Annotated in this window: 39 protein-coding genes and 1 pseudogene; 26 read left to right on the top strand and 14 right to left on the bottom strand. The window is 70.3% G+C overall.

The window, feature by feature from the left end:
* Nucleotides 1-22 precede the first annotated feature (22 nt).
* Genes E8A74_RS20975 through E8A74_RS20960 form a run of 4 tightly spaced genes read left to right on the top strand, consistent with a single transcriptional unit; the run spans nt 23 to nt 5,463 of the window.
* Complete coding sequence (locus E8A74_RS20975; protein ID WP_170229255.1) at nt 23-1,282, top strand: hypothetical protein; 1,260 nt, start codon at nt 23-25, stop codon at nt 1,280-1,282.
* Nucleotides 1,283-1,298: 16 nt separating this feature from the next.
* Nucleotides 1,299-2,495, top strand: coding sequence for a kynureninase/PvdN C-terminal domain-containing protein (locus tag E8A74_RS20970; protein ID WP_136930819.1), 1,197 nt, complete (start codon nt 1,299-1,301; stop codon nt 2,493-2,495).
* Nucleotides 2,492-3,442 (top strand): GNAT family N-acetyltransferase, encoded by a 951-nt coding sequence (locus tag E8A74_RS20965; protein WP_136930818.1) that lies wholly within the window; start codon nt 2,492-2,494, stop codon nt 3,440-3,442. The genes E8A74_RS20970 and E8A74_RS20965 overlap by 4 nt, the downstream gene beginning before the upstream one ends.
* 44 nt (nt 3,443-3,486) lie before the next feature.
* Nucleotides 3,487-5,463 carry an FTR1 family protein gene (locus tag E8A74_RS20960; RefSeq protein ID WP_136930817.1) on the top strand — a complete coding sequence of 659 codons (1,977 nt, stop codon included), beginning with the start codon at nt 3,487-3,489 and terminating at the stop codon, nt 5,461-5,463.
* On the opposite strand, the gene E8A74_RS20955 is transcribed toward E8A74_RS20960, so the two are convergent.
* Entirely contained in the window at nt 5,460-6,320 is an 861-nt protein-coding gene (locus E8A74_RS20955; RefSeq protein WP_136930816.1) for a metallophosphoesterase, read from the bottom strand. The genes E8A74_RS20960 and E8A74_RS20955 overlap by 4 nt on opposite strands.
* Nucleotides 6,321-6,460: 140 nt before the next feature.
* Here E8A74_RS20955 and E8A74_RS20950 point away from each other — a divergent pair, with 140 nt between their 5' ends.
* The 11 genes from E8A74_RS20950 (at nt 6,461) to E8A74_RS20900 (ending at nt 19,854) form a co-directional block, all read left to right on the top strand.
* Nucleotides 6,461-8,209, top strand: coding sequence for a phosphoenolpyruvate carboxykinase (GTP) (locus E8A74_RS20950; RefSeq protein WP_136930815.1), 1,749 nt, complete (start codon nt 6,461-6,463; stop codon nt 8,207-8,209).
* Between the two features lie 225 nt (nt 8,210-8,434).
* On the top strand, nt 8,435-9,004 hold the full coding sequence (locus tag E8A74_RS20945; protein ID WP_136930814.1) for a GbsR/MarR family transcriptional regulator: 570 nt from the start codon (nt 8,435-8,437) through the stop codon (nt 9,002-9,004).
* A gap of 62 nt (nt 9,005-9,066) precedes the next feature.
* Nucleotides 9,067-10,272 carry a polyprenyl synthetase family protein gene (locus E8A74_RS20940; protein WP_136930813.1) on the top strand — a complete coding sequence of 402 codons (1,206 nt, stop codon included), beginning with the start codon at nt 9,067-9,069 and terminating at the stop codon, nt 10,270-10,272.
* A 5-nt stretch (nt 10,273-10,277) separates the two neighbouring features.
* Entirely contained in the window at nt 10,278-11,267 is a 990-nt protein-coding gene (aroF, locus tag E8A74_RS20935) for a 3-deoxy-7-phosphoheptulonate synthase (protein WP_136930812.1), read from the top strand.
* Entirely contained in the window at nt 11,264-12,472 is a 1,209-nt protein-coding gene (locus tag E8A74_RS20930; RefSeq protein ID WP_136930811.1) for a hydroxymethylglutaryl-CoA reductase, degradative, read from the top strand. The genes aroF and E8A74_RS20930 overlap by 4 nt, the downstream gene beginning before the upstream one ends.
* Nucleotides 12,469-13,212: a bifunctional demethylmenaquinone methyltransferase/2-methoxy-6-polyprenyl-1,4-benzoquinol methylase UbiE gene (gene ubiE, locus E8A74_RS20925; protein WP_211365412.1), complete on the top strand. Its 744-nt coding sequence runs from the start codon at nt 12,469-12,471 to the stop codon at nt 13,210-13,212. The genes E8A74_RS20930 and ubiE overlap by 4 nt, the downstream gene beginning before the upstream one ends.
* Nucleotides 13,213-14,622: an isochorismate synthase gene (locus E8A74_RS20920; RefSeq protein WP_136930810.1), complete on the top strand. Its 1,410-nt coding sequence runs from the start codon at nt 13,213-13,215 to the stop codon at nt 14,620-14,622.
* Complete coding sequence (menD, locus tag E8A74_RS20915) at nt 14,619-16,400, top strand: 2-succinyl-5-enolpyruvyl-6-hydroxy-3-cyclohexene-1-carboxylic-acid synthase (protein WP_136930809.1); 1,782 nt, start codon at nt 14,619-14,621, stop codon at nt 16,398-16,400. Before E8A74_RS20920 ends, menD begins: the two co-directional genes overlap by 4 nt.
* Nucleotides 16,397-17,347 carry a 1,4-dihydroxy-2-naphthoate polyprenyltransferase gene (locus E8A74_RS20910; protein ID WP_136930808.1) on the top strand — a complete coding sequence of 317 codons (951 nt, stop codon included), beginning with the start codon at nt 16,397-16,399 and terminating at the stop codon, nt 17,345-17,347. The genes menD and E8A74_RS20910 overlap by 4 nt, the downstream gene beginning before the upstream one ends.
* Entirely contained in the window at nt 17,348-18,421 is a 1,074-nt protein-coding gene (locus E8A74_RS20905; protein ID WP_136930807.1) for a mandelate racemase/muconate lactonizing enzyme family protein, read from the top strand.
* Complete coding sequence (locus tag E8A74_RS20900; protein WP_136930806.1) at nt 18,403-19,854, top strand: class I adenylate-forming enzyme family protein; 1,452 nt, start codon at nt 18,403-18,405, stop codon at nt 19,852-19,854. The genes E8A74_RS20905 and E8A74_RS20900 overlap by 19 nt, the downstream gene beginning before the upstream one ends.
* Here the strand turns inward: E8A74_RS20900 and E8A74_RS20895 are convergent.
* Nucleotides 19,817-20,293, bottom strand: a complete 477-nt coding sequence (locus E8A74_RS20895) for an acyl-CoA thioesterase (RefSeq protein ID WP_136930805.1) — start codon at nt 20,291-20,293, stop codon at nt 19,817-19,819. The genes E8A74_RS20900 and E8A74_RS20895 overlap by 38 nt on opposite strands.
* 98 nt (nt 20,294-20,391) lie before the next feature.
* On the opposite strand from E8A74_RS20895, the gene E8A74_RS20890 reads away from it, so the two are divergent.
* Nucleotides 20,392-21,423 carry a DUF933 domain-containing protein gene (locus tag E8A74_RS20890; RefSeq protein ID WP_136930804.1) on the top strand — a complete coding sequence of 344 codons (1,032 nt, stop codon included), beginning with the start codon at nt 20,392-20,394 and terminating at the stop codon, nt 21,421-21,423.
* Between the two features lie 42 nt (nt 21,424-21,465).
* On the opposite strand, the gene smc is transcribed toward E8A74_RS20890, so the two are convergent.
* Nucleotides 21,466-25,068, bottom strand: a complete 3,603-nt coding sequence (smc, locus tag E8A74_RS20885; protein ID WP_136930803.1) for a chromosome segregation protein SMC — start codon at nt 25,066-25,068, stop codon at nt 21,466-21,468.
* Between the two features lie 108 nt (nt 25,069-25,176).
* Here smc and E8A74_RS56035 point away from each other — a divergent pair.
* Nucleotides 25,177-25,473 (top strand): annotated as a pseudogene (locus E8A74_RS56035) (FmdB family zinc ribbon protein); the annotation flags it as partial.
* 26 nt (nt 25,474-25,499) lie between these two features.
* Here E8A74_RS56035 and E8A74_RS55545 read toward each other — a convergent pair.
* Entirely contained in the window at nt 25,500-25,634 is a 135-nt protein-coding gene (locus E8A74_RS55545; protein ID WP_269749883.1) for a hypothetical protein, read from the bottom strand.
* Nucleotides 25,635-25,784: 150 nt separating this feature from the next.
* Between E8A74_RS55545 and E8A74_RS20875 the strand changes: the two genes are divergently transcribed.
* Nucleotides 25,785-26,903 carry a bifunctional chorismate mutase/prephenate dehydratase gene (locus E8A74_RS20875; RefSeq protein ID WP_136930801.1) on the top strand — a complete coding sequence of 373 codons (1,119 nt, stop codon included), beginning with the start codon at nt 25,785-25,787 and terminating at the stop codon, nt 26,901-26,903.
* Nucleotides 26,900-27,949 (top strand): hypothetical protein, encoded by a 1,050-nt coding sequence (locus E8A74_RS20870; RefSeq protein WP_136930800.1) that lies wholly within the window; start codon nt 26,900-26,902, stop codon nt 27,947-27,949. Before E8A74_RS20875 ends, E8A74_RS20870 begins: the two co-directional genes overlap by 4 nt.
* 405 nt (nt 27,950-28,354) lie before the next feature.
* Here the strand turns inward: E8A74_RS20870 and E8A74_RS20865 are convergent, their stop codons facing one another.
* Together E8A74_RS20865 and E8A74_RS20860 are read right to left on the bottom strand one after the other, a co-directional pair.
* Nucleotides 28,355-29,593, bottom strand: coding sequence for a hypothetical protein (locus E8A74_RS20865; RefSeq protein WP_136930799.1), 1,239 nt, complete (start codon nt 29,591-29,593; stop codon nt 28,355-28,357).
* Nucleotides 29,594-29,633: 40 nt separating this feature from the next.
* Nucleotides 29,634-30,554 carry an N-formylglutamate amidohydrolase gene (locus E8A74_RS20860; RefSeq protein ID WP_232379684.1) on the bottom strand — a complete coding sequence of 307 codons (921 nt, stop codon included), beginning with the start codon at nt 30,552-30,554 and terminating at the stop codon, nt 29,634-29,636.
* Between the two features lie 177 nt (nt 30,555-30,731).
* Between E8A74_RS20860 and xerD the strand changes: the two genes are divergently transcribed.
* Nucleotides 30,732-31,622, top strand: a complete 891-nt coding sequence (xerD, locus tag E8A74_RS20855) for a site-specific tyrosine recombinase XerD (protein ID WP_136930798.1) — start codon at nt 30,732-30,734, stop codon at nt 31,620-31,622.
* 995 nt (nt 31,623-32,617) lie between these two features.
* Here the strand turns inward: xerD and E8A74_RS20850 are convergent.
* Genes E8A74_RS20850 through E8A74_RS20835 form a run of 4 tightly spaced genes read right to left on the bottom strand, consistent with a single transcriptional unit; the run spans nt 32,618 to nt 37,387 of the window.
* Nucleotides 32,618-33,628: a DUF4340 domain-containing protein gene (locus E8A74_RS20850; protein WP_136930797.1), complete on the bottom strand. Its 1,011-nt coding sequence runs from the start codon at nt 33,626-33,628 to the stop codon at nt 32,618-32,620.
* Entirely contained in the window at nt 33,625-35,583 is a 1,959-nt protein-coding gene (locus E8A74_RS20845) for a Gldg family protein (protein WP_136930796.1), read from the bottom strand. Before E8A74_RS20845 ends, E8A74_RS20850 begins: the two co-directional genes overlap by 4 nt.
* On the bottom strand, nt 35,574-36,296 hold the full coding sequence (locus E8A74_RS20840) for an ABC transporter permease (protein ID WP_136930795.1): 723 nt from the start codon (nt 36,294-36,296) through the stop codon (nt 35,574-35,576). Before E8A74_RS20840 ends, E8A74_RS20845 begins: the two co-directional genes overlap by 10 nt.
* Complete coding sequence (locus E8A74_RS20835) at nt 36,293-37,387, bottom strand: ABC transporter ATP-binding protein (RefSeq protein WP_276567957.1); 1,095 nt, start codon at nt 37,385-37,387, stop codon at nt 36,293-36,295. The genes E8A74_RS20840 and E8A74_RS20835 overlap by 4 nt, the downstream gene beginning before the upstream one ends.
* Before the next feature lie 237 nt (nt 37,388-37,624).
* Here E8A74_RS20835 and E8A74_RS20830 point away from each other — a divergent pair, with 237 nt between their 5' ends.
* Nucleotides 37,625-43,360 (top strand): alpha-2-macroglobulin family protein, encoded by a 5,736-nt coding sequence (locus tag E8A74_RS20830; protein ID WP_136930794.1) that lies wholly within the window; start codon nt 37,625-37,627, stop codon nt 43,358-43,360.
* Nucleotides 43,361-43,398: 38 nt separating this feature from the next.
* The gene (gene pbpC, locus E8A74_RS20825; protein WP_232379683.1) at nt 43,399-45,795 is read left to right on the top strand and encodes a penicillin-binding protein 1C; all 2,397 of its coding nucleotides are present in this window, start codon (nt 43,399-43,401) and stop codon (nt 45,793-45,795) included.
* Here the strand turns inward: pbpC and E8A74_RS20820 are convergent.
* From E8A74_RS20820 to E8A74_RS20805, 4 genes are all read right to left on the bottom strand, one after another.
* On the bottom strand, nt 45,776-46,960 hold the full coding sequence (locus E8A74_RS20820) for a mechanosensitive ion channel family protein (protein WP_136930792.1): 1,185 nt from the start codon (nt 46,958-46,960) through the stop codon (nt 45,776-45,778). The genes pbpC and E8A74_RS20820 overlap by 20 nt on opposite strands.
* A 70-nt stretch (nt 46,961-47,030) precedes the next feature.
* Complete coding sequence (locus tag E8A74_RS20815; RefSeq protein WP_136930893.1) at nt 47,031-49,058, bottom strand: OPT family oligopeptide transporter; 2,028 nt, start codon at nt 49,056-49,058, stop codon at nt 47,031-47,033.
* A 53-nt stretch (nt 49,059-49,111) separates the two neighbouring features.
* On the bottom strand, nt 49,112-50,245 hold the full coding sequence (locus E8A74_RS20810; protein ID WP_136930791.1) for a GNAT family N-acetyltransferase: 1,134 nt from the start codon (nt 50,243-50,245) through the stop codon (nt 49,112-49,114).
* A 299-nt stretch (nt 50,246-50,544) separates the two neighbouring features.
* A complete protein-coding gene (locus tag E8A74_RS20805) occupies nt 50,545-51,066 on the bottom strand; it encodes a serine hydrolase (protein WP_211365411.1) in 522 nt (173 codons plus the stop codon).
* Between the two features lie 560 nt (nt 51,067-51,626).
* Between E8A74_RS20805 and E8A74_RS20800 the strand changes: the two genes are divergently transcribed.
* From E8A74_RS20800 to E8A74_RS20785, 4 genes are all read left to right on the top strand, one after another.
* Nucleotides 51,627-52,538: a hypothetical protein gene (locus E8A74_RS20800; protein ID WP_136930790.1), complete on the top strand. Its 912-nt coding sequence runs from the start codon at nt 51,627-51,629 to the stop codon at nt 52,536-52,538.
* A 488-nt stretch (nt 52,539-53,026) separates the two neighbouring features.
* Complete coding sequence (locus tag E8A74_RS20795) at nt 53,027-54,508, top strand: eCIS core domain-containing protein (protein ID WP_170229254.1); 1,482 nt, start codon at nt 53,027-53,029, stop codon at nt 54,506-54,508.
* A gap of 4 nt (nt 54,509-54,512) precedes the next feature.
* Complete coding sequence (locus E8A74_RS20790) at nt 54,513-56,024, top strand: hypothetical protein (RefSeq protein ID WP_136930788.1); 1,512 nt, start codon at nt 54,513-54,515, stop codon at nt 56,022-56,024.
* A 161-nt stretch (nt 56,025-56,185) separates the two neighbouring features.
* Nucleotides 56,186-57,514, top strand: coding sequence for a M18 family aminopeptidase (locus E8A74_RS20785; protein ID WP_136930892.1), 1,329 nt, complete (start codon nt 56,186-56,188; stop codon nt 57,512-57,514).
* Nucleotides 57,515-57,671 lie beyond the last annotated feature (157 nt).

The following is a 57,671-nucleotide window of genomic DNA, read 5'->3' as shown; positions in this document are numbered from 1 at the left end:
GGCCGGCTGTGGAGGGTGTTTCGTGATGTCGAGGTCACTCCTGGGGTTGCCGCTCGCCGGCCTGCTCGCTTTTTCGCTTCTAGCGTGTGAGTCCAAGGACACCGCGCCGGTGCCCGCGCCGGAGAAGGTCGACGAGGCAAAGGCGAAGGCGGATGCGCCGAAGCCCGAGGCGAAAGCGGAGCCGAAGGCCGAGGCCGAAGCGAAGCCCGAGGAGGCGCCGAAGCCCGAGGCGGAGGCGAAAGCGGAGGCCCCGAAGGACGAGCCCAAGGCCGACGAGAAGGCGAAGTCGGAGCCGAAGGAAGAAGCGAAGGCGGCGGCGCCGAAGGGCGACACGAAGCCCGCGGCCGACGTGGCCGCGAAGACCTCGGTGCCCGACGCGCCGAACGGGATTTTGCCCAAGGGCGTCGCGGACAAACTCGTCCCGACAGGTGGGCGGCCGGTCGTGCGGCTGCTCGTGGCGGGCGGCGAGCCGCGAACGGCTGCGTCCTACGCGCTCGTGAAGGGCACGTCGAAGCCGCTGCGCATGGGCATGGCGCTCGAGATGGCGATGAGCGCGGCGGGCATGAACCTGCCGCCCACGAAGATGCCGCGCATGGTCATGACGTTCGACTTCTCGACCGGCGACAAGAAGGGGAACGACTGGCCGATCGAGGGCACGTTGAAGGACGTCGCGGTCGAGTCGCAGGGGGCGGGGCAGGACAAGATCGCCGAGGCGCTGCGCCCGCAGCTCGAGCCGATCAAGGGGCTCGGGATGCGGTACTTCGTCGACGAGAAGGGCCGCGTGCACGACGTGACCATGAGCATGCCGAAGGCCGTGCCGCAGGCGGCGCAGCAGATGATGACGGGCATGACGCAGTCGATCGAGTCGATGATGGCGCCGCTGCCGGACGAGCCCGTGGGCGCCGGCGCGAAGTGGGAGGTGCTCGGCCGGCTCACGGCGAACGGCGCGGATCTCCTGCAGGTCTCGACGTTCACGTTGAAGGAGCGCAAGGGCGACGTGCTCACGCTGGACGTCGCGGTGAAGCAGCTCGCGGCGAAGGATACGGTGACGCCGCCGGGCATGCCCCCGGGCGCGTCGGCGCGGCTCGTCGCGTTCAAGTCGCAGGGCAGCGGCACGAGCGTGCTCGACACGACGGACGTCGCGCCGACGGGCGGCTCGATGACCGTGAAGAGCGCGATGACGCTCGAGGTGCAGATCAGCGCAGGCGGCAAGACCGAGAAACAAAACACCTCGGTCGACACGAGCGTGACCGTGTCGTATTCGCGGCCCGGCGCGAAGTGATCGGGGAGGTAGGCGCATGAGCGACGAGGCGGGGCGCGCGCTGGATCTCGGCGCGTTTCGGGCCGCGTACGGCCGGTTCTTGACGGACGAGCGCGTGCTGCTCACGGGCCACTCGCACCAGGCGTGGCCCGACGTGGCGCGCGCCGCGATGATCGAGGCGTTCGACGACGCCGCGCGGCTCGTGGACGACAAGTGGTACCGCGCGGTCTTCCCGAAGATGGAGTCCGTCGGGCGCCGCATCCTCGGGCGCCTCGGCTTCGACGAGGGGGACGCGATTTCCTTCGGCAAGAGCACGCACGAGCTCGTCACGCGGCTGCTCTCGTGTTTCCCGCTCGCCTCAGCGCCGTGCGTGGTCACGACGCGGTCGGAGTTTCATTCGTTGCACCGCCAACTATCCAGGCTCGCGGAGGACGGCCTGCGGGTCACGTGGGTCGACACGGCGGATCGCGAGAGCCTCGTGGATCGTTTCCTCGAAGCGATCGTGCCCGGCACGAGCCTCGTCGCGCTCTCGGCCGTGCTCTTCGAGGACGCGTTCGTCGTGCCGCGGATCGGCGAGATCGTGGCGCGCGCGGTGGAGGTCGGCGCCGTCCCGCTCGTCGATGCGTACCACGGGTTCAACGTGGTCCCGATCGCGTGGGGACCCGCGAAGGACGCGCTCTTCGTGACGGCCGGCGGCTACAAGTACGCGCAACTAGGGGAGGGGATCTGCTTCTTGCGGTTCCCCGCCACCACGAAACTTCGGCCGGCGGACACCGGCTGGTTCGCGGATTTTTCGGCGCTCGAGGGGGATCGCACGGAGACCGTGGGGTACGGGCCGGGCGGCGCGCGGTTCTCGGGCGCGACGTTTGATGCCACGCCGGTCTACCGCGCCGATGCCGTGCTCCAGCACTGGGACAGGTTCGGGCTCGACGTCCCGTCGCTCCGCGCGATCTCCCTGCGGCAAACGCGCCGTATCCTCGCGAAGCTCGACGAGGCGGGGATCACGGAGCACGTGGCCTCGTCCCGCGTGGACGAGCGGCGCGGCGCTTTCGTGGCCGTACGATCGCCGGGCGCCGGGCGTGTCGTCGATCGGCTCCGCGCGCGCGGGATCTTCGTCGATTCACGCGGCGACCTCGTGCGCATCGGCCCCGCGCCTTACCTCACGGACGACGAGATCGATCACGGCACGCTCGCCGTCGCCGAGGAGATTCGCCGGGAGGTCGCGTCGTCGTGAGCCGCATCTACGTTCCTCAGCTCGATGATGCGCTCGTCGCCGAGGCGGCGCGGCAGACGCACGTGATCTGGTCGGGCGGCCGCTCGGTCGACGCGCACATCGAGGCCCAGCGCGCGCAGCTTCGCCGCGCCGGACCAGCGATCCTGCGGTACACGGGCCTGCTTGACGACACGGGGCGGCTCGTCGCGGGCATCAAGCGGTACGGCCTGTCCGTGAGCGTTCCTGGCGGCGGCAAGGCCCCGGGCGTGGGCATCGGCGCGGTCTTTACGCGGCCCGACGCGCGCGGGACCGGCGCCGCGAGCGAGCTGCTTCGCGCCGTGCTCGACGAAGCGCGCGCGGACGGCGTCGCGCTCGCGTTGCTCTTTTCGGACATCGATCCCGGCTTCTACGAGCGGCTCGGCTTCGTCGCATTGCCCGCGCTCGAGCACACGACGATCACTTCTGCGCTCCCCGCCGCGACCTCGCTCGACGTGCGCCCTTCCACGCCCGAGGACGAGCCCTGGATGCTCGACACGTACGACGCGTCCTGGGATCCGTCGTTCGTGCGGCCCGCGCGCACGCTCGAGATCCTGCGCTACTTCCGCTTCCGCAACCACGGCGATCTCGGCTGGATCCTGCGCCGCGACGGGCGCGATGTCGGGTACGTGCTCGCCGCGCTCCACGGCGGCAACCGTGACGACGGCGCCGAACCGCCGCCCCGCACGTTGTGGGTCGACGAGTGGGCCGCGCCCGGGATCCCGCGGGAGGACGTCCTCGGCGCCCTCCGGCGGATCGCGCTCACCGAGGGCGCGGCGCACGTCGCGAGCTGGCTGCCCCCGCCCCTCGAAGGCGAACCGTTCGTCGCAAGAAACCGCCCCACGGCCATCGCGATGGTGCTTGCACTCGGCGAGGGTTTTCCCATGATCGATCCCGGAAAAACGTTCTTCGGGTCCTTGGATCACTTCTGATCCAGCCCTTGCAACGGGTCGTGGTTTCGGTACAGTTGTTGAACATGATTTTCATCTTCGCCCGTCTCCGGTCGCTCGTGGCGCTGCTCGCGGCGGCGCTGGTGGTCGTGGCAGCGCCCCTCGCGAGGGCGGACTACGGCGATCCGCCCGAGGTCGAAGCGCAGCGCCTCGTGCACGTGCTCGGCTACGTGGGCGCGGACTACGGCGGCGCCGTGGACCACGGCGCGATCACGAACCAGGGCGAGTACGACGAGCAGCTCTCGCTGCTCGACGACGGCGCGAAGATCGCCGGGAGGATCCAGCCCGCGCTGCCTGCCGATGCGCCGCGCGTGGATCTGCCTTCGCTCGTCGGCAAGGTGCGCACGCTCGTCGACAAGAAGGCGCCCGCGAGCGAGGTGACGGCGGCGACGCTCGACGCGCGCACGGCGATCCTCGGCGCGTTCCGCCTCGCGGAGGCGCCCGCGGCGGCCCCGAACGCGGAGCGAGGCCGGGCCATCTTCCAGAAGCACTGCACCGAGTGCCACGGCGAGCAAGGTCGCGGCGACACGCCGAAGGCCGCGACGCTGAACCCGCGGCCCGCGAATTTCTGGGATCCGGACGTGGCGGACGGCATGACGCCTTTCCGCGTCGCGAGCACCGTGCGCTTCGGCGTGCAGGGCACCGCGATGGTGCCGTTCTCGCAGCTCAGCGAGGCTGAGCGGTGGGACGTCGCGTTCTACGTCGTCTCGTTGCGCCACACGGAGGCGCCCGCAGACGGCTCGCCGACGTACGCGCTCGGGGAGCTCGCGACCCGCTCGGATGGATCGCTGCGGGAGGAGCTGCTCTCCGCGGGCATCGCGCAGGATCGTGTGTCTGCGACGCTCGCGGACCTTCGCAAGCGCGCGCCGTACGAGGATCGCGCGGCCCGCTCGCCGCTCGCGCTCGCGCGGGCGAAGCTCGATCGGGCGCGCGTCGCGCTCCAGCGCGGCGATCGTGAGGGCGCGAAGGGGCAGATCATCGACAGCTACCTTGAAGGCGTCGAGCCAGTCGAGGCGCAGCTCAAGTCGATGGACGCCGGCGTCGTGGCGCGGATCGAGGATCACTACATGGGCCTGCGAGCCGCGCTCGATCGCGGCGAGACGCCGGCCGAGCTCAACGCTTCGATCAGCCGCACGCTCGCGGAGCTCACGGCGGCCGAGTCGCGGCTCAAGGAAGGCGCGAAGCGGACGAGCTTCGTGTCCACGGCGATCTCGAGCGGCGGCATCGTCGTGCGCGAGGGCGTCGAGGCGGCGCTGCTCGTCGCGGCGCTGCTCGGCCTCGCGGCGCAAGCGGGCCACGGGGACAAGAAGCGGTATGTCCACGCGGGGTGGGCCGTGGCGATCGTCCTCGGCATGCTCACGTTCCTCCTCTCGCTCCGGCTCGTCACGATCTCGGGCGCGAAGCGCGAGCTCATCGAGGGCGTCACGGCCCTGCTCGCGACGGCCGTGCTCTTCTACGTGAGCTACTCGCTGCTCGCGAAGCGCGAGGTCCAGCGCTGGATGCGCTTCCTCAAGGAGCACATCTCGCCCCGCAAGGCGGCGCTCTCGCTCTTCGGCGTCTCGTTCCTCGCCGCCTACCGCGAGGCGTTCGAGACCGTCCTCTTCTACCAGGCCCTGCTCGCGTCCGACGCGTCATCGCTCGCGGCCGTCGTGGGCGCAGCCGTCGGCGCGGTCGTGCTCGTGATCATCGTGTCCGCGTACACCCGGGCCGGACGTTTCGCGCCGCCGCAGGTCTTCTTCCGCATCTCGAGCTACTTGCTCTACGGCCTTGCGGTCGTGTTCATCGGTCAGGGCCTCTCGGCGTTGCAGATGGCGGGCGTCGTGCCGGCGCACCGCGTCGGCCTGCCGAGCGTGCCCGTCGTCGGCTTCTACCCGACGCTGGAGACGATCACCGCGCAGCTCATTCTCCTCGCGCTCGCGGTGGGCGCGTACGTCTGGAACAAGCGTTCGCCCGCAGCCGGCCCCCCGCCGCGCGGCGCCACGCCCGCGCCGGCGAAGGGCTAGAACGCGACCCGGTGAACCGCCGGGGCCCCCGGGTGCAAGAGCCGGAGGCCTCGGCGGGCCACGTCCTCGGCGTTCGCGGCGGCCTCCGAGAGATCCCACTCCAGATACATCTTGTCCCCGTCGAAGCAGCCGAAGCTCGTCGACACGCAGAGCATCGGCTCGCGATCGATCGCGTAGCCCGTCCGCGCGACGTCGTGGCCGTACACGGCGACACGCGCGTTCGGGTGTATGGCGCGCAGGAAGGCCCAGGCGCGCTCGGACGAGGTCGTCCGAGCCCAAAGCAATGCCCCGAGCGTCCCGCGCGCGGCCATCTCTTCGAGCGTCAGGCCTGTACAGCCGTCGAGCGACAGGTTCTCGAGATCGTCGCGGCTCTGGATGCGCGCGTGCGGCGCAGCGTGCAGCATGACGAGCTGAGCCTTCGGGGCCACCGCGACGAACGGCCACGTACGGAACCAGGCGCGCATCGCCAGCGTGCCCTCGTCGCCGAGCAGCTCCTCGAGCCGCATCGCTTCGTCCGGGAAGAACTTCGCGACGATCGGGCCGCCCACGTGCGCGTGCTCGTGGTTGCCGAGCAGATAGTGAACACGCCCCGGGTACCTGTTTTGCAGGTCCCGCGCTCGTTCGAGCACCTCCGGCGAGTCGCCCTCGTAGTAGCTGCCGAGGTAGTCAGGCCAATCCATCTCGGCGAGCTCGGGCCCGTGTACCAGGTCGCCTGTGACGACCAGGACGGCCCCGTCGGGCTCGCGGGCGGCGCGTTCGAAAATGGCAGCAATACGCTCGAAGTCGTCCACGTGACCCTGCAGGTCCGTGGCGACGATGAGCTTGCCGCGTTCTGGAAGCACGACGACGCGTCGCACAGCGGGCGAGAGTACCGCACTTCGGCCATCTTGCCCGGGAAAGCGCGCACGCCCTCGTCACATCGGGCGGTGTGACCGCGATTCCCCGCGGATTCTCACCCGGTAGCGTCTCGCTTTCGTGGGGGCTACTCTACCGCGCCATGAACAATCAGAGCCTTTCCGCGTGGGTCGACGAGGTGGCCCGCCAGACGGAGCCCGACCGCGTGGTGTGGTGTGATGGCTCCGAGGAAGAGTATCGCGGCCTCGTGCAGGCCATGCTTCGGGACGGCACGCTGCACGAGCTCGATCAGGCCGCGTACCCCGGGTGTTACCTGCACCGGAGCCATCCGTCCGATGTGGCGCGCACCGAGCATCTGACCTTCATCTGCTCGGATCGGGCCGAGGATGCTGGGCCGACGAACAACTGGATGTCGCCCGCGGACGCGCGCGAGAAGGTCGGCCCGCTCTTCAACGGTTCGATGCGCGGACGGACGATGTACGTGGTCCCGTACCTGATGGGCCCGGTCGGCTCGCCCGCTTCGAAGGTCGGCGTCGAGATCACGGACAGCGCTTATGTCGCGGCCAGCATGCGGATCATGACGCGCATGGGGAAGGTCGCGCTCGATCACCTCGGCGCGTCGAGTGACTTCTGCCGGGGCCTTCACTCGCTCGGCGACCTCGACCCGAACCGCCGCTTCATCGCGCATTTCCCGAAGGAGCGCCTCATCTGGAGCGTGGGCTCGGGCTACGGCGGCAACGCGCTGCTCGGCAAGAAGTGCTTCGCGCTGCGCATCGCGAGCACCATGGCGCGCGACGAGGGCTGGCTCGCGGAGCACATGCTCATCATGGGGCTCGAGGATCCTTCGGGGAACGTCACGTACATCTGCGCTGCATTCCCGAGCGCCTGCGGCAAGACGAACCTGGCGATGCTCGTGCCGCCCGCGAGCCAGCAGGGCTGGAAGGTGTGGACTGTCGGCGACGACATCGCGTGGCTGCGCGTCGGCCCGGATGGTCGGCTTTGGGCGGTGAACCCCGAGGCAGGCTTTTTCGGCGTCGCCCCGGGCACGAGCCGGAAGACGAATCCGAATGCGCTCGCCACGGTCCAGCGCAACACGATCTTTACGAACGTGGCGATGACGCGGGATCGGCAGCCGTGGTGGGAGGGCATGGACGGCCAGGTGCCGGCCGAGCTCACGGACTGGCAGGGCAGGTCCTGGACGCCCACGAGCAAGGAGCCCGCGGCGCACCCGAACAGCCGCTTCTGCGCGCCGGCGAAGCAGTGTCCGTGCGTGTCGTCGTTGATGGAGGCGCCGGAGGGCGTGCCGATCAGCGCGTTCGTGTTCGGCGGCCGCAGGGCCAAGCTCGCGCCGCTCGTGTACGAGGCGCGCGACTGGGCGCACGGCGTGTATCTCGGCGCGTCGATGGCCTCGGAGACCACGGCGGCGGCCACGGGCAAGGTGGGCGTCGTGCGCCGTGACCCGATGGCGATGCGCCCGTTCTGTGGATACAACATGGGCGACTACTTCGGGCACTGGCTCGAGATGGGGCGCGGGCGCCCGGCCTTCCCGAAGGTCTTCCACGTGAACTGGTTCCGCACGAACGACGCGGGCAAGATCCTCTGGCCCGGCTTCGGCGAGAACCTGCGTGTGCTGCGCTGGATCAACGAGCGCGTGCACGGCCGCGCAAAGGGCCGCGAGACGGCGCTCGGCATCTTCCCGAACGAGGGCGAGATCGACACGAGCGGGCTCGATCTCCCGGCGTCCGCGATGAGCGATCTCTTCTCGATCGATCGCGAGGCGTGGCTCGCGGACCTCACCGATCAGGAGGCGTTCTTCGGATCGTTCGGCGACAAGATGCCCGAGGGGATCTGGCGCGAGCACCGCACGCTCCGATCGCACCTCCAGACCTGAAGCGATCGCTTCGCGACGCTTCTCCCGCGGCCCCGGCGACATCGTCGGGGCCGCGTCGTTTCCATCGTGCGCATCGACGTTCCCGCCACCTTTCGCGCCGCGTCGTCACGCTGCGCCGTGACTCCGACGCGCTGCGCTGCGCGTGAAAACGCTGCGCTCCATCTTGACCGCACCTTGTTTTATCGCTACCTGCACCTTCAAAATCTTTTGAAAGTTCATTCCACCATGTCCGAGCGTGAAACCCCGAGACAGGACGATGGCCACGAGGCCGAGCTCATCGCAGCCGAGGCGATCGGCGACGTGATCGAGCACTGGGGGTTTCGGCGTGTCCTCGGGCGTGTGTGGACGATCTTGTTCATCGCGGCGGAGCCCTTGCCCGCGGCCGTCATCGGCGAGCGGCTGAGCCTGTCGGCCGGGGCGGTGAGCATGTCGCTCACCGAGCTTCAGCGCTGGGGCGTGGTCCGCCGCGTCTTCAAGCCGGGCGAGCGCAAGGAGTACTTCGAGGCCGAGACGGACTTCTGGAAGATGATCTCGAAGGTCTTCGACGAGCGCGAGCGGCTGCTCGCCGAGTCGGTGCGGGCGCGGCTCGAACGCGCGGTCACGATGCTCGAGGCTCGCCCGCGCCTGCCGGGCGCCGAGCAACGCGCGGATCGGGTGCGCCGGCTGCTCTCCTTCGTCATCGTCGCGGAGACCGCGCTCGACGGCTTCATCCGATCGCGCCGCGTGGATTTCTCGCCTTTCGGCGACCTCATCCGTTTTCCGCTTCGCGTGGCGACACGCAAGCGCAGGGCCTAGCCATCTCGAGACCCTTCGGTCCGGGGACGACGCGGAAACGCCGTGCCCCGGCGGGAGAACCCATGTCGATCGCAACGTATCCCATCCAGCGCGTCCCGCATCACGACGTCGTCGGAACCCTCGAGCGTGGCTGCCAGGAGCACGGCCTCGATCCGCTCGCGGGCAAGCTCGCGGAGCTCCGCCTCTTCCTCGCGAAGGACCTCGACGAGGTCGATCGCGCCATCGCGGCCGTGGGGCTCGGGGCGGAGGACGCCGGAGGTGATCCAAAGCCCCGAACGTCGAACAAGCTCGGGGCGGAGGACGCCGGAGGCGATCCGAAGCCCCGATCGTCGAACAGCCTCGGGGCGGAGGACGCCGGAACGTCGAACAGCCTCGAGGCGCAGACGCCGGCCCAGGCGAGCGCGCGGCACCTGCTCGCGCAAGACGGCAAGCGCCTGCGGCCCATCGTCGTCGCGCTCGCGGCGCATGTGGGCAAGGGCTTCAACGACGCGGCGCGCGCCTATGCCGTGGCCGTCGAGCTCGTGCACAACGCGACGCTCCTGCACGACGACGTGGTCGACGTCGGCGCGCGCAGGCGTGGCGCGGACGCGGCGCGCGTCATCTACGGCAACGCCGCGAGCATCTTCGGCGGCGACTGGCTGCTCGTGGAGGCGCTCTGCCGTATTCAGCGCGCGGGCAGCCCCGAGGTCCTCGCGCGCATGCTCGACGTCATCAAGGAGATGGTGATCGCCGAGTCGATGCAGCTCGCGCGCCGCGGCAAGCTCGACACGAGCGCCAGCGACTATTTCCACATCGTCGACGGCAAGACGGCCTCGCTCTTCCGGTGGGCGATGTTCGCGGGCGGGCGTGCCGGCGGCGTGAGCGACGAGGGCTGCGAGGCGCTCGTCGATTACGGCAAGAAGCTCGGCGTCGCGTTCCAGCTCGTCGACGACGTGCTCGATGTCGCGGGAGATCCCGAGGCCACGGGCAAGACGCTGCTCGCGGATCTCGGCGAGGGGAAGATGACGTACCCCTTGCTCTGCGCGCTCGAACGGTGCCCGGAGCTCGTGCCGCTGCTCGAAGCGGTGTGCGCGGGTGAGGAGGTCGGGCCCGAGGTGGGCGGTCGCGTGGCCTCGCAGCTCCGCTCGTCGGGCGTGGTCGACGAGTGCCTCGCGCTCGCGCGAAAGCTCTGCGAGGAGGCCATCGCGGGGCTCTCGTCGATCCCGGATGGAGTCGCCAAGAGTGCGCTCGTGACCGTCGCGCGCGCGACGCCCGAGCGCAGGAGGTAAGCGCCATGATCGTGTCCTTGAAGAGCGGCGCCGACGCGGCGAACGTGCTCAGGGAGCTCACGGGGCGGGGGCTCTGGGTCTCGCGCGTGGAGCGCAGCACGTCGGGCAACGCCGTGCATTACGTGATCGCGCCGCACTCGCAGCCGGCGGATCCCGAGGAGCTCGCGCGCATCGACGGCGTCGCCGAGGTGACGACGCCGAAGCCCGCGCACCCGTTGGTCTCGGCACAAGGCCCCGTCGTCGACGTGGGCGGCTTGCCGGTGGGTACGGACAAACCGGTCTTCATGTGCGGCCCGTGCAGCCTCGAATCCGAGGCGCAGGTGCACGAGACGGCCTCCGTGCTCTCGTCGCTCGGCGTGTCGTTCATCCGCGGCGGCGCGTTCAAGCCGCGGACGAGCCCCTACGCGTTCCAGGGCCACGGCGACGTCGCGCTCGAATGGGTGCGGCGCGCGGCCGACGCGGCGGGGATGCGGGTCGTGACCGAGGCGCTCGGCGAGGGGCACGTCTCCGCGGTCGCGGCGTACGCGGATCTCGTGCAGGTCGGCTCGCGCAACATGCAGAATTTTTCGTTGCTGAAGGCGATCGGCAAGACGGAGAAGCCGGTGCTCCTGAAGCGCGGCATGTCCGCGACGATCGAGGAGTGGCTGCTCGCGGGCGAGTATCTGCTCTCGCATGGATCCAAGGGCGTGATCTTCTGCGAGCGTGGGATCCGCGGGTTCGACGATTCGACGCGGAACCTGCTCGACATCGGGGCCGTCGCGCTCCTTCGGTACGTGCATAGGCTGCCGGTCGTGGTGGATCCTTCGCACGGCCTCGGCCGGCGGGATCTCGTCGCGCCGCTCGGACGCGCGGCGCTCTCGGCGGGCGCGGCGGGCCTCATGATCGAGACGCACCCGGATCCGTCGACGGCCCTCTCGGATGGTCCGCAGGCGGTGCCGCTCGGCGAGCTCGGCGCGCTGCTCGGTCGGCTCGTCTCGGCGGAGGGGGCCCGATGAAGCGCGCGATCACGAGCCGCCTCAGCAAGTTCTACGAGCGATCGCCCGAGGCGCGCCTCGTCGTGCTGCGCGAGATGGGCGCCGTCGACGACGTCTCGTTCGCGCACCTCGCGCGGGGCGGGTTCCTCGACGTGACGGTGGCCGATCACATGAGCGAGAACGTGATCGCAACGCACGCGTTGCCGCTTGGTGTGGGCCTGAACTTCGTGATCAACGGCCGCGATGTCCTCGTGCCCATGGCCGTCGAGGAGCCGAGCGTCGTGGCCGCGGCGTCGAACGCGGCGCGTATGGTGCGCGCCTCGGGTGGGTTCTCGGGCGAGGCGGATCCGCCGATCATGACGGCCCAGATCCAGCTCGACGACGTGCCCGATCCGACCGCGGCCTGCGCGCGGATCCTCGAAGCGCGCGCGCGGCTCTCTGCGCTCGGCGACGCGTCGATCCCGCGTATGGTGGCCCGCGGCGGCGGCGTGCGTGATCTCGACGTGCGGGTGCTCGACGAGGCGCTCGGCGTGATCGTGCTGCACGTGCACGTCGACGTGGGCGACTGCATGGGCGCGAACACGGTCGACACGGTGGCCGAGGCGATGGCGCCCGCCGTGCACGCGATCACGGGCGGGACGATGGGGCTCCGGATCCTCACGAACCTGCCGCTGCGGCGCCTCGTGCGGGTGCGCGCGGAGGTGAGCGACGAGGACGTGGGCGGATCGGAGCTCGCGAGCGGCATCGCGCGCGCCAGCCGCTTCGCCGAGCTCGATGTCTTCCGCGCCGTCACCCACAACAAGGGCTTCATGAACGGCCTCGATGCGGCCGCGATCGCGCTCGGGCAGGATTTCCGGGCGATCGAGGCGGGGGCGCACGCGTTCGCCGCGCACCGCGGGTCGTACCGGCCGCTCAGCACGTGGAAGCGCAAGCCCGGCGGGCTCGTCGGCGAGGCGGAGCTGCCGCTCGCGGTGGGCACGGCCGGCGGCCTGTCGAGCGCGCATCCCGGCGTGCGCGCGGCGCTCGACATGCTGGGCGCGGCGACGGCGGGCGATCTCGCCATCGCGCTCGCGTCGGTCGGGCTTGCGTCGAACCTCGCGGCGCTGCGCGCGCTCGCGGGGGAGGGCATCCAGCGAGGTCACATGCGCCTGCACGAGCGGAAGAACAGCGTGCAGGCCACCGATCCGCCGCCCGCGCCGAGCGGGCCTCGAAGCGAGGTGGGATGATGAGCCAAGAGACGACGAAGGCTCCGCGCGCAGGCAGCGGCGAGATGTTCGACGCGATCGCGGCGCGTTATGACCTCTTGAACCGGATCCTCTCGCTCGGAATGGATCAAGGCTGGCGGCGCCGCGCCGTCGAGGCGCTCGCGCTCCGCTCGGGCGCGCGCGTGCTCGATCTCGCCACGGGGACCGCGGACCTCGCGATGACCATCGCGAAGGCGCACCCCGACGCTGCGGTGATCGGCCTGGATCCGTCGAGCGGCATGCTCGCCGAGGGCGCGCACAAGCTCGCGGCGGCGGGCCTCGAAGGCCGCGTCACGCTGCGCATCGGTGACGCGCAGGCTTTGCCGTTCGAGGACGCGAGCGTCGACGGCGTGGCCATCGCGTTCGGCATCCGCAACGTGCCCGACAGGGCAAAGGCCCTTCGCGAGATGGCGCGCGTCACACGGCCGGGGGGACGTGTCGTCCTGCTGGAGCTCTCCGAGCCTCGCGCCGGCGTGATGGGCCTGCTCGCGCGTACGTACGTGCACGAGATCGTCCCGCGCATCGGCGCGGCGCTCTCCGGGGCGAAGGAGTACCGCTACTTGCAGCGTTCGATCGAGGCGTTTCCGTCGCCCGATGTCTTCTCGCGGATGATGGAGGAAGCGGGGCTCTCCGTACTCGAGGCTTCGCCGCTCACGTTTGGGGTCGCGCACCTCTTCGTGGGCACGCCGCTCGGGGAAGGGACGCGTCGGGAGGAGGTATAGGTGTCTTCGGGCCTCGGGGCAGACCTCCTCGCGCGCCTTTCACGGGCGACGAGGAGAGGTGCGGGATCGGCGGGGGAGCTCGTGGCCGTCGTGGCCCCAGCGCCGGTCGTGCCTGCGGCCCGGCTCGTCGACGCGTGCACGTCCGCCGCGCCGATCGTGTTGTTTCAGGCCCCTCCACGCGAGGGCGAGGAGCCGATCGGCGTCGTGGGGTTTGGGGAGGTCGCGCGGGTCGAAGGGAGCGGACCCGAGCGTCTCGCGCAGATCACGAGCGCGGCGCGGAGGATCTTCGCGACGTTGCGCGAGGAGCGCGATGCGGACGCAGGCGGCGCGCCGGGGCCGCGGTTCGTCGGGGGTTTGTCCTTCCGGACCGAGGCGCGTCACGTGCCGCCGTGGACCGCGTTCGCGGATGCGAGTTTTTCCCTTGCGCGGTGGATGTACGTGACCCGCCCTGGTGAGGCTTGGCTTTGGCTTCTGGTGCGTGACGGAGATCTCGCGCCGGAGCGTTCTGCGATCGAGGCCGAGCTCGCGTCGATCGAAGCCGTTTTCGTGATCGCAGCGCAGCCTGCGCAGGACGCGCTGCCGCGTGGGGCAGGGGAGGGCGCGCGGATCGAAGGAACGAGCCGCGAGGCGTTCTGTTCTCTCGTGCGCGAGGCGCTCGACGCCATCCGTGCGGGCGAGATCGACAAGGTCGTTCCCGTCGCCGCGACGCGTGTTCGTCCGGTTCGTCCGCTCGATGCGCGTGTTGCCCTTTCGCGTCTCGCGGAGGCGTACGCCGAGACCACGCGGTTCGCCGTGCAGCGCGGGGAGCACGTCTTCCTCGGCGCCTCGCCCGAGCGGCTCATCTCGCGCCGCGGTCGCGTCGTCCGCACGGACGGGCTCGCGGGCACGGTGCGGCGTGGCGTCGACGACGCGTCCCTCGTGCAGGCGCTCCTCGCGAACCCCAAGGAGCGACGCGAGCATGCCCTCGTGGTGGAAGCGATCGCGGCCGTGCTCGGCCCTCGTTGCGACACGCTCGACGTCCCCGACGCCCCGTCGATCCGCAGCCTCCCCAACGTCCACCACCTGTGGACCCCGATCCGCGGCGCCCTGCGCGACGACACGCACGTGCTCGCGCTCGTCGAGGCCTTGCACCCGACGCCCGCCGTCTCGGGCACGCCGCGGGAGCAGGCGACCGCGTGGATCGCCACGCACGAGCCCGACGCGCGCGGCTGGTACACGGGCGCCGTCGGATGGTTCGACGCCGCCGGGGACGGCGATTTTTCGGTCGCCATCCGCGCCGGGCTCGTCTCGCCCGACGAGGCCTGGCTCTACGCGGGCGCCGGGATCGTCGAGGGCTCGGATCCGCCGGCCGAGTACGCCGAGACCCGCGCCAAGCAAGCTCCGATGCTCGCGGCCCTGGGAATCCAATGAGCACGAACGAGCACCTCGCCTGGGCCGAGACCTTCATGGCCGCGCTCGCCGCCGCCGGCGTGCGTGACGTCGTCGTTTGTCCGGGCTCCCGCTCCACGCCGCTCGCGCTCGCCGCCGACGTCACGGCGGGCCTGCGGATCCACACGGCGGTCGACGAGCGGGCCGCGGCCTTTTTCGCGCTCGGTCAGGCCCGCGTGACCCGCCTCCCGAGCGCCGTGCTTTGCACCTCGGGCACGGCCGGCGCGCACTTCACCCCCGCCGTGATCGAGGCCTCGCAGAGCCACGTCCCGCTCCTCCTCGTCACAGCCGATCGGCCCTGGGAGGCCGTCGACGTCGCCGCGTCGCAGACCATCGATCAGACGAAGCTCTTCGGCGCGCACGTGCGCTTCTTCGTGGAGCTCGGCCTGCCCGATCCCGGCGCGCCGCGTGAAGCCCCGGCCCGCGTCGCGCTCCACGCCGCGGCACGCACCCTCGGCCCCGATCCGGGCCCCGTGCACGTGAACGCGCGCTTCCGCAAGCCGCTCGAGCCGTCCCAGCCGTGGCCCGATGCCGATCGATCCACGCGCCTCACCGACGTCCTCCGCCGCGGCACGACCCGCGTCTTCGCGCCCCGGACCGCCGCCCCGCCCGAGGCCCTCGACGCCCTCGCCGAGCTCGCCTCCCACACGGAACGAGGCCTCATCGTCTGCGGCCCCGCGCCCGTCGATCGCCCCGAAGCCCCGCTGCGCGAAGCTGCCGTCGCCCTCGCCCGTGCCACCGGCTTTCCCCTCCTCGCGGAGACCACGAGCCAGGCCCGCTTCGGCTCCTCCGCGCCGGACGTCGTCGCCTGCGCCGCCTTCGACACCCTGCTGCGGGATCCCGCCTTTGCCGCGCGCCACGCCCCCGACCTCCTCATCGAGCTCGGCGCGCCCGCCACGTCCCAGGGATACGTCGAGTACCTCGCGAAGCACCCGACGGCCGCGCGGTTCGTCATCGCGCCCCACGGCTGGAACGATCCCGCCCAGGACGCGACCGCCCTCGTCCTCGCCGATCCCGCCGAGACCGCGCGCGCCCTCGCCGCGCGCCTCGGCCCCGCGCGTCGGCCCTCGCCGAGCCTGTGGGCCGAGAGCTTCCGCCGCGCCGACGCCCTCGCGTGGTCCCTCGCCGAGGCCCACGCCTCCGCGGCCCACCTCACCGAGGCCGCCGTCGCTCGCCTCGTCATCGCCGGTTGCCCTGCGGGCGCGCTCTTCTCCGTCGGCAACAGCTTGCCCGTCCGCGACGTCGACCTCTGGGCCCCGCCTCGTCCGAGCCCCCTCGGCGTCCTCCACCAGCGCGGCGCCAGCGGCATCGACGGCCTCGTCGCCTCCGCCGCCGGCGCGGCCACCGTCGCCGGCAGGCCTGTCGTCCTCCTCCTCGGCGACACCAGCGTCCTGCACGACCTCACGAGCCTCGCGCTCGCGCGCCGTGCCCCCGTCCCCCTCGTCGTCGTCGTCGTCCAGAACCAGGGCGGCCGCATCTTCGAGCGCCTCCCCATCGCCCGCGCCGTCGACGTCGAGCGCTTCGATAAGTACTTCACGATGCACGAGCCCGTTGATCTCGCGCCGGCCGCGGCGGCCTTCGGCGTTCGGTTCGCCCGGACGGACACGGAGTCGGCCTTCGTCCGCGCGTTCGCCGAGGCCCTGAAGACGCCCGGCGCGACGCTGATCGAGGCGGTGGTCCCGCCGGACGACGGCCGCACGCGTGTCACCTGCTTCCGGAGCGAGCTCGCCGCCACGCTCGCCCGCGAGGACCTCTCATGAGCCCCGACAAGACCGCGACCCTCGGGTCCTTGCCTTCCGCCGCCTCCGCGCCCCCGGTCCGCCCCGGCTCGGTCCGCGCCTGGGTGCTCGCTTGCCGGCCCGCCACCTTGACCGCCGCCGTCGTCCCCGTCGCCGTCGGCAGCGCCGTCGCCCACGCAAGCGGCTCGTTCCGTGTCCTGCCCGCCCTCGCGGCCCTGCTCGGCTCGATCCTCATCCAGATCGCCACGAACTTCGCGAACGACGTCTTCGACCACGAGAAGGGCGCCGACACCGAGGAGCGCCTCGGCCCGACCCGCGCCACCGCCACCGGCCTGCTCACGCCGCGCGAGGTTCGCATGGGCCTCGCCGTCACGATCGCGCTGGCCCTGCTCCCCGGCCTCTACCTCGCGTCCGTGGGCGGATGGCCCATCGTCGCCATCGGCATCACCTCGATCCTCGCCGGCATCGCCTACACCGGCGGACCGTACCCGCTCGGCTACCACGGGCTCGGCGACGTCTTCGTCTTCCTGTTCTTTGGCCTCGTGGCCGTCTGCGGCACGGCCTTCGTCCAGGTCGGCGGCGTCCCGCCCCTCTCCGTTATCGCGGCCGTCCCCGTGGGCGCCCTCGCCACCGCGATCCTCGTCGTCAACAACGTCCGCGACCGCGAGACCGACGTGAAGGCCGGCAAGCGTACGCTCGCCGTGCGCTTCGGCCGCCGCGCCGGCATCCTCGAATACGCCGCGCTCCTCGCCGCCTCCTACGCCGCGCCCGTCGTCTGCGTCGCTTCCCTCGGCCGCTCGCCCTGGGCGCTCTTGCCGCTCGCCTCCTTGCCCCTCGCCCTCGGCCTGCTCCGCGCCCTCGCGACCCGGGAAGGCCGCCCGCTGAACGCCGTCCTCGCGCGGACGGCCATGTTGCTCTTGCTCTTCGGCATCCTGTTCAGCGTCGGGCTCGTGGTCGGGGGCGCGTAGGTGCGGATCCAGGGCGGCGCCGCGCAACCGTCCTACGGGCCGAACCGCCAGTTCGTGCGCCTCGGCCTCCGCGACGAGCACAAGCGCCTCGGGATCGGCGAAGCCTCTCCCTTGCCCCCGTTTGCCGCGGACGTCGCCTCGGCCCTCGCCGTCCTCCTCGGCGAAGCCCTCCCGAACCTCGCCACGACCCGGGACGACCTCTCGCCGCGCGAAGCCGTCGCCGCCGCGCTGGTGCCCGTCGAGCGCGCCCTCGCCCCGTACCCCGCGGCGCGTTTTGCCGCGGAGACCGCCCTCTTCGACGTCGTGGGCCTGCGCCGCGGCCTCTCCGTCGCGGCCTGCCTCGCCGGGGCCGATCGTCTGGCGACCGTGCCCACGAACGCCCTGCTCGACGCCTCGGCGCCCGACCTCGTCGAGCGCGCCCGCGGCTTCGCCGAAGCCGGCCTCCACGCCGTGAAGGTCAAGCTTCGCGCCCGGGACGAGGCAGGCTTCGCGCGGGAGCTCGCCGCGCTCCGGGCCTTACGGAAAACCCTCCCGCCGCCGTTCGAGCTCCGGCTCGACCCGAACGGCGCGTGGACGATCCCCGAGGCCCAGGAAAAACTCGTCCGCCTGGCGGAGGTCGCGCCTCGGTACGTCGAGCAACCCGTCCCCGCCGCGCTCTTGCCCGACCTCGGCCCCGCGGCCGTCCCCTGGGCCGCCGACGAGTCCCTGCTCCTCCCGGGTATGGCCGAGCGCCTCGCGCGCGCCGCGGGGTGCGCCGCGTTTATCCTGAAGCCTGCGGCCCTCGGGGGCCTCGATCGGGCGCTCGCCGTCGCGGCGATCGGCGCGGAGGCGGGCCTCGACCTCGTCGTCACGCACTTCGCTGACGGTCCCGTGGGCCTCGCCGCGGCCGCCGAGCTCGCGCGTGCCTTGCCCAAGCCGCCGCTCGCGTGTGGGCTAGAACCCCACGCGGGCCTGTCGACGTATCCGGCGATGGCGATCCCGCAGCGCGGGCGGTCGGGGACGGTCCGGGAGGCGGCGCTCCCGGGCCTCGGCTTCTCGGAGGAGGCCCGAAACCGATGGATCACGACGGACTGAGCATCTTGGACGCGATCCGCGAGCCCGGGATCGCGACACAACCGGCGCTCATCGAGGACGGCCGCGTGATCTCGTTCGGCGAGTTGGCGACGTACGTCGAATGCGCCGCGTCATCCCTCGTGGCCCAAGGACTCGGCCCTGGATGCCGCGCCGCGTTGCGAACGACGTGCGACATCGGCACGGTCGTCACGATCCTCGCCCTGATCGAGCTCGGCGTCGCCCTCGTCCCGATCCACCCGCGGCTGACCGATGCCGAGGTGCGCGTTATCACCGAAGATGCGCGTCCGGATCTTCAGATTTCGCCTTTCATCCAAAGCGATAACCTTCCGAAATCTGGATCATTTCCGCGCACAACTACCGAACCGTCCACGCCCCTCGCGATCCTCTTCACCTCGGGCACGACGGGCCGTCCGAAGGGTGCCGTCCTCTCCCGCGGAGCCTTCGCCGCCAGCGCCGCGGCCAGCGCCAAGAACCTCGGCTGGACCCCCGACGACCGCTGGCTCGCCTGCATGCCCCTCGCCCACGTCGGGGGCCTCTCCATCGTGACGCGGTGCGTCGCTGCCCGTAGGCCCATCGTCCTAGAACCCCGCTTCGACCCCGACGCCGTCCTCCGCGCCATCCGCCGCGAGCGCGTCACCTTGCTCTCGGTCGTCCCCACCATGCTCCGCGCCCTCTTCGACGCCGACCGGGACGGCACCCTCGCCACGCTCCGCCTCGTCCTCGTCGGCGGCGCCGGCGCGCCCCCCGCGCTCCTCGAAGAGGCCGCCGCCCGCCGTGTCCTCGCTCTCACGACCTACGGCCTCACCGAAGCCTGTTCGCAGGTGACCTGCCAGCCCCTCCGAGCCGCGGGGACCACCGAGCCAGGATCCGGAAAAGCGCTCCCTGGTGTGTACATCCGCACCCTCCGTGACACCGGCACTCTCACGGATCCCGGCGAAGTCGGCCGCATCCAGGTACGCGGACCCATGCTCATGAGCGGTTACCTCGCCGGACCCGACGAGCCCCTGCGTACTTCGCTCACCGAGGACGGATTTTTCGACACCGGCGACCTCGGCGCCCTCGACGAACACGGCCGCCTCTTCGTCCACGCCCGCCGCACGGACCTCGTCGTCACCGGCGGCGAGAACGTCTACCCGGCCGAGGTCGAGCAGGCCCTCGAAGCGCTCCCCGGCGTCACGCGCGCCGTGGTCTTCGGCGTCCCCGACGAGCGCTGGGGCCAGATCGTCGCCGCCGGCCTCGCCCTCGACCCGCCCGACCCGGCCCACGCCGCCGCCCTCGTCGCCGAAGCCTCCGCGCGCCTCGCCCCCCACAAGCGCCCGCGCCTCGTCGCCGCCGTCGCTTCCTTGCCGCTCACCGCCTCGGGCAAGCTCGACCGCGCCCGCGCCGTCCGTGAGCTCAGCCCGCGCCTTTCCCCTGTGCCCCGACGGCCGTGAGCGCCGCCACGGTCTCCTCCGGGAGGCGCCTCGACCGGAACGTCTCCCGATCGATGCACACGTGCACGGCCTGCCCGATCGCGAGCACGCGCCCCTCCGTCGAGCGCACCCGCGCCCCCACGTGCAGCGACCGTTCGCTCAGCGTGAGCCGCACGATCTCCACGACCACGTCGTCGCCGAACCGCATCGGCCCAAGGTAATCGGCCTCGGCGTGCCCGAGCGGCATCCCCCACTTGCCCTCCTGCAGGATGCCCGGGAGGTCGATGCCGGCGCGTCGGAGCAGGCTCAGGAACGCGTCGTGGAAGTACTCGAGCACGCGGGCGAAGTAGATGATCCCGGCGGCGTCGACGTCCTGGAAGCGCACGGGCCGAGGTTCGGCATGAAGGACCGTGGACGCGTGGACGAGATCGTCGGGGGAGAGGCGGGGTCTGTCGGACATGGCCGGGAGCGTACCGCAAGCGTGGGGAGCGGACAGCCGGCCGGAGATGGTATCGTCGCGCACGCACGAAGCAGGGGACTTCGCAAGGAGGGGCGAGGATGCACGTAGGAATCTGCGGTTACCCGGGTTCAGGCAAGACGACGGTCTTTCGGGCGCTCGCGCCCGGCGGCAAGGCGGATCGCGAGATCGCCTACGGCAACATCAAGGTGCCCGACGCGCGGGTCGACTTCCTCGCCGCGATCTTCAGCCCGAAGAAGACGACCTTCGCGGAGATCACCTTCGTCGACGTCGGCAGCGGCACGCGCTCGGGCGGCGCCTTCCCGCCCGCGGTGCTCCAGGGGATGCGCAACGCCGACGTGGTCGTGCACGTCGTGCGAGGCTTCGAAAACCCCTCGCTCACGACGCCGCCCGACCCGCCGCGCGACGAGAAGGCGTTCGACGAGGAGCTGCTCCTGCTCGACCTCGGCACGCTGGAGAAGCGCAAAGAGCGCTTCAAAAAGGAGGCGAAGAAGGGCCCCGAGGTCGAGGTGAACACGAAGATGATCGAGCACCTCGAGAAGAGCGAGCCCTTGCGCACGCTGGAGCTCTCGGAGGAGGAGCTGCGCGCGCTCGGCCCTGGGATCCAGCTCCTCTCGATGCAGCCGCTCATCACGCTCTACAACCTCTCCGAGGACGCGTGGAACGACCCGGCCCGCGCGCGCTTGCGCGAGACGAAGCACGGCAAGCAGTGGGTGAAGATGGCGCTCTGCGGCTCGATCGAGGCGGAGATCGCGGCCTTGCCGGTCGACGAGCAGAAAGATTTCCTCGAGGGACTCGGCCTCGGCGAGCCTGCGCGGAACGTGTTCGTGCGCGAGGCCTACCGCCTGCTCGACTACATCAGCTTCCTGACCGCGGGCCCCGACGAGTGTCGCGCCTGGCCGATCCGCCGCGGCACGAACGCAAAGCGCGCCGCGGGCAAGGTGCACTCCGACCTCGAACGAGGTTTTATCCGCGCGGAGATCTACAGGCCGGAGGACCTGGAGATCGCGCGCACCGAGGCCGCCTTGAAGGCCCAGGGCAAGATGCGGCTCGAAGGGAAGGACTACATCGTCAAGGACGGCGATGTCGTGCACTTCCGATCTGGTACGTGACCCTCACCCCCGACCCCTCTCCCGCAGAGAGAGGGGAGGGGGTCACGCCACCGCCACGGTCTCGGCGGGGTGGTCCTTCGACTTCGCGTTCTCGTTGACCTTGACGCTCACGATGCGCGACACGCCCGGCTCCTGCATCGTCACGCCGTAGAGCACGTCGACGGACTGCATCGTGCGCTTGATGTGCGTGATCAGGATGAACTGCGAGTGCGCCGTCATCGAGCGGATCGCCTCGTTGTAACGAGCGACGTTCGCCTCGTCGAGCGGCGCGTCGACCTCGTCGAGCACGCAGAACGGCGAGGGCTTGAACTGGAAGATGGCGAAGATGAGGCTCACCGCCGTCAGCGCCTTCTCGCCGCCGCTCATGAGCTCGATGTTGCCGAGCTTCTTGCCCGGCGGCTGCGCGAGGATCTCGATGCCCGTCTCCAGCATGTCCTCGGGGTTCGTGAGCCGAAGCTCCGCCGCGCCGCCGCGGAACATCTTGGGGAAGAGCGCCTTGAAGCGCGCGTTGATCGCGTCGAACGTCGTCTTGAAGAGCTTCTTGCACTCGCGGTTCATCTGCGCGATCGCCTTCTCCAAGTCGGAGAGCGCGCTCTCGAGATCGTCCTTCTGCTGCGCGTAGTACTTGTGCCGCTCCTCGGCCTCGGCGTACTCGCGCATCGCGTCGAGGTTCACCGGCCCCATGCGATCGAGCAGCTCGCCGAGCTCCTGGATGCGCGACCGGTGCTGCTGATCGACCGGCGCGCGCTTGTGGTAGTCGCCCACGACCGTCGGCAGATACAGCCCGCGGAACTTTTCGCGCACGCCCTCGATGAGGTGGTTCTCCTCGATGTCGAGCCGCGCGAGCGCCATCTCGTGCTGCCGGAGTTTTTCGGTGGCCTCCGTCAACTCCTGCCGGAGGCCCTTCAGATCGGCCTCCTTCGCGGCGAGCGTCTGCCGCGCCGCGTCGAGCCTGCGCCGCGCATCCTCGAGCTGTGCGTGTGCCCTCTGCGCGCGTTGCACGGCGTCGTCGAGCTTCTCCCGCGACAGCATCATCGTCGCTGCCGCCACGCCCGCGCCTTCCGCGCAGTCCGTCCGCTCCCCGTCGAGCCGCGCGATCCGCCCGCTGAGCTCGTCACACGACCGCGCCAGCCGCTCCACCGTCGACCGCGCCGCCGTCGCCCGCTCGCGCACGCGCGCCAGGCGCACCTTGCGCTCCGTCACCACCGACTGCTGCGCGATCACGCGCTCGCGCCACTCGGCCGCGAGCTCCTCGCTCGTCGCGAGCCGCCCGGAGACCTCCTCGCGCAGCCGTCGGCCCTCTTCGAGCTTTTCGCGCGCCTCTTCCTGCTCGCCGCCCGCGTTCTCCAGCGCGTCCATGATCTCTTCGAGATCCCGCTGCACCGCGCTGCGCCGCTTCTGCGACGCGGCGAGCTGCTCCTCCGCGCGCCGAAAATCCTTCTCGGCCGTCACGAGCGCGATCTCGCTCGTGTGCGCCTCGCTCCGCGCCTTGTCCACGGCCGCCGTGAGCTCGGCGATGCGCTGCCGCTCTGCCGTCTGCGCTTCGAGCAGCGCCGTCACCTGATCGCCGAGCTTGCCCACGACGTCGTGCAGCTCGCGGATCTCCCGCTTCTGCTCCAGCATCCCCGCCGCGACCGCGTCGCCCGCGCCGCCGCTCACCGTTCCATCCGGACGAACCACCGTCCCGTCGAGCGAGACGAGCGTCACCGTCGCCCCCGACGTCGCGAGCCGGATCGCCGCCTCCGCCGTGCGCACGACGACCGCGTCGCCCACGAGCGCCCGCACGAGCGGCTCGTCCTCTGCGGAGAACCGGAGCCGCTCGAACAGCGGCCCCACCACGTCCTCGCCCGACGGCAAGGCCACGGGCCCGCCCGCCACGTACCGCGGCCGCGCCGGCACGAGCGTCGCGCGCCCTTGTTTCTTCGCGGCGAGCTCGCCGAGCAGCGCCGAGGCGCGCTCCGTGTTCGTCACGACGATCGCTTGCAGCTTGTCGCCGAGCAGCGCGGCGAAGGCCGAAAGCAGCTCCGAAGGCGCCTCGATCCGGTCGGCCACGAGGCCCACGATCGACGGATCCTTCGTCTTCAAAAGGCTCTTCGGCCCGGCGCCCACGCCTTCGAGCCGCGCGTGGATCTCTTCGAGCGCGCGGAGGCGGCTTCGCTTCTGGTTGTGCTCGTTCTTCGCCTGCTCGACCTTGCGATCACTCGCGACCGCCTGCTCGCGGAGCGCCTTCGCCTCCGCTTCGAGCGCGACCCGCTGCTCGCCCGAATCCTTCTTCAACGCGGCGAGCTCGGCGACCTGCGCGGCCCCAGCCTCCCGCTTCTTTTCGAGCTCTTCCAGCTCGTAGACGAGCCGCCCGTGCTCGTCGTCGAGCTTCTCGCGGCGCACCATCATGTCCGAGAAGCGCCGCTCGTAGCCCGTCAGCGTCGCCTCGGCCGCCGCGACCTTCGCCGCCGCCTCCGCCGCCTGCTTGCGCAGCCGCGACGCCTCCTGCTCGGCTTCCTTCTCGCCTGCGCGCACCTCTTCGAGCCGCTCGTGTTCCTCGAGCGCCTCGCGGTTCTCGCGTTGCTCCTCGGCCGCCACGTTTTCGAGCTGCTTTTCGAGCTCGGCCCGCTCGACCCGCAGATCCGCGATCGTCTTCTCGAGATCCTGCTGCTCGACCGTGGCCGCGGCCCTGCGCTCTTCGAGGTGCTTGAAGCGATCCTTGGCGCGGGCGAGCTCGGCCTGGAACGTGCGCACGTCGTTGTCGGCGGAGAACGCCGCGTTTTGCGCCTTCTCGGCCTGCTCCTCGCTCTGGTGCGCGGCGAGCCTCTGCACTTCGAGCTCGGCGTCACGCGCGGCGAGCGCCGTGCGGGAGGCGAGGACCTTCTCGGCGTACTCGGCCCGCGCCCCCGTCTCGCGCTGCCGCAGCACGATGATCTCGAGGAGCTTGTGCGAGGCCTCGTGCAGCATGAGGTCCTCGAGCTCCTTGCGGTAGGCGATGTACCGCTCGGCCTTCGCGGCCTGGCGCTTGAGCGACGAGAGGCTGCGCGAGATCTCCGAGACGATGTCCCCGATGCGCAGCAGGTTCTGCCGCGTCTGGTCCATCTTCTGCTCGGCCTGCTTCTTCCGGGCCTTGTACTTCGTGATGCCCGCGGCCTCCTCGATCAGCATGCGCCGATCCTCGGCGCGGGCCGACACGATGAGGCCGATCTTGCCCTGCTCGATGATCGAGTACGCCTTCGTGCCGACGCCCGTGCCGAGGAAGAGGTCCGTGATGTCCTTCAGGCGGACCTGGGTCTTGTTGATCAGGTACTCGCTCGTCCCGTCGCGGTAGAGCTTGCGGGTGACGGCGATCTCGGCGTAGTCCTTGTATTCGAGCGGGAGCTGCTGGGCGAGCTCGGGGTCGGTGTTGTCGAACGTGAGCGTGACCTCGGCCATGCCGTGCGGCCCGCGCGACTCCGACCCGTTGAAGATGACGTCGGCCATGCTCCGGCCGCGCAGGTGCTTGGCGCTCTGCTCGCCCATGCACCAGCGGATCGCGTCGACGATGTTCGACTTGCCGCATCCGTTCGGCCCGACGATGCCCACGACATCGACGTCGAAATGAACCACCGTCCGGTCGACGAACGACTTGAAGCCGGCAATCTCGAGCTTACGAATCCGCATCCGTCGTCACCGGCGATGGGACGGTCACATGGCGTCACATAATGCCACGTACCGCCACGCATCGCGCAGCGCTAGGGTTACACCCGCCAGGGGGGCGCGGCAAGCGCGATGGTCGCCGGCCGGGTCGAACGGGGAGGGGGTCGAAAGGGCTGGCCACCGAAGACCTGGGTGGACAGAATGGCGGGCCGTCGCCTTGTCGCCTTGACAGGCGTCCAACGAAGCCGTACCTGCACGGCGAAATTTCGAGAGGTATTCGTTATGCCTACCTACGAGTACGCCTGCACGTCCTGCGCCCACGAGTGGGAAACCGAGCAGTCGATTCGTGAAGATCCCCTCAAGGAGTGCCCGAGCTGCCACGCGGAGACCGCCCGAAGGCAGATCTCCCGCGGCACGGGCTTCATCCTGAAGGGAGGCGGCTGGTACGCCGACCTCTACAGCTCGTCGAACAACAAGTCGTCGTCCAAGTCCGAGAGCAGCACAAGCTCCTCCGAGAGCAGCTCCTCGTCGACGTCGACGACGTCCTCGGACAGCACGTCGACCACGTCCTCGACACCCTCCACAGCCACGCCCTGAACCAACCGATCCGCACGCGCAGCGGGCCTCTCGTCCCGCCGCCGTGAGGGGGTTCGAGGCAAGCCGGTTTCCGGCGCGGAGCCCCCAAGCGTGTAAGGTGAGGCCGCCCCGCGTCGGTCCGAGGAATGCTAGGTTGTCGGGGTATGGACGAGAGAAAGCGGCTCGATGAGCTTCGTGCGCAGCTCGCGGAGATCGATCACCAGATGCTCCGCCAGCTCGAACGTCGGGCGCGCGTCGCCCAGGACATCATCAAGCTGCGCAGCGGGACTGCTCGTTTTGCGCCCATCGCAGACGGGCAACACTTGCTCGCTCTCGAACGAGCCGCCGAGCCGCCCCTCCCAGCGAGCGCCGTCCGCCCGACCTTCGCCGCGATCGACGCCGCCTGCCGCGTGTTCGACGTGGCGCCGCGCGTCGTGTTCCTCGGCTCGGAAGGCGGCTTCGGCTGGATGGCCGCGCGGGAACAATTCGGCCCGAGCGCCGAGCTCGTCCGCGGCGAGACCGTCCTCGGCGCCCTCGACGAGGTCGTCCGCGAGCGCGCCGAGTTCGCCGTCGTGCCCTACGAGTCGCTCGAAGACGGCCCGATCTTCCCGACCATCCAGGGCATCGCCGCCGCCGATCTGAAGCTCGTCGGCGAGCACGAGCTCTCGCAGGTCCTGGTCCTCGCGAACGTCACGGGGAACCCGAGCGACGTCGAGAAGATCCTCGTCACGCCGCAAGATCACGGGGCCACGGTCCGGTACCTGGAGTCGAACCACCCGCGAACGGCCGTCGTCGACGTGCGCTCGCCGTTCGTCGCGATCGAGGCCGCCACGGAGAACCACGGCAGCGCCGCGATCGTGCCGCGCGGAGCGCTCGGCCCGGACACGCCCGTGCGCGTCGCGCGCGAGAACATCGGCGATCAAGGTGAGGTGCGCATGCGGTACGGCGTGGTCTCGCGCCTGCCGGCGCCGCGCTCGGGCTCCGACGCGACAGCGCTGCTCTTCGGCGTGCACGACAAGCCCGGCGCGCTGCACGAGATCCTCCAGCATTTCAAGGAGCGGAGCTGCAACCTGCGCCGCATCCAGTCGCGTCCCGTGCCGGGCGAAGGCTGGGAGTACGTGTTTTACGTCGAGGTCTTCGGCCACGTGACCGACCGGAACCTCGTCGCCGCCCTCGAGGGGATCAAGCGAGAGGCGAAGATGCTCAAGATCGTGGGCTCGTTCCCGCTCGAGCGGCCCACGCACGTCACGCCCGAGGCGGAGGCTCGTCGTCGAACGTCATGACCCTTGCGGCAGTTCGCGCCCACGCGGCGCGTTTCTTGGCTTTGGCCCTCTCCACGACGCTCCTCCCTCTCGGCCCCACCGGCTGCCGAGGCGGAGAGCAAAACGTCGTCCTCGTCGGCGGCCGGCAGGTCGATCCCGCGGTGATCGATCGGGATCCCGTCGCGCTCCTGCCATCTTCCCCCGTGATGCTCGGCTACCTCGACGCCGCAGCGATGTTCCAGTCGAGCCTCGGCCCCGACGTCGGCTCGATCATCACGGCGGTCCTGCCGCTCGGCCCCGAGTCGAACTTCGTGCCGTCGCGAGACGTGACGCGGGTCTACGGCGGGATCTACGCGATGCAAGGCGCCGATTTCTGCGCCGTGATCCAGGGCAACTTCGACGTGGCCTCGATCCACCGCGCCGCCGAGGCGCGCACGAAGGTGAGTTCCGGCCTGCCCCTCGTGCGCTCGCGTTACGCGGACATGGACCTGTACACGGCGGGGAACGTGGGCTTCGTGCTGCTCACGCCGCACACAGCGCTGACAGGCAACGAGACGGGCATGCGTCGCGCGCTCGATCGGCTGCGGACCTCGGAGATCAAGCGCGCCGTGCCGCCATGGATGATCGACCTTCTGAACACGCCGAACGCAGCCCTCGCGCTCGCAGGCGACATCAGCGGGCAGGGGACGGTCGAAGCCGCAACGCAGAAGATGCCGTTCCTGACAGGCCTGCAGAAGGTGCGGGCGCTCGGCAATTTCCAGCCGCCAGGCATGAATTTCGCCGGGTCGCTGACCTACGCAGACGCAGGATCAGCCGCCGCCGGGACGACCAACCTCGGAGATCTGCAGAAGCTGACAGGCTTCATGGGTCTGCTCTCCTCGCTCGGGCTGATGGGGCCCGTGCCGCAGATGCAGGTGGCGCAGCGCGAGAACGACGTCGCCTTCACGATGCCCGTCGACACGTCCTTTGCGCGGTTTTTGCTGGGGATGCTCGGCGACGTCGCGAAGAAGGCGACGACCGGGCAAGCACCGTCGAGCGGGTGGGTGTGGCCGCTGTTGACGCGGTGAGGTGAGGGCACTGGTCTCCTCATGAAGTCGCTTCGCTGGGGCTTTGCCCCAGGCCCCAGCAGGGGCTGTCCGCCCCTGCACCCGGACCAGCCAGGGGCTGGACCCAAGCTCGATGAACTGCGCTCCGCGCAGCTCATCGAACAGGCCCGGTCAAGACCAGCAGCGGCGTTGCCCACCGAGACAGCCGCGCTGCGGGTTCTGCTGGCAACCTGGGTTCTTCGTCGGCCTGTTTGAAAAACTGCGCGGAGCGCAGTTTTTCAACCCTGGGTCCAGCGCCTCGCTGGTCCGGGGTCGAGGGGGCGGACAGCCCCCCGCGGGGCCCGGGGCAGCGCCCCGGCATGGCGCTTCCAGATGAGACCCATGCTCAGCTCAGAGGGGTTGTCCACCCTGGCCTGCGGCGGCCTGTCAGTCCGAAGACGACCAGTCCGATGCTGTCGGCGGCTGTTGCTTCCGGCGCGGCTTCTCCGGGACCGCCGCGTGGATGTCGATCCGCCGCGCGTCACCCGAGAGGCGCGACGCCAAGACCTGGAAGAGCCCCATCGCCGAGAGCCCCGTCGCCGCCACGAATGCCACTGCAGCCAGGATCGTGCTTGTCGGCCCCTGCCACGTCGCAAACGCGCCGGGATGGCTGAGGTCCGCCATCGCGAGCTCCGTGCCGAGGCCGCAGAGCACTCCGAGGCCGACGTACGTGCCAGCCCCCGTCGTCTCCGACCCCATGAACCCCACGAGCGCCGCCGCGACCACGACGATGGCCACGAACGAGCCAGCCGTCGCGAGCTCGGGCAAGAGTGCAGCCAGGCGCAGCACCGTCAGGACCACGAAGGGCAACGCACACACGAACGCGCCGGCGAGCAGCCATCGCGCCCCGGCATAAGCACGGTAGCGAGCGCGGAAGAGCAGCGCCGCCGGCAAGGTCGTCGCAGCCAGCAGGCGCGTGAAGCCGAGCAGAGGCGCACTCGCAGCGATGCCCGCAGCAGGCCCCGCGCCGCCGAAGCCCACGAGGGCCACGAGCATGCCGAGCACGAGCATGGCCACGCCTCGATGGCGATAACTCACACGCGTGAGCGCAGCCGCGAGCGTGACGCCGCCGAACAAGAACGACACGAGCGCGGCACCCGTACCGCCCGGACGCACCCCCACGAGCGGCAACGCGCCGAGCCCCGCGAACCCGAGGCCCACGGCCGCGCACCAGAACCGCGCGGCCTGCCGCGAAGGCTCGATCGGCGCGAGGTCCTCCATGAGCGCCTCGGATGCGAGCAGCGGCTTGGCCGGCGTCTCCCGCGGGCGCTCCTCGCTGCGCGACGAGGACGGACCCAACGAGGGCGGGGGCGACGACGTGTTCGCCGAGGTCGCCGGGTAGGGCGTCGTCTCGGCGGGAGAAACGAGCTTGGGGGCGACCCCGCTCACCGCGACGCCGTCGGAGGAGGCTTCGACGCCCTCGGCCGCGGCCGCCGCGCCCTCCGCGACGACGGCGAGGTCCCGAGGCTTCGAGCGTGGGGCGCTCGCAGGCGCCTCGGCGGGTTCGGCTTCGGCGGCGGCCTTCGCGGCCAGGGCGGCGGCGGGGTCGCTGCGGCGCGCCGATGGCGGCGGCTCGCTGCTCGCCGTGCCGGTGGGGGCCGGCCTCGACGAAGCCGGGCTGTCCATGTTCTGCGCTGGAGAGGCCATCTGGATCGCCCGCGGTCGATCAGGTACCGCCCGGAGCATACCCCCGGAGGGCGTCGAGCGTCGTGGGGTTTTCGGCGAAGGCGAGGCGGGCGACAAGGGTGCGGGCGAATTCTCGCACACTCTGGAAGCCCTGGGGATCCGTCCGTAACGTCGATTCGTCCATGTAGAGCCGTCGAGAGATCTCGACCTGGATGGCGTGGATGCCGCTCGCTGGGGTCCCGTAGTGGCCCGTCGAGAATCCACCCCGGTAGGGGTCGTCGTGGCGCACGGTGTAGCCGCAAGAGCGCGCGTGTCGATCCACGACGTCGATCACCGCGGCGGAGGCGCTTGTCCGGCCGCGGGTGCCCGGGACGATGTCGGCCCGGGCGACCCCGGCGCTTTCGTGACCGCGGCGGGCCTGGCTCGGCATCGAGTGGGCGCAGAGGAGGATGGCGAAGCCGAAGCGGGCGCGCTTGCGGGCGAGGAGCTGTTCGAGGACGCGGTGGTAGGGGCGATACACGAGGTCGAGCCGGCGCTCGAGCTCGGCGCGGGGCAACCGCCGCGAGAGGATGGGCTCGCCGTCCGTCGTGAGGCGCCAGATGAGGCCGCGTGGCCAGGGGGCTCGGCCTCCGCCGTCGACGGCGTCGTGGTCGACGTCCTGCTCGCCGCGGTTCAGGTCGACGACGTACCGGCTCGCGCGGGCGTAGAGCAGCGTGGCGCCTTCGGCGGGCGCGTCTTCGAAGAGGGCGTCGACGTGCAGGTCGGCGTCGCGGGCGATGCTGCGCGCGGGCGCGACGGTGAACGACAGGGTCTCGGCGTCGAGGGACAGGCCTGCGTGGGGCACCTCGACGACCACGGGGGTCTCGCCCCCTTTGGGCTCGATGACCTCGAACTGGGTGCTGGGCGGCGTCGCTCCGCCGGCGGAGCGGAGCCCCCAATCGTCGTATCGGGGATCGACCACGGCGAACACTCATACCCCATAAAGCGCCCGGCCGCAGGTGAAGCGCTCGCCGGGAGCACGGAAGGGCCTCTTGCCTCGCTCGTGCGTCCGCCCCATGTGCGAAGTTTCGTCCGCGCCACCCCCCTTGCGTTTCGCGCATTTCTTCGGCGGGGCGGGGAGGAGGGGTAGGCTCGTCGCGTGGACCTGCACGCCTGGGTGGATGCGTACCTGGATCACCTGCGCGTCGAGCGCGCGCTCTCGCCGCGCACGCTGGAGGCGTATGCCCGGGACCTCGCAAAACTCTGCGCCTTGTGCGAGGCGAGCGGGATCTCTTCGCCGGGGGAGCTCGACGCGACGGTGGTCTCGACGTACCTCGTCGAGCTCGGCAGGCAGGGGCTCGGCGCGCGTTCGGCGACGCGGCACCTCTCGGCGGTGCGGGGTTTTTCCAAGTTCCTGCTGCGGGAACGGGCGATCTCGGCGAATCCGGCCGCGCTCGTCGAGCGACCTCGGACGAGCCGCAAGCTGCCGAAGGTGCTCTCCGTGGAGGAGATCGGGCGCATCTTGGAGGCGCCGGATGGCCGCTCGTTCCGGGGCCTCCGCGACCGCGCGATGCTGCACGTGATGTATGCGGCGGGGCTCCGCGTGAGTGAGGTCGTGGGCCTCAAGATTGCGGACGTCGATCGGAAGCAGGGCGTCGTGTTTGCGTTCGGCAAGGGCAGCAAGCGGCGCATCGTGCCGCTCGGGGAGCCTGCGCTCGACGCACTCGATGCGTATCTGGCCGTTCGAAAGGATCACCCGCGCGCTGCGATGACGCCTGCGCTCTTCCTGTCGCCTCGGGGCAAACCGCTCACGCGGCAGGGGGTGTGGAAACTGCTCGGCGCTTATGCGCGTGGGGTTGGCGTCACCAAGCCGAGCTCGCCGCACAAACTCCGCCACTCGTTCGCGACACACCTGCTCGAAGGAGGCGCGGATCTCCGCAGCGTGCAGGCCTTGCTCGGGCACGCGGACATCACGACGACGGAGATCTACACGCACCTCACGGACGATCATGTCCGCACCGTGTACCGGCGCTCGCACCCTCGCTCGTAAATGCCCCTCTGCATCGCCCGCATCGTGGCCGATGCACCCGAGGTCCAGGGCTTGCCCTGGTCCCGGGTCCTGAGCATGGGTCTCATCTGGGGAGCGCCGCGCCGGGGCGCTGCCCCGGACCCCGCGAGGGGCTGTCCGCCCCCTCGACCCCGGACCAGCGAGGCGCTGGACCCAGGCTCGATGAACTGCGCGATGCGCAGATCATCGAACAGGCCCCGGTCAAGACCAGGGAGGACCCTGCCTACCCAAGGCCGCAGCGCGGACAGGTCGGCGGCCAACGCCTCGTCGCATGACGTCGTGGCGTGACGTCGTGGCCTCACGTTCCAAACAGCACGGCTCCGTCCCTCCACGTGATGGGGTCGTAGGTCTTCGGGCGATGAGCCCATGGTCTCCTGCATCGCGGCCATCTTTCGAAGCCACGAGCCCGCCGCTCCTTCCATCGCCCCCGTTGCCCCAAGGCACGGCCTCGTACCCCCGGAGGCTCGACCGCACGCCCCAGAGACACGTCCCCGTTCCTCCAAGGCACGGCCTCGTACCTCCGGAGGCTCGACCGCACGCCCCAGAGACACGTCCCCGTTCCTCCAAGGCACGGCCTCGTACCTCTGGAGGCTCGACGTCGTCTCTTCGGACCATGCCCCCCATCCCTCGCACACACGTCCCCATCGCTTTTTGGCTCGGCCCCCAAGCTTGAAGACACGGCCTCATCGATGAACTGCGCATCGCGCAGTTCATCGAACCGACGCCAGCGAACCCCCCGCTGGACGGCCACGGGCCTGTCTCGGTTGGCAACGTCGCTGCTGGTCTTGACCGGGCCTGTTCGATGAACTGTGCATTGCGCAGTTCATCGAGCTTGGGTCCAGCCCCTGGCTGGTCCGGGTCCCGGGGCGGACAGCCCCGGGTGGGGCTTGGGGCAAAGCCCCAACGAAGCGGCTCCACGAGGAGACCCGTGCTCAGCCCCTCGTCGGGGTCCGGGGTGAAACCCCGGCGCAACGCGTCTACTTGAGGATCGAGCCGAGGTCCTGCTCGACCTGCTCTGCCGTCTGCCTGGGGACCTTTGCGTAGAGGCGCGTGCGCTCGGTGCGCACGAAGTACTCCACGGTGCTCAAGGGATCCGTTGCAGGCACGCGGACGACTTCGAGGAAGCCGAGGGACGCGCCTGCGGCGTAGTCCACGCGGAGCACGTCCTGCTTGCCTGCGGGCTCGGTCATCACGTAGTCCGTCGGCCGCAGCCGATCGAGCTTTGCCATGAAGTTAGCTGCCGTCTCGTCCTTCTGATCGGCGGCTGCGGGATCGGCCCAGAAGCGCTTGCCTTCGGGCCCGCCGCGCACGATTTGCCGCTTCTTCCCGCCGGCGTTGAGCTCTGCTGTCGAGACCTCGGCTTCCTTCCACCCGTGCAACTCTCGCTCCACGAGACGCGACTCTGCTGTGTCGAGGTCGCGCACGGCGCTCCCGTCGATCACGTACGTCTCGCCGGACTGCGGCTCGCGCACGTACCGATCGCCGCCGCCGGGCGTTGTCCCGCCCAGCACGAGCTTGCGCTCGGCGCCGCCGATCGTGATCGTGAGTGTGCCGTCGGGCTCGGCGAGCCCGAATTCGGCTGCGCGATCGTCTGGGATGCGGCCGAGCGCGCGGAGGGCTTTCAGCGGCGCGAGGGACTCGACGAGCTTTTGCGCGACGCCCACGCTGACGAAGTCCGTCTTCGTCTTGCCGGCGGGCGCGGGCGGCGGCGCGCCTGCGTCGGGGGTTGCCGGCGGAGGCGCGGCCTCGCGCTCCAGCGTGCCGAGGTAGTAAACGCCGAGTTTGTCTGACTTCGTTTCGAGCGCGACCTTGCGGTTTTTGCCCTCGAAGACGACCTTCGCGACGTCGGCCGGACGACCGGACCACACCGTCGCTTCGGTTTGCACGAGCGCCTTGGGCTGCTCGTCGCGGGTCCACACGGCCACCGCGCTGGCCGACGCCAGCACGAAGAGCCCTACGTGGACGAAGAGACCACGTCCCACGCTCATGCCTTCCTCCCGGCCGTGCGGCGCGCCCGCCGCGTCACGAGGAGCCCCACGCCCAAGAGGAGCGCGGGAGCCCCGATGATCGAGCCGTAGAACCAGTACATGTCCTTCTGCTTCGTGTGCTCGATCCGCACGTCCTCGGGCGTCACGATCTCTCCGCTGAAGCTCTCGTCGCCGCCGAGCCAGCGCACCGCGTCCACGGCGAAGAGCTGGTTCGTCTCGGCGACCCCGAGTGCGAGATCGCTCAGCGCGTCTGCGTCTGCGATCACGAAGGCACGCATCTCTTGCGGGCCCTTCACCTTGGCCTTGTCCACGCCGTCCGCGAGCGGCTTCGTCACCGCTGCGGCCAGGTTGAACGTCGCCTTCTTCTCGTCGCCGTCGAGCTCGTAGTTGCCGTTTTTGTCGGCGAAGGCCGCGCCCGACGAGCGGAGGACGAAGTCCACCTTCGGCTCGGATCCGGCCTTTTTGTCGAGCGAACCGGCCACGGGCACGAGCACGACGGCGCGCTGCGAGACGCGGCTCAGCGTCGAGACCGAGGCGTGCGACGAGAAGCGGTTCGAGACGAGGTTGGCCTTGTCCGAGGCGTTGCGACGCCGCGGCACGAAGAGCTGGTCCGTCGTGGCGAGCACCGTCGGATCGAACGCGAGATCCGCGAGCGCGGCGAGGGGAGCGAGATCCCCCTTCGTCTCCGGATCCAGCGCGAGCAGCAGCTTGCCGCCGCGCGCCGCGTACTTGTCGAGCGACGTGATCTCCTCGGGCAGGAATGCTTGCGACGGGCCGAGCACCACGACGATCGACGCGTCGTCGGGCACCGCGTTTGCGAGGCCCTGCGGCATGCCGAGGTCCTTCACCACGTAGTTCTGGCTCTCCAGCAGGCGGCGCAGGACCTTCGAGGTCCGCCCCTCGGCCGCCGCTGCGCCCTGGCCCTCGTTGAGCTCGCCGTGCCCGACCGTGAAGTAGGCCGTGCGTTGCTCCTTCATCGCCTTGAGGAGGGCCTTCTGGAAGTCGGCGTCGAGCGTCTTCAGCTTCGCCGCCGCCTTGCTCATCTCCTTGTCGAGCGTGAGCGTCTCGCGCGTCGGCCCGCGCAGGATCACGATCACCGCGTCCTGCGTGACCTTGTTGTCCTTCGCGAGCTGCGGATTCAGGAGCCGGTCGTAGAAGCCGTACTTGAAGTTCGGCGCGTTCTTCGCGATGTCCGCGAGGTAGCCCTCGACCTCCATGCCGACGTCGTTCAGGGGCGGGAAGAACGCGCGCACCTCCACGGTGTCCGGCGCGCTCGTCACGATCTTCTTCGTCGACTCGCTCGCCTTCGCCGTGCGGAAGTACGAGAAGTCGACCTTCGCGTCGAGCTCGCCCGCCGCGTACGTGAAGAGCGCTGCGTAGGCCACTGCGAGCGCGAGTGAGAGGCCCGCGATGGTCGCCGCGCGTACGCGACGGCCCTCCACGCGGGGCGCGCGCCGCATGGGCGCGAGCGCGATCTCGCCGAACACGAGCGGCAGGACCGACACGAGGATCAGGACGACCCACGCCACCGTGCTCGCCCCGTCGAAGCGGGCGCGTTTGTCCGGCGCCGCGTCGAGGATGCCGAGCATGCGCCGGCCGACCTCGGTGTTCGCCGCGAAGTAGATCCCGAGGGCCACGAGCCCGAGCCCCGCGAAGAGCGAGAGCGCGCGCTCGATCTTCCGCCGCTCCGGATCCTTCTCGGCCGACGCGTGCACGAACCGGAGCGCCGTCGAGACCGCCGCGCCTAGCACGCCGAGCGCGGAGAACACGAGCCGCCACGTCTCGACGTTGCCGAGCAGCCGCTCGCCGATGAAGACGAGCACGAGCGAGCCCACGAACGCGGGCGCGAGGAAAGGCGCGTAGCTCGGCGGCGCGGGTGCCTTGGCTCCCTTGTCGGCCTTGCCTTCGGGCGCCTTCTCGGCGGCCGGAGCCGCCTCTTTCGGTTTCAGCGCCATCGCCGCGCCTCCAGCGTCTTCGTGGCCGCGAGCAGGAAGAAGTACGTGACGGCCACGTAATAGACCACGTTCTCCAGCTTCAAAACGCCGGTCATGAAGGGGAATTGCCGCTGGTGGTGCAGCGCCATCCCGGAGAGCACGCCGTTCACCGGCGGCTCGGTCACCTTCGCCACGAGCCAGAGCGTCACCATCACGGCGAGCAAGAGCCCGCCGAGGATCGCCGCCATCACCTGGCTCCGGCTCACGGCCGACGTGAACATCCCGATCGCGAGCGCGGCCGAGCCGAGCAGCAGGATGCCCGTGTAGCCCACGGCCACGTGCCCGAGGCTCACCTTGCCGTTCACGAAGATGAGCAGCGGCATGTACACGCTGACCAGCGTGATGAGCGTGATCATCGCGAACGCCGCGAGGTACTTGCCCACGATGATCTCGATGTCCCGGATCGGCGCCGTGTTCAGCAGCACCAGCGTCCCGCGCTCACGTTCCCCCGCGAGAAGCGGGATCGACATGAGCACCGCCACGATCATCGTGACGCCGCTCGCGCCGTTGAAGAACTCGCGCAGCACGTCGGCCGACATGCGTGATCCGGTCAGGCCGTTCGCGCTGAACCACAAGCCCTCGACGAGCAGCGCCGCAGCCCCGATGGCCCAGCCGAGCAGGGATCGCCCGTACGAGCCGATCTCCCTCCCCGCGACGAGCAGAGCGTTTCTCATGTCCCGCTCCCGTCCTCTTTCTCCGCCGCGGCGTCCTTCGCCCCGGCATCACCCTCGCCGGCCGAAGCGCGCGCCTTCTTCGCGCTCCTCTTGCCGGTCCGCTTCTTCTTCGGCGAGGCCCCGGCGCCTTCGCCTGTCGTCTCCGCGCCCGCGAGCTCCAGGAACACGCTCTCGAGCTCCCGCTCGCCGCGCCGCACCTCGAGCAGGCCGATCTCGGCCGTCACGAGCGCGCGGCACACCGCCTCGCGCGCGTCGCCCTCGGACTCGATCCGGAGCGCGAACACGCCTTCGCCGCTCTCCGCCGCGTCGATCGCCTCGACCGACACCACGCCCGGCACGGCGCCCGCGGCTTCCTTGGCCTTCTCCTCGTCGCCGCGCACCGTCACCTCGATGCGCTGGTTCTTGAGCAGCTTCGCGCTGAGCTCCGCCTCGGTGCCGCTCGCGGCGATCTGGCCGTCGCGGATCACGAGGAGGCGATCACACGTCTCGCTGATCTCCGAGAGAATGTGGGAGGACAAAAGGATCGTGTGCTCGCCCTTCAGGCTGCGGAGCAGCTCCCGCATCTCCACGATCTGCACAGGGTCGAGGCCGCTGATCGGCTCGTCCAGCACGAGCAGCTTCGGCCCGTGCACGATGGCCTGGGCGATGCCGACGCGTTGTTTGTACCCGTGCGACAAGGACGCGATGAGCTGGTCTTGCACCTCGGCGAGCGACGTCGCCTCCAGCACCTCGGGCACGCGTTTGTCTGCGGAGGCCTTCGAAAGGCCCCGCAGGCGCGCGGCGAAGTGCAGGTAGGCGCGCACGGTCATCTCGCCGTAGAGCGGCGGCGTGTCCGGCAGGTAGCCGATGAGCGACCGCACCTCGTGGGGGCTCTCCACGACGTCGAGGCCGTTCACGCGGACGGAGCCCGAGGACGGGAGCAGGTCGCAGGCGAGGATGCGCAGCGTCGTGGTCTTTCCGGCGCCATTGAGCCCGAGCAAGCCCACGATTTCGCCGGCTTCGATGGAGAACGAGAGCGGTCCGACCGCCCTTCTCTCCCCGTAGTACTTGTAGAGGTCGACGATTTCGATCACGGCAAAAGCCTTCGTCATGCGCCGCCGGTTCCCCGGCGACGGCGCCCTTATAACAGAAGCACGCGCCCGTGATTCCCGACCTCGTCGGGATCCGACGCCCGAACGCCGTCGGGGCCGCCCAGGGCAGCCGCGCTCCGGCCGGGGCGCGGGGTCGGGCCTCGCGGGGCCGGGGGATCCCCCGTGCGGTCCCACGTTTCCACGAGATCCCGCTCATCGGCCTTGCCGCCGGGGCGGGCTTGCGAGAAGAGCCGCGCCATGACGGCGCGAGCCAGGTTTCCAGGTCCCCGCAACGCTTTCCTCGCGGTCACCGCGATGGCCCTCGGCATGGCCTGCATGCAGGGGAATCGCCCGCCCGAGGTCGCGCCCCGCGGCACCCTCGTGCCCGGCTCCGCCGACGGCGCGGCTACGGTCGACACACGCGGGGCCTTCGCCGTCGTGTTCGGCACGCCGCGCGGGGACACGAACGACCCGCCCGAGGTGAGCCTCGTCTTCAACCGCCCGATGCGGCCGCTCGAGCTCGCGGGCGACGAGAGCGCGTCGCCCGCGACGATCCAGCCCGCCGTACCCGGCCGGTGGCAGTGGGTCGGGACGAACGCGCTCTCGTTCGTGCCGGAGAAGCGCCTGCCGCGCGCCACCGCGTTCGTGGTCACGGTCCCTTCCGGCACGAAGGCGCTCGACGGTTCGAAGCTGGAAAAACCGTTCGAGCTTCGTTTCACGACGGCGCGGCCCGAGGTCACGTCGGTCGAGCCTTCCGAGGGCTCGGACAACAACCTGCGGCCCGACGCGAAGTTCACGCTTCGCTTCAACCAGCCCGTCGACGATCGCGCGATCGAGCGCGCCGTGACGATCACCATCGCCGAGAAGGCGCGTGCGTTCACCGTGCGTCGCCCCGATCCGCAGAACGAGCAGCTCGTGGAAATCGTCCCGCGCGCGCCGCTCCCGCTCGCTTCGCAGATCGTGATCGATGTGAAGGGCCTCGCGGGCAAGGAGGGGCCCCTCCCCGCCGAGAAGGAGGAGCGCTTCACCTTCGACACCTACGGCCCGCTCTTCGTGAAGGAGCTTCCGTGTGATCACGACACGCCGCACGGCAAATGCGCGCCCGACGGCGGCATCGGCATCTACCTGTCGAACCCCGTCGCGTTCGCCGAGCTGAAGAAGGCCGTCCGCTTCGAGCCGAAGATCGACGTCACCTGGCCGTCATGGCTCGACGACGAGCACCTGACCGCGGGCGTCACGGTCTATGGCGCGTTCGCCCCGGGCAAGGCCGTCAAGGTCGTCGTCGGCAAGGGGCTTCGCGACGTGTACGGGCAGAAGCTCGCGGCCGACCACCGTGCCGACGTCGCCTTCGACGACCTCTGGCCCGAGGCCGACATCGGCCTGCGCGGCAGCGTCTTCGAGCCGGCGGCGCGCCGCGAGATCCCGATCGACTCCATCAACACGAACGACCTCGAGCTCGTCGTCGCCCCGCTCACCCCGGAAGACGCGATCCACTTGCAGGACGACCCGTACGGCCCGGGCCGCATGCCCTCGTACGACGACATCTTGAAGCTGCCCGGCGCGAAGGTCTCGAAGCTCCCGTCGAACGCGCCGCTCAACAAGGCTTCGCGGCACGCGGTCAAGATCGAGGAGGCGCTCGGCGGCAAGGACGCGCGCGGCGCGGTCGCGTTCGGCATCCGGTACATCGGCTGGCCGGGCTCGAACCACCAGCGCGCCGTCACGAACACCGCGATCGCCAAGGTCAGCGACCTCGCGGTGAGCGGCAAGTTGTCGACGCGTGGCTCGCTCCTCTGGATCAGCCGCCTCTCGTCGGCGGAGCCGGTCAAGGGCGCCGAGGTCACGATCGAGACGCCCGGCGAGGCGCCGATCGGCCCGCTCCGCTCGGACGACAACGGCTTCATCAAGCTGCCGCCGGAGGTCTGGGCGCGCGGGGGCTCGGGCGCCGATCGCGCCGTCCTCCTCGTGAAGGACGGCAAGGATTGGACCTACAAGCATCTGACGGACACGCTCGATGGCTGGCGCTTCGACGCGCAGGTCGATCCCGGGCCGGATCGGCCGTTTGGCCTCGTGTTCACGGATCGCGGCATCTACCGCCCCGGCGACACGGTCCACATCAAGGGCATCTTCCGCAAGGAGGGCAACCCAGGCACCGTCACGCCCGTCGGCCTGCCCGTGGAAATCAAGGTCGAGGGCCCCGACGGCGACGAGATCGTCTCGCGCACGGAGACGCTCTCGCCCTTCGGCACCACGGCGATCGACGTCGTCGTCCCGCGCACCGGCCGGCTCGGCACGTACGCGGTCCGCGCCACGGTGCAGGAAGGAAACCCCGGCTGGGCCGACGTGAGCGGTGACTTCGAGGTCGCCGAGTACCGGCCCGCCGAGTTCGCGGTCTCGGTCGAGAGCGACAAGCCGAGCTACGTGCGCGGCGACAAGGGCAAGTGGATCGCGCGCGGCGACTACCTCTACGGCGCGCCCATGGCCGGCGCCGAGGCGCGTGTCACCGTGACGCGCGGCGAGGCCGATTTCCGCCCGCCGAACACCGATGACTTCACGGTCTCCGAAGACACGTTCCACGCGGACTTCACCGACCGCACCACGCGGGAAGGGGAGATCCAGAGCAGCACGACGAAGCTCGACGCCAAGGGCACGGCTTCGATCGAGGCGGCGCTCGCGCTCCCCGGCCAGCGTGGCCCCGAGCGCGTGACGAGCGAGGCCGAGGTGAACGACGTCTCTCGCCAGTACATCGCGGGCAGCACCACGGCGATCGTGCACCCGGCCGAGTTTTACGTGGCGCTGCGGACGGGGAGCGACCTCTTCGTCGACGCGGGCAAGCCCGTGAACCCCGAGGTCTTCGCCGTCGATCCCAAGGGCGCGCGCGTCGCGGGCGTCCCGATCAAGATCGAGCTCGTGTCGCGTACGTGGAACGTCGCGCGGCAAGCGACCGCCGGCGGCCTCGCGCACACCGTGGCCGAGCCCGTCGATCGTGTCGTCGAGAGCTGCACGGTCACGACCACGGGCGGCGACAAGCCCGTCTCGTGCAAGCTCACCCCGGCCGCGTCCGGCTACCACATCGTCCACGCGACCGCGGTCGACGCCCGGAAAAACCCTGTCGGCGCCGCGGAGCCGCTCTACGTCTTCGGCGGCGCGGGCGGCGGCGGCTTCGGCGACAGCGACCGGCTCGCCGTCGAGCTCGTGGCCGACAAGGAGAGCTACGAGGTCGGCGACAAGGCGCGGTTCCTCGTAAAATCGCCGTTCGCCGCGGCCGAGGCCCTCGTGACCGTGGAGCGCGCGGGCATCCTCTCGCAGCGCCGCGTCAAGCTCGTGGGCGCGATGCCGACGGTCGAGATCCCGGTCACCGAGGATCTCCGCCCGAACGCGTTCGTCTCGGTCCTCCTCGTCCGCGGCCGCACCAAGCCCGTGCCGACGAACGCGAAGGACCCGGATGTCGGCGCGCCCGCGTTCCGCATGGGGTACGCGCCGCTGCTCGTGAACCCCGAGAAGCGCAGGCTCAAGATCGCGCTCACGCCGAACAAGACGGAGGCGAAGCCCGGCGAGAACGTCGAGGTCGACGTCGTGGTGCGTGATCACGCGGGCAAACCCGCGCGCGCCGAGGTCACGTTCTACGCGGTCGACGAGGGCGTGCTCTCGCTCATCGGGTACAAGACGCCCGATCCGATCGGCGTCTTCGGCGCCCCGCGCCCGCTGCGCGTCACCTCCCTCGAAGTGCGCGCCGCGCTCGCCCGTGTCTTCCGGCCCTATGGCGATCTCGGCGCGGACAAGGGCCTCGACGGCGGCGACGGCGGCGGCGGCACCTCCGTGCGGCGTGACTTCCGCGCGAGCGCCACGTTCGTCCCCTCGATCATCACGGACGACGCGGGCCGCGCCAAGGTGAAGTTCCGCCTGCCGGACACGCTCACGACCTACCGCCTCATGGCCGTCACGGCGGCCGAGGACGATCGCTTCGGCTTCGCGGAGAACCGCGTCGTCGCGAGCCGCCCGCTCATGGCGCGCCCTGCGCTCCCGCGCTTCTTGCGTGCCGGTGATGCCCTCGACGCGTCCGTCGTCCTGAGCTCGAAGGGCATCGGCAAGACCAACGCCACGGTCGAGATCAAGCTCGACGGGCTCACGCTCTCGGGCGACACGAAACGCACGATCGATCTCGCGCCCGGCACGCCCGTCGAGGTCCGCTTCCCGGTCACGGCGCCGAAGGCTGGCAAGGCCAAGATCGGCTTCGTCGTGCGCGCGACCGAGTCCGGCAAAGCTTTGGAGGACGCCGTCGAGGTCGAGCGTGACGTCCGTGTCCCGCTCTCGCCCGAGGCCGTCGCGCTCTACGGCGACACGACCACGGAGAGCGCGGAGAAGCTCGGGGATCTCTCGGCGATGCGCGACGACACGGGCGGGCTCGAGGTCAGCATGGCCTCGACCGCGCTCGTCGGGCTCGGCGGCGGCGTCGAGCAGCTCATCGACTACCCGTACGGCTGCACCGAGCAACTCGTGAGCAAGCTCGTGCCGATGCTGCCGCTCCGCGACCTCGCGGCCGACTTCAAGATCCCGCTGCCGAAGAACACGGGCGCGATCATCGAGTCCACGGTCGCCGAGATCCTGAAGCACCAGCGCGGCGACGGGGGCTTTGGCATGTGGGCGGGCTCGGATCGCTCGAACCTCTGGGCCACCACCTACGCGCTCTGGGGCCTCGGCGAGGCCAAGCGCCGCAACGTGAACATCCCCGAGACGGTGATCGAGTCGGCCGCGCGGCACGTCAGCGACGCGCTCGAGAAGCTCGACGACGAGTACACCCGCGCCGCCGCGCCCTTCATCCTCGACGTCCTCGCCGTGAACGGCCAGCCCGACACCGGCCGCACGACGCGCCTCTTCGAGGAACGGAAAACCTTGCCGCTCTTCGCGCAGGCGTTCCTCGCGCACGCCATGGTCGTGAGCAAGCACGATCGCGCGAGCATCGACCAGCTCGCGAACGAACTCGAAGGCTCGCTCCGGCTCGACGGCAACGTCGCGCGCGCCGCGACGAACCTCGGCGACAAGTACGCCGTGCTCATGGACTCCGACACCCGCACGACGGCGCTCATCCTCCGCGCCTTGCTCGCGGCGCGGCCGAACCACCCGATCGCGGCAAAACTCGCCATGGGTCTGCTCGCGGATCGCAAGGGTGGCTCCTGGCGCAACACGCAGGAGTCCGCCTGGTCGCTCGTCGCGCTCGACGCGTATCGCAAGGCGCAGGAGAAGGCCACGCCCGACTTCCTGGCGCACGTCTTCCTCGGGCAGGCCGAGATCGCGACGCAGGCCTTCCGCGGCCGCGACGTGAACCAGGCGCGGATCGCCGTGCCCGCCGATCGCCTCACCTCGGCCGGCGGCAGCGTGCTCGCCTTCGACGTCGAGGGCTCGGGCCGCCTCTTCTACGAGGCGCGCCTGCGCTACGCCCGCAAGGAGCTGCCGAAGGCGCCGCTCGATCGCGGCTTCTTCGTGCAGAAGACGCTCCGGCCCGTGACCCCGGCCGAGCTCGCCGGCCTGCTCGCCGCGCCGCCTGGCAAGAGCGTGAGCACCTTCCCCGGCGGTGAGCTCGTCCTCGGCGAGATCGTCGTCGTCACGCCCTCGCCGCGGGACTACGTCGTCGTCGACGATCCGCTCCCGGCCGGCTTCGAGCCCGTCGACGCGCGCCTCGCCACGACGGCGAGCGGCCCGAGCCTCGACGAGGAGAACGAGAATCCCGAGGACACGCTCGACGAGGAGGGCGGCTACGACGCCGTCGCCACGGGCCGCGCGTATCTCTCCAGCCGCTACCTGCGCGAGCTGCGCGATGACCGTGTCCTCTTCTTCATCGACCGCATGCCGGCGGGCATGTATCGCTACCGCTACCTCGCGCGCGCGACCTCGATCGGCACGTTCATCCTTCCGCCCGCGCGCGCCGAGGAGATGTACGCGCCCGAGGTGTTTGGAAGGACCGCCGCCGGCGCGATCACGGTGACCGCCAGCAAGTGACCCGATCCCGCCTCGCTCGTGCGCTCGTCCGGTGGCTCGTGCCTCGCAGCCGCCGCCGCCGGATCGAGCTCGCGCTCGCGGCGCTCGTCTCCCCGATCCTCTGCCTCGGCCTCGCCGCCGCGCTCACGCCGCTCCCGCCCGAGCTCGCGACGGCCGATCTCACCGCCGCCGATCCCTCCACGGTCTTCCTCGATCGCCACGGCGCCGTCCTCTGCGAGGTCCGCGCCAAGGACGGCACCCGCGCGCGCCCCGTGCGCCTCGCCGACATCGATGCGCGTGTCCCCCGTGCCGTGCTCGCGGCCGAAGACAAACGATTTTACCTCCACCCTGGCGTCGATCCGATCGCGATCACCCGCGCCGCCGGGCAGGCCCTCCTCGCGCGGGGCATCGTCTCCGGCGGCTCGACGCTCACGCAACAGCTCGCGCGCACCCTCGTCCCGCGCCCGCGCTCTGTCGTCGGCAAGCTCCGCGAGATGGCGCTCGCGCTGCGGATCGAGGCCTCGCTCTCGAAGCCGCGGATCCTCGAAGAGTACCTGAACCGCGTCGCGTTCGGCCCCTCGCTCCGCGGCGTCGAGGCCGCGAGCCGCTTCTACTTCGACAAATCCACCCGGGACCTCTCCCTCGCCGAGGCGGCCGCGCTCGCCAGCCTCCCGCGTGGACCCACGCTTTACGACCCGCGCCGCGGCACCGACCTCCTGAAGCGCCGCCGTGATCGGGTCCTCGAACGCATGCGCGCCGCGCGCCTCGCCGATCATGAAGACGTCGATCGTGCCCTCGGCGAACCGCTCGTCCTCGCCCCGCGCGGCAGCGGCCTCGGCATCCCGCACCTTCGCCGCGCGCTGCTCGGGGGAGGGAAGGGGATCGGCACGGACGAGCTCGCCGGGCGCGCGACGGCGATCACGACCACCCTCGATCGCGGCCTCCAGCGCGAGATCGAGATCCTCGCGGTGCAAACGGTCGAGCGCCTCGCCCCGCGCCACGTCACGGCCGCCTCCGTCGTCGTCCTCGACAACGAAACGGGCCACGTCCTCGCCTACGTCGGCTCGCCCGACATCGAGAACGAAGCGCGCCTCGGCCACAACGACGGCGTCCTCGCCAAGCGCCAGCCCGGATCCACGTTAAAACCCTTCGTCTACGGCCTCGGCATGGAGATCGGCGGCTTCACCGCCGCCACCATCCTCCCCGACGTCGACCTGCATTTCCCCACGCCCGACGGCGACTACCACCCGAACAACTACGACGGCCGCTTCCACGGCCCCGTCCGTGTCCGCGAGGCCCTCGGCAGCTCCTTCAACGTGCCGGCCGTCGTCGCCTCCTCCCGCATCGGCCCCGAGCGCCTCCTCGCGCGCCTGCGCGACCTCGGCTTCGCCTCCCTCGATCGCAGCGCCCGCGACTACGGCGTCGCCCTCGCGCTCGGGGACGGCGAGGTCCGCTTGATCGAGCTTGCCGCCGCCTATGCCACCCTCGCGCGTGGCGGCCTCTCCGTGGCCCCACGCGCCGTCCGCGAGGCCCGCGCCGCCACGGGCGAGCTCCTCCCGCTCCCCGCGCCTCCGCCCCGCCGCATCCTCGATCGGCGCGCCGCCTACGTCCTCACGCACATCCTCGCCGATCGGCATGCGCGCCTCGCCACGTTCGGCGAGAACAGCGTCCTCGAGCTGCCGTTCCCGGTCGCCGCGAAGACCGGCACCTCCAAGGGATTTCGCGACAACGTCACCGTCGGCTTCACGCCCGCCGTCACCGTCGCCGTATGGGTCGGCAACTTCGACGGATCGCCCATGAGCGGCGTCAGCGGCGTGACCGGCGCCGGCCCGCTCTTCCACGACGCCATGCTCGCCGCTTCACGCCTCTCTCCAGAGCGCGACTTCGAGCGACCCGAGGGCCTCGTCGACGTCGACATCTGCCCGCTCTCCGGCGCTCGTCCCGGCCCGGCGTGCCCGCACCGCCGCAGCGAGATCGTCCCGCGGGAGACCTCGCTCGCGACCTGCGACATGCACGAGCGTGTCCGCATCGATCGCCGAAACGGCCTGCGCGCCGGCCCTGCCTGCGGCGACGCCTCCGTCGACGTGCGTGTCTTCGAGCGGTACCCGCCCGAGCTCGCCGCGTGGGCCGAGAACGCCGGCCGCCCCGTCGCGCCGCGCGCGTCGTCCCCCTTCTGCCCCGAGGCCGATCGCGCTTCGCCTTCCCGCCTCCGCATCGCCTTCCCGCCCGACGGCGCGCGGTTCGTGCGGGACGGCGCCCTCGCGGCCGAAGAAGCCATCCGCGTCCGCATCGACGCGCCTTCCGAGGCCCGCGCCGTGCGCCTGCTCGTCGACGGCCGCGCCGTCGTCCTGACGCCCCCCTTCGAGCGCTCGCTCCCGCTCGTGCCCGGCGAACACACGCTCGTCGTCGAGGCGGGCGGCGCCTCGTCCGAGCCCGTCAGGTTTTCGGTGCAGTGAGCGGCTGCGGCAGCGGATTCGCCCGCAGCGTGTCCTCGGGTTGCCCCTCCGCGCGCCTCTCCTCCAGCGCGCTCGGCTCGAACCGCGTCCGCGGCAGATGACGCCCGCCGTCGATCCCTTGCAGCCGCTGCACCAGCCGCTCCCGCACCCGGCACCGGAGATCAAAGAGCTGCCCCGCGCTCGGCGCCGACACGAGCGCCCGGACCTGCAGCGTCGTCGAGAGCGCGTCGAACACCACGAGCCCGGCGACCTTCCCGTCCCAGTCCGGATCCGCCTCGCAGACCCGCCGCACCTCCTCGCGGAGCACGTCGATCGGCGCCGTGTAGTCCACGTGCAAAAACACCGTCCCGAGCAGCTCGGGCGACGACCGCGTCCAGTTCTGGAACGGCTTGTCGAGGAGCTGCGAGATCGGCAGCACCAGGCGCCGCTGATCCCAGATCCGCACCACCACGAACGTCAGCGTGATCTCCTCGATCGTGCCCCATTCGCCCTCGATCACCACCACGTCGCCGATCCGCACCGGCTGCGCGATCGAGATCTGGAGCCCCGCGAGGATCGTCGCGATCGACCGCTGCGCGGCGAAGCCCAGCACGACGCCCGCGATGCCCGCGGACGCGAGCAGCGAGACGCCCACCTGCCGCACGAGATCGAACTGCATCAGGACGAGCGCCGCGGCCAGGATCGCGATGCTCACGCTCCCGATGCGGCGGAGCATGGAGATCCGCGTCCGCGCGGCCCGCACGTGTCCGGGGTCTTGATCCTTCCCCTCGTACCGGTCGGCCATCTCCGTGGTGCCCACGCCGAGCGCACGGTCGGCCGCCCACGCGCACCCGATCACGAGCAGCGGACGCAGGATCCGCTCGAGCCAGGCCTCCGTCGCCGCCGTCGGCTCGAACGCCGCCACGGCCCCGCGCACGAAGAGCACCGCCAGGAGGAACTGGCAGGGGCCCCGGGACGCCTCGACGAGCCGATCGTCCCAGCGCGCGCCCGTGCGCGACGTGAGCTTGCCGAGCAGGCGCACCACCGCTGCGCCCGAGATCCAGCCGATCACCGGCGCCACCAGCACCACGAGCGCCTGCCACGCGAGCAGCCCAAAAGGCGTCTCCCGATGGAGAATCCACGACGCCCGGCTCGCCACGTCCCCCTCCGCGGCGAGCGCTCCCATCAGAACGGCAGATCGTTGGTGCACAAATGAGATGTGCCTCAGACGATCGTCATCGCAAGGACTTTTGCGGTCAGGTCAGGACGAAGTTGTTCAGGGTCGCCACGACCACGCCGATGATGCTCTCGCCTGCGATGACGCCCGAGGCGACCGGCACGATCATCTCCTCGCCCTTCTTGCTCAGCTTGCCGGTGACGAAGGCGAGGAGCGCGCCGAGGAACATCGCGAGCGGGTAATAAAACGGCAGGATGAACCCGAGCCCGATGCCCGTCGCCGAGGGGAGGTACTTCTTGTACTTCGGCAGGAGCTTCTCCACGGCCACCAGCGCCGTGCCCACCACGAGGCCCACCGCGATGCACGTCCGGGCCATCGGGTGCAGGTTGTCGATGCCCAGCTTGAACACCTCGGCCACGGCCTTCCACTGCTGCGCCGCGGGCGCCGGGAACGCGGGGTTGTCGCCCATCAGCACGCTGGCGTTCGGCACCAGCATGTAGAAGCCGATCACCGTCGCGATCGTCCCCGGCAGGATCCCGAGCATCTGCGCGACGAACTGCCGCCGCGGGTTCGCGCCGAGCAGGTACCCCGACTTCAGATCGTTCAGGAGATCCGCGCTCGCGCTCGCCGAGCCCGCCGTGATGCCGGCCGTCATCAGGTTCGCCGTCGCGCTCTGCGGGATCAGCACGCCGTAGATGAGCTGCATGATCTTGCCCATCGCGCCCGTCGGCGTGATGTCGGTCTCGCCCGTCGCGCGGCACGCCACGAGCGAGAGCACGAACGTGAGCCCCACGGCGAGCAGGCCGAGGTGCAGCGGCACGCCGAAGAAACGCCAGGCGATCACCACGACGCTGACCGTCGCGATCGACCCGCCGATCGCGAACCAGCGCATCGGCACCTCGACCCCGGCCCGCGAAGCCCCCGCGTCTCCGCCCGCCGCCTTCCCGAAGCTCTTGAAGGCCCGGACGATCGTCCTCCATTGCAGCACGAACGAGAGCAGGCCCGACGCCACCAGCATCGGCGCGCCGATCCAGAGCCCGATGTCCTTCCACGCCGTCTGCGGCTTCAGCGCGGCCGTCACCACCTGGCCGAGCTGGTTCGTCCACTGCGCTTCGAGCGCCATCGGCGTCACGACGAACGCGAGCACGAGCGCGCCCACCATCATCGAGATCGTCGCGCGGAGCCCCACGATGGCGCCCGCCGCGACGAGCGCCGCGCCGTGATCCAGCTTGATGTTGAACGCGGAGAGCGGGTACGCCTTGCCCGCCGCCGTGACCTTGGGCAGCCAGTCGAAGATCGCCGACGCGCCCGGCACGAGCGCGGCGCGCGTCACCACGCCCGCGGCGTCCACCGACTTGACGATGTTCAGGTCCTTGAGGATCGGGATGAGCCCGGCCACCGCGGCCGACGCGAGCAGCGCGCGGCCTTTTTCGAGCGCGCTCGTGCCCTGGCTGTAGAGGCTCTGGAGCGTCACGGCCGCGGCCGTGCCCGAGGGGAAGCGCAGGCGCTCCTGGTTGATCATGTTGCGCTTCATCGGGATGGCGAGCACCGTCCCGAGCAGCGCGAGCGACACCGTCCACGCGGCGAGGACGGGCCAGGGGATGTGGGTTCCCTTGGGGTTGTCCGCCGAGACGGTCAGCATGAACAGCGCTGGGATCGCCGAGACCATGGTGCCGCCGGTCGAGTACCCCGCGGAGGACGCGGTCGACGCCATGCAGTTGTTCTCGAGGATCGTCATCGGCGTCTTCACGATCCCGGCGCGCAGGAAGGCGCCCCAGATCGAGAACGAGAGGATGCACGCCGTGATGGCGACGCCGAGGTGCCAGCCCGTCTTCAGGCCGACGTAGAGGTTCGTGAACGCGAGCAAGAACCCGAGCGCCGCGCCCATGCCGATGGCGCGAGGCGTGAGCTGCGCCGTCGCGTCGCCCCGGTAGGCCTTGGCGTACCAGGTGTCCTCATCCATCTCGCCGACCGCTTCCGGCGCGATGTCGAGCGGCTTGCCGCGCTCGAACTCCGCCTCCGTCGTCGGCGCCTGCTGGAGGAGCGGGCCCCCGTTCACGACGGAGGCCGTTCGCGCCTCTCCTGCGGGCGTCTCGATCTCGCTCATCTCCGCCACATAGCATGGAGACGGGGTGAACCGTCCGGTCTCGCGGACCTGCCCTAACGGAACGCGACCTCTGGATTTGCCGCCTCTCGCGCGAGCGCCTGCCGCTCCCGGGCGAGGTAATCCCGGATCGCCGCGTCGAGCCTTGGATCGGCGACGTGATGGAGGCTCCGGGTGATCGTGGGTTCGAACCCCCGGGTCATCTTGTGTTCTCCCCCGGCGCCGGGCTCGAACCGCCCGATCTTCCGCAGAATGCACTGCTCGATCGAGTGATAGAAGCAGACATTGAAATGGAGGAAAGGCCGCTCTTCGGAGGCGCCCCAGTACCTCCCGTACAGCGCGTCCTTCCCGGCGAAATTGAAAGCCCCGGCGATGGGTCGTTTCCCTTCCCGGGCGAGCACGACCTCCACGCCGTCGCCGAGCCGCGGCACGATCTCCTCGAAAAACGCGCGGTTCAGGTACCTTCGCCCCCAGGAGAACTTGTCCACGGTGGCCGTGTAATACCCATACATGGCGTCCACGAGATCCGGCGTGATCTCCCGGCCGCGCAGGGTGACGAGCTCGATCCCCTGCGCGGCCACCTCGCGCCGCTCGCGCTTCCATTGGTTGCGGCGCTTCGAGGAGAACCGCGCGAGGAAATCGTCGTACGTCGTGTACCCGGGGTTCTTCCAATGAAACTGGAGCCCATACCGCTCGGCGAGGCCTGCGTTCGCGAGGTCGGCCGTCTGATCGGCGGGCGGGAAGAGGACGTGCGCGCTCGAGATCTCGAGCCGCGTGACGAGCTGCCGGAGGCCCTCGGCCATGGCCGCGGCGACCTTCGAGGCGTCTGCGCCTTCGGCGACGAGGAGCCGCGGCGCCGTCGCGGGCGTGAACGGGACGGCGACGACGAGCTTGGGGAAGTACTCGATCCCGGCGCGGTGGGCGGCGCTGGCCCAGGCGTGGTCGAAGACGAACTCGCCCTCGCTGTTGCCCTTGAGGAACGCGGGCGCGGCGGCGACCAGCCGTTCGGCCTCGTCGTGCAGCGTGAGGTAGTGGGGGAGCCAGCCGCTCCTGGGCTCGACGCAGCCCGTCCGTTCGAGGACGTCGAAAAACGCCCAGGTCAGGAACGGAGCCTCGGAGACGCCTCCAAGGGCGTTCCAGGCCTCCTCGGCGATGTCGCGGATCGTGGCGTGGACGCGGAGTTCGAACACTCGGCGGTATCCTCGGCGGGAGACGGGGGGTTGGCAAGGGGGAGTGGAGAGCGGGGCGTCGCCCCGCACCCCAGCAGGGGGCTGTCCGCCCCCTGCACCCCGGACCAGGCACGGCCTGGACCGAAGGCGACAGCGCCCTTTGCGCGCTGTCGAGGGAAGGGCGTTTGCCCGCGGACGGCGAGCTCATCCCCAAGGAGCCTGCTCGAACTTGATCGGGTGGATTCAGAGTTCCTGCGCGATCAGCCGGCCGATGTCCTTGTGTGCCGCTTTCAGGCGGGGGAGCCCCGCTTCTCCGTCGCTCATGTACGCGGCGATGAGGAGGGGGGCGCGGCCTGGCGGGCGAGAGGGCGTCCGCGCAGAGGACCTGACGCATCAGGCCCACCATCGCGCGTGGCGACGTGGTGTCGCGGGGGTCGCCGGGATCGTTGTTGTTGAGGGTCGTCGCGGTCGAGGCGCGTCACGGCGTCGCCCTGCTGACGGACGAACTGCGTGAAGCTTGCGGGACCACCCACCTTCGCGAGCAGCAGGTTGGCTGCCGTGTTGTCGCTGACCGTGACGGCGGCTTGCGCGAGGGCGTCGATGGTCATGGATCCTTCGGCGACATGCTCGCGTGTGATGGGAGCGTGTTCGAGCAGATCGGTCGAGCCATAAGGCACGCGTTCGTCGAGTGATGGTTGCCTGTGATCGACGCGCGCGAGGACGGCCGCGGCGAGCGCCCATTTGAACGTGGAGCACATCGCGAAGCGTTCGTCCGGTCGGCGAGGGCGCGGTCTGCGCGGCTTGGGGTGTAGGAAGATCTGCGCGGTGCGCAGGTCTTCCACCTTCGGTCCAGGCCGTGCCTGGTTCGGGTCGAGGGGCGAACAGCCCCCGCGGGGCCCGGGGCAGCGCCCCGGCGCGGCGCTTTGAAGAGGCACACGGAGCGTCCGAAGACCCGCGTGCAGCGATTGCAAGGCGCGATACGCGCGTGCAAATCACGGCTTGCAACGCTGGCAAGCGGCATTCGGTGCGCACGGAAAGGCGTTTGCAACGCTTGCAGGCGGCGTTCAGCGAGGGACGAGAGGCGCTTGCAATGCTTGCGGGCGCCTCTCGGCGTGGTGCGAGGGCGGCTTGCAATGGCTGCACGCGGCCCCCGGGGCGTCACCGATGGCGTTTGCAAGCGTTGCGCGCGGCGATGGGTCGTTCGGATCCGCTGTGGAGCGCATCTTGTCACGCGCGAGGAGCAGGAGGGCTTCGGGCTCCCACGTCATACCGTCAAAATCTTGCCGGCAAATTTGTGCTTTCCCATGCAAATGGTTGTGCCGGACGGCGCGCCGCAACTATGCAGCACGGGCTGCCTCTGGCAGCACTCGAACATCAACGACACAGGAGTATTCGTACAACCATGCAGATCGCACGTTGTTCTGGGGTCGTCGTCGCCTCGTTGTTGGGCTTCCAGGCCATCACAGGCATCATGGGTTGTTCGGAGGTGGGAGGGCCCACGACCGACGCGGTGCCCCTCGAGGGGGGACACGCAGAGGCTTCCGTGGAACGAGCGCTCGAAGGAACGCTGCTCATCGAGGTCGGTCACACGTCTCCGGAGATGGATGGGTTCCTCGTTCGGGCGGATCGGGAGGTCTCCCTGGAGCTCACCATCGAGGGTCGATCGACCTTCGCCGACGGCTCCACGTCTCGCTCGCTCGTCGCCGGTCCCGGCGACGTCGTGCGACTTCCGGCCATCCTCGCGGCGGATACGGTCGACGAGAGCTTCGTCATCGGGAAGGTCGACGGCGCCGAGGTCGACCGGCAGCGTATCGCCACGCTGCCCGAGGGCGGCGTCGAGGAGCTGAAGAACTCCTTCAAGGAGATGTCGGGCGCGGTCCTCCACGCGGGCGAGGCCTTCGCCATCGTCGACGAGGACGCCGTCGCCTCCCAGGCGAGCGCCATCGGTTCGCCGGCCGGGATTCTGTACGCCGGCGAGGACGATATCATCCCGCTCGGCCTTTGCGTCCGCGAGGCCTGGGGCCCTGGCAAGGTCGTCTGGGACTTCGCCAACCCCCAAGCCTCCGGTTATTCCTCGAAGCCCGAAAACGCGTGGAACCTCGTGTGGGCGTCGGCTCCCCAGCAGGACACGGACGGCATCTATCGATCGGGCTGGGGCTGCGGACAGGCCTTCAAGATCCCCGACTCCTGCACCGCGACCGTGGCCGCCAATGGCACGATCTCGTATTGCTGCAACTGGGCGATGCAGCAGCTCGGCCACGTGTGTCAGTGGGTCAATCCGGGCGCGATCGGCTGGCCCAACTGCCCGCTCTGACGCTCTGTCGGTAAGGTGCAGGAAGCTCGTCCCCCTCGGGCCGATGGTCACGCGGCAGGCCGAGGGGGACGGCTGCCTCGCCCGCGCGACGCTCGACGCGGGCCATGGGAGAGGGCACATCGTCCTACGGGTTTCCCCCTGTGTTGCCCTTTGGCTCGCTCGTAGACGACTCGAATGGGAGCGCCGGCGTCCCCATGCCCAGCGAGGGCAGCGGAGGCGATTCATGCAGCGGCAGGCCATCGCTGCTGGCGCGCCTGTCCAGAAACGGGCCGGTGGTCCTCGACTTCGAATACGACGGCTACGAGCACCTGCCCGAGATCACGACAACGGCGGCGGTCCCCAGCCTCGCTCGATGTGCCGTCGGAGCGAATGCAAGCGCTCAGCACCTCGGCAGGAGTCGCTCGGTCAGGTGCGGCAAGCAAGAAGGAGAGCCTCGCGCTCGATTCCGATGTAGACTGCGCTTGCTTGATCGACGAGGAGGCTCTTCCATGACCACGTTCGATAGCAGGCAGCGCCGTTTCGAGCCGCGCCATCCGACCCCGAGGCCCACACGACAGCGTTTCCCTTCGGCCGCGAGGATGACCCAATGGCTTTCGAACGGAGCCTCCTCGATGGGGCGCGAGGCCGGAGACGCGGAGCATCACGACGCGGGGGATCTGTTGCCGTCCGCTCCTTGGCGACGGTCGCTCGCCGAGATTCCCATCTTCCCACAAGGGGCTTCGCGTACCTCGGGGCGAGCGAATGAAACGGCGCCGTCCACGGCTGCCAACGTGATGGGAGAGCAGGCCCCTGGAACGCTGTCGGCGGGGAGAGGCCTCGGGTCAGCGGAGATGGGGGCGCCCGCCGAGCTGCACACCGGCGCCATCGGCCCGGTGCTGCAGCGGGTGGCATCACGGCAAGGCCAGGGACAGCCGCTGCCTCCGCCGCTCCGGCACCGGTTCGAGCAGTCCTTTCGCGTCGACCTCGGCGCCGTGCGCGTCCACGCGGATCCGGAGGCTGCGGCGATGGCCAACGCTGCCGAGGCTCTGGCCTTTGCGAGCGGGACCGATATCTACCTGGCGTCGGGGGCGTACCAACCTGGAACGGCGACAGGCGAGCACTTGATGGCTCATGAGGTCGCCCACGTGGTCGAACAGGCTGCGGGGAGGGCGCCTCCCGGCGTCAGTCGTCCTGGGGATGCGCACGAGCTTGCGGCCGACGCCGCCGCCCATGCCGCGGTGGCTGGGCATCGAGCCCAGCGGAAGGCTCCTGCCCAGGTGAAGCCTGGGGTCAGCCAGAGCCTGCAGCGAACGGTCAGATTCACGGGAGGCATGCAGAAAAAAATCAACGCGCAGTTCATGCATTTCATCCGCGGTCTGCGGCAGTACCTGGCGATCGGCGTCACGTACACCTTGGAGAATGAGGGACAGACCGCCATTCTGACCGATCCGGAGATCGATGTGGAACGGCAGCGCGAGATCACGGACCTCTTCTCCAAAAATTACGATGCTTATTACGCCGTTCCGGAGCCCCAGCTACACAGACCCAAGAAGACGCGCGACGAGGCGAAGGCGGACGCGCTGTCGAAATGGGTGACGGTGCGCGACGCCGTACTCTCGTACCTCAAAAAGAAGAACGTCGATGTCGTGGAAATGACCAAGGCGAGAGCGCGGGGCGCGGAAGCGGTGTCTACCATGATCGGGCCAGACGAGATTCAAGTCAACGTGAAGGATTACACGAAAACAACGGAGAGTGACGCCAGCGTAGCGCTCTCCTTCAACGGATTCTGGCGGCTGACGCACGAGATCCTGCACCTGGCTCTGGAGATCAAAGCCGACAAGGACGATGACAGGGAGCCTGGCCCTGGCAAGATCGAGGCTTACCTCAATCCGTTGCGGATCGGCTTCGGCTTGCCCCAGCGCACCAACTACGGATCGACCGACAACATGATCCAGTTCGAGGGAGGCGGACACGTGATTTATCCCCGCTAGATCCATGCGCCGCCGTCCGACGTTTCGGAGAGACCATTCGACGATTCTAATGCCGATGAGAGAGCGACCAAGGGACGAGCCGAGCGCACCTTCGCGGCCCGAGCCGGCTCCGGGGCCGGAGGCGCGACGCGAGGGGCGGAATGCGCAGGAACCGGATGCCGCGCCCTTCCCAGGCGCGAAGGTGCACGACGCAGAGGGGGCCGGGTGGCGCCGCTTCGGCCGCGCGCTGGTCGGGCCGCTCCTCCCGGTGCTCGGCCTGGGCTCCTTCTATACGCCGCTCGGGGAATGGTTCTGCGACCTGCCGCCGTTCAGGACCCATTATTGCACCCATACATACAGGCCTTTGCTCGTGCTCTTGAGCGTGCTCGCGCTCGTGTGGCCATGGGTGTTGGGCAGGAGGCGCTCGCGCGTCGCACGGCTTCGGATCCGGCCGGGGCTCGTCGAGGTGAATGGGCGAGGCCTCCTGCGGGAGCGCATCGGACGCGGAGAGGTGAAGGCCGTGCGCGCGGCGAGGGCCCTCGAGGGGACCAGCGTGATCATCGCGCGCAGGCACGGGCCGCCGGTGTTTCTCGAGATCGAGCGCGAAGAGGACGCCCGGGCCATCATGTATGCGCTCGCCGGTCCCGCGGCGGATCCGGGGGCCGCGCTCGAGATCCCCGGGGCCCGGGGCGCGCGCGATACGATCCGTCAGGCCATCGAGCTCGGCGTGCGCGGCATCGGGCTCATGTTGTGCGGCGTGGCGTTCGTGTGCCATCTGGGCACATTCGAACATCATTCATTCATGGGCGTCGTCGGGCTCTGGTGGCCGTCCATGGCCATCGTCTACTTGCTGGGTGCATTCGCCTGCGCCATTTTGAGCCTCGTGCTTCGCTTCTTCGGCCACCATGCGCGCGTCGCGCCGCTCGTCCTCGGAGCAACCGAGCTCCGTACAGGCGATGGATTGCGCATCCCATACCGCGACATCGACGCCGTGAAGGTCGGTCGGCGCGGGCTCGAGCTCGTACTCGCCGGCACAGGCGCGACGCTCGAGATCCGACTGCCGGGACTCTCGGCAGAGGAGCGCGCGCACGTTTCGGCCCACCTCCTCGCAGGGGCGCGGGTCGCGGAGGGGGCCGCCGATGCGCCTTCCGAGGTGCCCGCGCGGATCGCAGCGCTTTCGCGTGGCAAGCACGAGCCAGTACGAGCATGGCTGACGCGACTCGACGCGTCGGTCCGTGCGCGGGAGAGCGAGCCCTATCGGGGAGTGCCGCTCGACCGTCGAGACCTCGCCGAGACGATCGGGGATCCTGCGGCTTTCGCAGCGGTGCGCGCGGGGGCAGCGCGGGTGCTCTGGCGTATCGACCCCGAGGTTGCACGCGAGGCGGTGCGCGACCTGAATGCTGAAAGCGATCGAGATGTCGTGGGACGCCTGCGCCTCGTCATGCAGGAGGACATCGACGAGGCGAGCGAGAGGTACGAGGAACTCTCGCCCCCCTTTCGTGTCTTCGTGCGGCGTGATGCGCCCGGCGGAGACTGAGCTTTTCATCTCATAGAAGCGGTTCGTACGGTGCTGGGCCGTGCCGCGGCGGCCTCCTCGCCGACGCCGCGTGCGTCATGCTCGAAGACTACGCCGGGGGCGATGGCCGAAGTGGCTTCCGCCGCGCGCTTCGCCTGCTACCATCGCCCCCGCCCATGAGCATGACCGACACGCTTCTTCTGCAAGCCAGCGAGGGCGACCTCCGCGCCCAGGGCCTCGCCGCGGCCCGTGATCTCTGCGCCTTCCTCGATCACGCCCCGAGCCCCTACCACGCCGCCGAGGAGGCCGCGCGGCGGCTCTCCGCGCAGGGGTTCTCCGCGCTCTCCGAGCACGACGCCTGGCACCTCGCGCCCGGCGATCGCCGTTATTTCCTCCGCGCCGGGACCCTCGTCGCCTTCGTCGTCGGCGACGAGCACCCCGCGCTCGGCGGCTTCCGCCTGATCGGCGCCCACACCGACTCGCCGAACCTCCGCGTCAAGCCCAACGCCGATCTCGCGCGCTCCGGCTACCAGGAGCTCGGCGTCGAGATCTACGGCGGCGTGCTCCTCTCGACCTGGCTCGACCGCGATCTCTCCATCGCCGGCCGCGTCTTCTGCCAGCGCAAGGGCGAGCGGCCCGCTTCGCGCCTCGTCGACCTCGGCCGCGCCGTGGCCCGCGTGCCGAACCTCGCGATTCACCTCAATCGCACGGTCAACAAGGAAGGGCTCGTCCTGAACGAGCAGAAGCACCTGGTCCCGGTCGTCGGCCTCGGCGCCGCGCCCGACGTGCGCGCCCTCGTGGCCCGCGAGCTCGACGAGCGGCCCGACGCGATCCTCGGCTACGATCTCTGCCTCTACGACACGGCCAAGGCCGCGATCGCCGGCCTGTCGCAAGAGTTCGTCCTCTCGGCGCGCCTGGACAACCTGGCGAGCTGTCACGCGGGCACGGCGGCGCTCGCCGCCGCGTGTGGCCCCGGCGCCTCGACCCGTATGATCGTGCTTTACGATCACGAAGAGTGCGGCAGCCGCAGCGCCGCGGGCGCGGCCGGCACGGTCCTCAAGGACACGATCGCGCGGATCCTCGAGGCCTACCCTCACCACGAGCCGCAGGGCTTGCAGCGGGCGCTCGCGCGCTCGTTCCTGGTCAGCGCGGACATGTCGCACGCGCTGCACCCGAATTACGCCGACCAGCACGAGCCGCAGCACCAGCCCATGTTGAACAAGGGCCTCGTCATCAAATCGAACGTCAATCAGTCCTACGCGACGGACGGCGGCACGGCGGCGGTGTTCGAGGAGCTCTGCCGCGACGTCGGCTATCCGGCGCAGAAGTTCGTGGTCCGCTCGGACCTGCCCTGCGGCAGCACGATCGGCCCGATCACGGCGGCCGCGCTCGGGATCGCGACGGTCGACGTGGGCGCGCCGATGCTCAGCATGCATTCGTGCCGCGAGATGTGCGGGACCCTCGACGTGCACTGGTCGATCGAGACATACCGGCGGTTTTTGCAAGGGTAGGGGAGCGCGCGGGGCGTTGCCCCGCACCCCAGAAGGGGGCTGTCCGCCCCCTTCACCCCGGACCAGGCACGGCCCTGAGCACTGGTCTCATCTTACGAGCCCATTCTCCCTGAGGACGCGCAGCATCTCTGCTGCGGGAGCTAGGCGTTCCAGGCCG

The organism is Polyangium fumosum (assembly GCF_005144585.1).
GTDB classification, from domain to species: Bacteria; Myxococcota_A; Polyangia; order Polyangiales; family Polyangiaceae; genus Polyangium; species Polyangium fumosum.
Note: the sequence above shows the minus strand (reverse complement) of the source record. Positions and strands in the feature narration are given on the sequence as shown.

What these genes read in the sequence shown, in the direction of transcription:
- E8A74_RS20970 (WP_136930819.1), top strand. Translation starts at nt 1,299, where the DNA reads ATGAGCGACGAGGCGGGGCGCGCGCTGGATCTCGGCGCGTTTCGGGCC.
- E8A74_RS20960 (WP_136930817.1), top strand. Translation starts at nt 3,487, where the DNA reads ATGATTTTCATCTTCGCCCGTCTCCGGTCGCTCGTGGCGCTGCTCGCG.
- E8A74_RS20950 (WP_136930815.1), top strand. Translation starts at nt 6,461, where the DNA reads ATGAACAATCAGAGCCTTTCCGCGTGGGTCGACGAGGTGGCCCGCCAG.
- E8A74_RS20945 (WP_136930814.1), top strand. Translation starts at nt 8,435, where the DNA reads ATGTCCGAGCGTGAAACCCCGAGACAGGACGATGGCCACGAGGCCGAG.
- E8A74_RS20940 (WP_136930813.1), top strand. Translation starts at nt 9,067, where the DNA reads ATGTCGATCGCAACGTATCCCATCCAGCGCGTCCCGCATCACGACGTC.
- aroF (WP_136930812.1), top strand. Translation starts at nt 10,278, where the DNA reads ATGATCGTGTCCTTGAAGAGCGGCGCCGACGCGGCGAACGTGCTCAGG.
- E8A74_RS20930 (WP_136930811.1), top strand. Translation starts at nt 11,264, where the DNA reads ATGAAGCGCGCGATCACGAGCCGCCTCAGCAAGTTCTACGAGCGATCG.
- ubiE (WP_211365412.1), top strand. Translation starts at nt 12,469, where the DNA reads ATGATGAGCCAAGAGACGACGAAGGCTCCGCGCGCAGGCAGCGGCGAG.
- menD (WP_136930809.1), top strand. Translation starts at nt 14,619, where the DNA reads ATGAGCACGAACGAGCACCTCGCCTGGGCCGAGACCTTCATGGCCGCG.
- E8A74_RS20910 (WP_136930808.1), top strand. Translation starts at nt 16,397, where the DNA reads ATGAGCCCCGACAAGACCGCGACCCTCGGGTCCTTGCCTTCCGCCGCC.
- E8A74_RS20900 (WP_136930806.1), top strand. Translation starts at nt 18,403, where the DNA reads ATGGATCACGACGGACTGAGCATCTTGGACGCGATCCGCGAGCCCGGG.
- E8A74_RS20895 (WP_136930805.1), bottom strand. Translation starts at nt 20,293, where the DNA reads ATGTCCGACAGACCCCGCCTCTCCCCCGACGATCTCGTCCACGCGTCC.
- E8A74_RS20890 (WP_136930804.1), top strand. Translation starts at nt 20,392, where the DNA reads ATGCACGTAGGAATCTGCGGTTACCCGGGTTCAGGCAAGACGACGGTC.
- smc (WP_136930803.1), bottom strand. Translation starts at nt 25,068, where the DNA reads ATGCGGATTCGTAAGCTCGAGATTGCCGGCTTCAAGTCGTTCGTCGAC.
- E8A74_RS20875 (WP_136930801.1), top strand. Translation starts at nt 25,785, where the DNA reads ATGGACGAGAGAAAGCGGCTCGATGAGCTTCGTGCGCAGCTCGCGGAG.
- E8A74_RS20870 (WP_136930800.1), top strand. Translation starts at nt 26,900, where the DNA reads ATGACCCTTGCGGCAGTTCGCGCCCACGCGGCGCGTTTCTTGGCTTTG.
- E8A74_RS20865 (WP_136930799.1), bottom strand. Translation starts at nt 29,593, where the DNA reads ATGGACAGCCCGGCTTCGTCGAGGCCGGCCCCCACCGGCACGGCGAGC.
- E8A74_RS20850 (WP_136930797.1), bottom strand. Translation starts at nt 33,628, where the DNA reads ATGAGCGTGGGACGTGGTCTCTTCGTCCACGTAGGGCTCTTCGTGCTG.
- E8A74_RS20845 (WP_136930796.1), bottom strand. Translation starts at nt 35,583, where the DNA reads ATGGCGCTGAAACCGAAAGAGGCGGCTCCGGCCGCCGAGAAGGCGCCC.
- E8A74_RS20840 (WP_136930795.1), bottom strand. Translation starts at nt 36,296, where the DNA reads ATGAGAAACGCTCTGCTCGTCGCGGGGAGGGAGATCGGCTCGTACGGG.
- E8A74_RS20835 (WP_276567957.1), bottom strand. Translation starts at nt 37,387, where the DNA reads ATGACGAAGGCTTTTGCCGTGATCGAAATCGTCGACCTCTACAAGTAC.
- E8A74_RS20830 (WP_136930794.1), top strand. Translation starts at nt 37,625, where the DNA reads ATGACGGCGCGAGCCAGGTTTCCAGGTCCCCGCAACGCTTTCCTCGCG.
- E8A74_RS20820 (WP_136930792.1), bottom strand. Translation starts at nt 46,960, where the DNA reads ATGGGAGCGCTCGCCGCGGAGGGGGACGTGGCGAGCCGGGCGTCGTGG.
- E8A74_RS20815 (WP_136930893.1), bottom strand. Translation starts at nt 49,058, where the DNA reads ATGAGCGAGATCGAGACGCCCGCAGGAGAGGCGCGAACGGCCTCCGTC.
- E8A74_RS20800 (WP_136930790.1), top strand. Translation starts at nt 51,627, where the DNA reads ATGCAGATCGCACGTTGTTCTGGGGTCGTCGTCGCCTCGTTGTTGGGC.
- E8A74_RS20795 (WP_170229254.1), top strand. Translation starts at nt 53,027, where the DNA reads ATGACCACGTTCGATAGCAGGCAGCGCCGTTTCGAGCCGCGCCATCCG.
- E8A74_RS20790 (WP_136930788.1), top strand. Translation starts at nt 54,513, where the DNA reads ATGCGCCGCCGTCCGACGTTTCGGAGAGACCATTCGACGATTCTAATG.
- E8A74_RS20785 (WP_136930892.1), top strand. Translation starts at nt 56,186, where the DNA reads ATGACCGACACGCTTCTTCTGCAAGCCAGCGAGGGCGACCTCCGCGCC.